This is a genomic window from Halomonas sp. HAL1 (assembly GCF_030544485.1).
Lineage (GTDB): Bacteria > Pseudomonadota > Gammaproteobacteria > Pseudomonadales > Halomonadaceae > Vreelandella > Vreelandella arctica.
In genome coordinates, this window is sequence record NZ_CP130610.1 from 3,778,254 (window position 1) to 3,835,924 (window position 57,671).

The window sequence follows — 57,671 nt, forward strand, 5'->3', positions numbered from 1 at the left end:
CCTAGTGACCGAGGGCAGCCAAGACAGCCTTCTCAGTGATCCTGTTATCTCCATGATTAGTGGTTTACCAACGGCTATTGTCGCCGACACCGTGTTTGATGAACGCGGTAATAGGGCGGGGTTGCTAGGCATGACGGTCTCCATGGCTGCCGTTTCTGACATTACTTCCGATATCAATGTTGGCGAAGGAAGCTATGGCTGGCTCATCGACAGCCAGGGGCAAGTCATTGCCCACCCGAATGAAGAGTATCGGATGTCACTCAATTACACCGATGCCGATCAGCAGGGCTACCAAGGCCTGGATGCATTGAGCCAACAAATACTCAATGGTACGGCCGGCTCAGGTGAAATTACTATGCCCAGCGGCGAACAGACAGTTCTCATGTGGAGCCCGGTGGAAGGCACCTCCTGGGTGGTGGGTGTCACCGTACCCATCACAGCCTTTACGACCGTTACCAACAGCCTGCTACAGTCGCTACTGCTGGCAGGCGGACTGCTACTGGTATTGCTATTGGTGGTGGTTGCCTATGCGGCACGTCGCTCTCTCGCTCCTATCAAGCATACAGCAGCTGCCATGGCAGACATCGCCCAAGGTAAAGGCGACCTAACGCGCAGATTAGAAGCCAAAACAAACGATGAAATTGGCGACCTCGCCCATGGCTTTAATGCGTTTGTGGAACGCATGCAATTAACGCTTCAGGAAGTACGCCAAAACGCGCGCACGGTATTATCAGATGCCAGCGATATGGCAGATGGTACTCAGGAACTTTCATCGCGTACCGAACAAGCGGCCGCCAACCTCCAGGAAACGTCCGCCTCAATGGAGCAAATCCACTCCACTGTAGCGCACACTTCCCAGGCTTCAGAACAAGCCAATAGCCTTGCGCTAGAGGCTGCCAATGCCTCCGAACGTGGTACAGAGTCCATGAACCAGATGGAAGCCAAGATGGCAGCCATCAGTGATTCGGCCAACAAGATCAGCGATATCATTGGCTTGATTGACTCGATTGCGTTCCAGACCAACATATTGGCACTCAACGCCTCGGTGGAAGCGGCCCGTGCTGGCGAACAGGGTCGCGGTTTTGCTGTGGTCGCCAGCGAAGTACGCACTCTCGCCAGTCGCTCGGCTTCTGCTGCTCACGATATTCGTGCGTTGATCGATATGTCCGTTAGCCACTCAAAAGAAGGCGGCGACATCGTCAAGGCAGCGGCTGAGCGCATGCAGGAGATTCGTCATAGCGTCACTCAGGTATCCGATGTGATTGCTGAAATTGCCGCAGGCGCACGAGAGCAGACGACCGGTATCCAGCAGGTCAACACCGCCGTGGCAGAGATGGATATGATGACCCAGCAGAATGCCGCCATGGTCAGCCAAAGCGCGAACCTTGCCGCTTCCATGCGCGACAACGCCCGCGGCCTTGATCGGTTGATGAGCGAGTTTGTGCTCCATGAAGGGGGCTCCCCCTCCGCGTTGCCCTATACCGCCACCCACAAAGAGCGAGCAGTAACCCGCTCTACCGGTACATCATCGGCACCGGCACGCAGCAATCAACCACCCGCCACCCAGCCAAGGCAGGAAGCGCCAGAGTGGGAAGAGTTCTAACCTCGCTCACCCGCAACGCAAAAGGCACCCGCTTGGGTGCCTTTTTTCTTAATGCTAGCCTGATAGCGTGCGCGCGTTACTCCATATGCAACAGCGTATAAAGCGCTTCGCTGGCGTGACGCTCATCGCGCTCGTCAATACTGCCCACCCCCATTTCACGATCATTGTCATACACCACAAAGACACGCTCATGATCCAGCACCGCCAGACCTTCTGCCTTGTGCTCAAATTCAAAAGGAGTGCCGTCCATCCCGAGTATCAAGGCAGGCGGCTCGCCAGTGGTAAGGTTATCCAGCTCCATCAGCCATAGGTAGCCGCCAATGCGTACGACGTTATCAACCTCCGTTTCAAAGCTGGTCATCAGATAAAGCTGATGGTGGTAAGGGTCATACTCAAGACTCGACAACCCGCACTCAATCGCTACTCCTTCATGCTCAGTCGGTTCAAAAGCGTAGAGTTCGCGCAACTCATCGATAAACTCGAGGTTGCCGGACGCATTCACAACATAGTGGGCGCCGACCACACGGCTCACATAGGCGAAGTCATCATGGCGCTGCCCCTGCTCGCGTACGCCGAAAAGCAGTAGCCCATCGCCTAGTTCGCCCGGTACTGCGGCAAGTCCTTCAATCTTGTAGTAAGGCAAACCAATCGCATTATTCAACTTGTTGCGTAACTCAAGCGAGCCTTCAACCCCGTCACGCGGGTCAGGGTCCACCGCCTGCACCTTTTCAGGCTCACCCAGCGGCCAAATCAATAAATGATTGTAGGCATTTAGATCATGGGTCACGTCATCAATGCGATCAAAACCCGTCGTGGCCAATACATGTTTACCATCAGCGGTCAGGGCGAAGTCTTCATACTTCACCGCCCGCTTGATCAGCGGCGTTGTAAAATACTCAAGCTGCGAATCATCCGGCCCGTCATCCGTCATGGGCAAGGCAAAGACCGCGGAACGATGCTCACCAGGAATCGGCTTATCGCTGGCCAGCAGTAACCGCTCACCGTCGTACATAACCGCCGAGACTTCTGCGTTGGCGAGTTTGCCCTGCTCATCGCGAAGGCCAACGGGGAAGCAGTGAATACTGCCCTGCTGCAAGATTCTGGCTTTCTGCATCGTTATGCTCCTTTGGGAAGTCTTTAACAGAGACAGTGCCTATGCTGAAAAACTCCATTATTCAAATAGTCACTGCTGTGAGACGGGTAGCGATCACCACGATATCACTCCAGCACTACTCAAAACGCTCATAAAAAAACCCGCATCCTGTGAACTGCACCCCAAAAGTTGGACACTCATCCAGCGATTGGGGTGTTTTTCATGGCGAAGTATAAGGAAGCGTTCAAGCTATTAGTCGTACAGCGCTACACAGAAGGACAAGAGGGTTATAGGAGGCTGGCCAAGCAGTACGGTCTTGACCATGCCACCGTCAGGCGTTGGGTGAAAAGCTATGAACAGCATGGCCTGAGCGGCCTGCAGAAGAAGTCCAGCCGCTACAGCGCTGAGTTCAAATTGTCGGTGTTGCAACGGATGAGACAAGAGGATCTCTCAGCCCGACAAGCGATTGCCCTGTTCGATATCCGAGGTGGAGTGGGGGTCGTACGGCGGTGGGAAAGTCAGTATCATGAAGGAGGCTTCCAGGCGCTGGAGCCTAAAGCCCGAGGTCGCCCGACGAAGATGCCCACAGCAGAGCCCCCAAGCCCCCACTTCCAGTGACTGAAAAGAGCTCGCTGGAGCAGCTGCTCCAAGAGAACGAATACTTGCGTGCTGAGGTGGCCTACCTAAAAAAATTGAGGGCCTTGCGTCAGTCCAAAGAGCAAGCCGCGCAGAAAAAGCGCGAGTAGTCCTTGAACTGAAGCAAGGCCACCCTTTGCCGGTGCTGCTAAAAGTCGCCGAACTGTCGCGTAGCACCTTCTATTATCAGGTAAGTGTTCAGCAGCTGGATGATCGGCATGCGGGTCTGAAGCGTCGAATTCATGCCCTCTACGAGCGTCACAAAGGGCGCTACGGCTATCGCCGCATCACAGCAGCGTTGCGCCAGGCGGGAGAGCAGGTCAACCACAAGACAGTCCAACGCCTCATGCAGCACCTTGGGCTGAAGTCGTTGGTACGCCTGAAGAAATACCGCTCCTATCGTGGCCAGCAGGCCAGTGTTCCCAACCTTCTTGCCCGTCAGTTTCAGGCTGAACGCCCCAACCAACGGTGGGTCACCGACGTCACGGAGTTCAATGTCCGAGGCGAGAAGCTGTACCTGTCGCCCGTGATGGACCTCTATAACGGGGAAATTGTGTCTTACACCATGCAGAAACGACCACAGTTCTCGCTGGTAGGGGAGATGCTGAACAAAGCCTTGGCCAAGCTGACCGACCAAGACGCGCCGCTGCTGCATTCCGACCAAGGTTGGCAATATCAGATGCCTGCCTACCGGCGCAAGCTCGCCGAGCATGGGGTGATCCAGAGCATGTCACGCAAGGGAAATTGCCTGGATAATGCCGCGATGGAGAGCTTCTTTGGAACGCTGAAGTCTGAATATTTCTACCTGAATCGGTTCGCCACTATTGAGCAGTTACAGGCGGGCATCCGACACTATATCCATTACTATAACCACGAGCGTATTAAGACCAAACTAAAAGGCCTGAGTCCGGTGCAGTACCGGAATCAGGCCTTGGCCGCTTAGTTGTTCACTGTCCAAGTTTATGGGGTCAGTTCACCTGGGATGCGGGTTATTTGCTAGCACTAACGTGTTTAGTGCTTACGCGACATCAAAGCGGTCCGCGTTCATCACTTTCGTCCAGGCGGCGACGAAGTCTTTAACAAACTTCTCGTCGTTATCGTCCTGGGCGTAGACTTCCGCGTAGGAACGCAGCAGCGAGTTAGAACCGAACACCAGGTCAACGCGAGAAGCGGTCCACTTAACGGCATCCGTTTGACGATCACGGATCTCGTAGGTGTTTTTACTCACCGGCTTCCAGGTGTTGCCCATATCGGTCAAGTTGACGAAGAAGTCGTTGGTCAACTGGCCTTCACGGTCAGTGAATACGCCATGCTTGGTGCCACCATAGTTGGTGCCCAGTACACGCATGCCGCCGAGTAACACGACCATTTCTGGACCAGTCAGCCCCATCAACTGCGCGCGATCCAGCAGCAGCTCTTCCGGCTTCACGACGTAGTCTTTCTTCTGCCAGTTACGGAAACCATCAGCCAGCGGCTCTAGCGGCTCAAAGGATTCGCCGTCGGTCATCTCGGCAGAAGCGTCGCCACGGCCCTTCAGGAAAGGTACGCGAACGTCATAGCCTGCGGCTTTAGCGGCTTTTTCGATCGCTACGCTGCCGGCCAGAACGATGACGTCGGCAAGGCTAGCGCCGGTGTCGGCAGAAATTTTCTCGTACACGGCTAAGACGCTGGCGAGACGCGCAGGCTCGTTGCCTTCCCAATCCTTCTGGGGCGCCAAGCGAATGCGTGCACCGTTGGCACCGCCGCGCATATCAGAGCCGCGGTAAGTGCGCGCGCTGTCCCACGCGGTGCTAACCATGTCGCTGATGCTCAGGCCGGCGTCGGCGATTTTCTGCTTAACCACTTCTTCGCTGTAGTCGGTGCTACCAGCAGGAATCGGATCTTGCCAGATCAAGTCTTCAGCGGGCACTTCCGGGCCGATATAGCGTGCTTTCGGGCCTAGGTCACGGTGGGTCAGCTTGAACCACGCCTTGGCGAAGGACTTCTTGAAGTACTCTGGATCCGCCATGAATTTTTCACAAATGGCGCGGTAGGTCGGATCCACCTTCATGGCCATATCCGCATCGGTCATGATCGGATTGTGGCGGATAGAGGGGTCGCTGGCGTCAACCGGCTTATCCTCTTCCTTAATGTCGATAGGCTCCCACTGGTGGGCACCGGCCGGGCTTTTGCGCAGTTCCCACTCGTGCCCAAACAATAGGTCGAAATAGCCCATGTCGAACTTGGTGGGGTGAGTGGTCCAGGCGCCTTCGATGCCAGATGTAACGGCATTGCTCGCCTTGCCACCCATGGTCGGATTGCCCCAGCCAAAGCCCTGGTTCTCGACATCAGAAGCTTCTGGCTCAGCCGCCAGCGCTGCCGCGTCGCCGTTACCGTGGCACTTACCCACTGTGTGACCACCGGCAGTCAGGGCCGCGGTCTCTTCGTCGTTCATTGCCATGCGGGCGAAGGTTTCGCGTATCTGCTGGCCGGTCTTCAGCGGGTCGGGGACACCGTTAACACCTTCAGGGTTAACGTAAATAAGCCCCATCTGAACCGCAGCAAGCGGGTTTTCCATAGTTTCAGGCTTTTCAACGTCGCCGTAACGCTCGTCGGAAGGCGCCAACCACTCTTTCTCATCGCCCCAGTAGATGTCTTTTTCGGGTTCCCAGATATCTTCGCGGCCGAACGAGAAACCGTAAGCAGGCAGACCCATGGATTCGTAGGCAACGGTTCCGGCCAGGATCATCAGATCGGCCCAGCTGATCTTGTTGCCGTACTTCTTCTTGATTGGCCACAGTAGACGACGCGCCTTATCAAGGCTGACGTTGTCCGGCCAGGAGTTGAGTGGTGCAAAACGCTGGCTACCGGTACCACCACCGCCACGACCGTCAGCAAGACGGTAGGTGCCAGCAGAGTGCCATGCCATGCGGATCATGAGACCGCCGTAGTGACCCCAGTCAGCTGGCCACCACGATTGGCTGTCAGTCATCAGCGCGTGGACGTCTTGCTTAAGCGCGTCAAAATCGAGCTTTCTGACCTCTTCCCGATAGTCAAAATCGGCATCCATCGGGTTTGATTTGCGGTCTTGCTGGTGCAAGATATCCAGGTTAATCCCTTCCGGCCACCAGTCTTTATTAGACGTGCCCGTGGAGGTATTACCACCATGCATTACAGGACATTTACCACTCATAGCTCTCTCCCTCTCACTTCATTTTGTCTTAGTTGCTTTTGTCTTGGTTACGTTTGAAATAATAGCTTCCAAGTCAACTGACAGTGAGCGTCCTTGCACTCATCTAATGGTCAACCAGTGTCTTGCCATAAAAGGACGCTTCACTTACCTGATACTGTTTTAAAGCAGATATGTGATAGGCACAATTTGCTTTTTGTGACCGCTCTAATAGTTTTTACCCATCACAGCTTAATTAACATCTTTAGCGGGCAAACTCCTCGGTATCGATATCCGCCTGCTGCGCTTCGCTGTAGCGAGCCCCTGCGACCTGGTCTGGCGTCATCATGGCATCCAACTGCTGCATTGTGGTGACATCAAGGCGCAGTGTTTCCGCGGCTAAATTTTCGCGCATGTGGCCAGGTGAGCGAGTTCCCGGAATGGGAATAATATCGTCGCCTTTGGCCTTCAGCCATGCCAGCGCCAGTTGCCCCGGCGTCACGCTGAAGGCCTGCGCCAGCGCCGCAAGGCGTTCAAATAATTTGATATTATGCGGGTAGTTGTCGGTGCTGAAACGCGGCATGTTACGGCGCATATCGCCCTCTTCAAGACGCGTTGGGTCTTGAATGGCGCCGGTTAAGAAGCCGCGTCCCAGAGGACTAAAAGCGACCATCGCCGCGCCCACCTCTCGGCATGCATCAATCAGGGCGATCTCAGGGTTGCGCGTCCACAGCGAGTATTCAGACTGTACGGCGGCGATAGGATATTCAGCTGCCGCACGGCGCAACGTTAGCGCAGAGATTTCCGACAACCCCACGCCTCCAATTTTGCCCTCTTCCATCAAGCGCCCCAGCGCGCCGACGCTCTCTTCAATGGGGACCTGGCGATCCAAGCGGTGCAGGTAGTAGAGATCCAAATGGTCGGTACGCAGGCGCGCAAGGCTTGCTTCGCACTGTTTGCGCAGCGTTTCCGGGCGGCCATCAATGACACGTTTGCCTGACTCAGGGTCCATCGCCATGCCGCATTTACTGGCCAGAAAGAGCTGGTGCCGCTTGCCCTCCAGGGCGCGCCCGACCACTTTCTCATTGGCCGTGGCGCCGTACAGGGTGGCGGTGTCAAAGTGGCGATAGCCCATATCAAAGGCCTCATCCAGCGCTCGTAAGGCCGCGCTTTCCGGCACAATGCTGCCGTAGCCGTGGGAGAGGTTCATACAGCCCAGGCCAATCGAAGGGGCATTAACAGCGTTAAGGCGTTGGAAAAAACTCGACATAGAAACTCCCGTCTTTCAAGAACCGTTTTATAACGTTTCACCGCCAAACTGCAACGCGGCTAAATGACGATAAAGCGGGCTGGTGGTAATTAATTCGTCATGGGTGCCCGCTGCGATCAGCTTTCCACCATCAAGCACTAGCAAACGGTCAGCAGCGATAACCGTCGCCAGCCGGTGGGCGATCACTATGCTGGTGCGCCCGACCATTAGTCTGTCCAGCGCCTGCTGCACCAACCGCTCGCTCTCCGCATCCAGCGCGCTGGTGGCTTCATCCAACAACAACACGGCAGGATTTTTAAGCAGCGCCCGAGCGATAGCGAGCCGCTGGCGCTGGCCGCCGGAGAGCTGCACCCCACCGGGGCCAAGCGGTGTATCGAAGCCTTGGGGGAGCGCGTCGATAAAGTCGAGGGCGCTGGCATCCTGGGCGGCGATACGCAGCCTTTCACTATTCGCTTCAGGATCGCCGTAGCGCAAATTGTCGGCCACCGAGCCACTAAACAGCACCGGCTCCTGGGCTACCAGCCCCATGGCACTGCGTAAAGCAGCAAGCTCTAAGGTGCGGATATCACTGCCATCAAGGCTGATACGCCCTTGGCTAGGGTCATAAAAGCGCAGCAACAACGCCAAGAGGGTGCTTTTACCTGCCCCCGAAGGCCCCACCACCGCTACCCGTTCTCCCGGCTTAATATGCAGATCAAACCCTTCCAGTGCTGGGGTTTCCCGGCCGGGGTAGGTGAAGCTGACGTTCTCTAGCACAATGTCACCCTGCGAAGGTACCGGTAGGTGATGGGGATTCGCGGGTGACTGGATAGCGGGCTGCGTATCGAGCAGCTCCAATAAACGCTCCGCTGCTCCCGCTGCGCGCTGCACATCACCCGCGACTTCAGCCAGCGTCGCAATAGCCCCCGCCGCCAACACGGCATAAAAAATAAACGCCGATAGCTCGCCCGCACTCATGGTGCCATCTAACACCGCCTGGCCACCCTGCCAGAGCATTAAGCCAACCGCAGTAAACACCACTAGCATGGCGATACCGGTCAACCAAGCGCGCTGCTGAGTACGCTCTACGGCGCTGCCGAACGCCTGCTCCACGCGCTGACCGTAGTGGGTTTTATCTGCTGCTTCATGGGTAAACGCCTGGAGGGTTCGAATACCACTCAGCGCCTCTTCGGCATAGCGGCCAAGTTCGGCCACGCGATCCTGGCTGGTGCGCGAAAGTCGCCGCACCCGCCGGCCGTACCAGACAATGGGCAGAAGAGTAGCGGGGATGCCAATCAGCACCATCGCCGAGAGCCACGGTTGGGTGATCAGCATTAGCACCACGGCGCCTACCAGCATGACCAGGTTACGCAGCGCCAGCGATACCGAGGAGCCAAACAGGCTCTGAAGCACGCTGGTATCTGCGGTTAATCGTGAAGCGATCTCTCCGGCGGCACGGCCGTCGCTTGCGCTCTCAAAAAAACTGGGCTCCAGGGTAAGTAAATGATCAAACACGCGCTGGCGTAAGTCCGCAGCCAAGCGCTCGCCAATCCAGGTCACTTGGTAGTAACGCAGCGCGGAGGCAAACGCCAGCACCGTTACTACCACCAGCATCAACACCAACGCTTGGGCTAATGCTTGCTCATCGGCGGCTAAAAATCCGCGGTCGATCACTAAACGCAACCCGTTACCCAGTAGCAGCACGCTGCCCGAAGCCAATAAAAGCGCCAGACCCGCCAAGGCCAAACGTAGTCGATAAGGACGTAGCAGCCCCAGCAAGCGCAACAGCACGCGGGGGTTAGGGCGTTGATTCATGGAAGTAAGTGCTCAACAAAGAGAGGCAGTACTCGACCATAGCAGGAGTGTCAGTGCCATGCACAGAATCAAAAAAGCCCGCGATCTCTCGCGGGCTCAGGACCGAATGGTTAGGTCTAATCAATCAACGGCAGCAGCGTATTCAAGCTGTCCCGGGCATCGCCGTAGAACATGCGCGTGTTCTCTTTGAAGAACAGCGGGTTCTCGATACCGGAGTAGCCAGTGCCCTGGCCGCGCTTGCTGACAAACACCTGCTTCGCCTCCCATACCTTCAATACCGGCATACCGGCGATGGGGCTATTGGGATCTTCTTCAGCCGCAGGGTTCACGATGTCGTTGGAGCCAATCACGATCACCACGTCGGTGGTGGCGAAATCGTCGTTGATTTCATCCATCTCCAACACGATGTCGTAAGGTACTTTGGCTTCCGCCAGCAGCACGTTCATGTGCCCTGGTAAGCGGCCCGCGACCGGGTGAATACCGAAGCGCACGGTCTTGCCCGCGGCACGAAGCTTGCGCACCAAATCGCTCACCGCCGTTTGCGCCTGGGCCACGGCCATACCGTAGCCCGGTACGATAATCACGCTGTCGGCATCGTTCAGGGCGCTCGCTACGCCCCCGGCGTCAATCGCCACCTGCTCGCCTTCGATCTCCGCCGCGGGCCCTTGGCTGCCACCAAAGCCGCCCAAAATGACGTTGACGAAGTTGCGGTTCATCGCCTTACACATGATGTAAGAGAGAATCGCACCCGATGAACCCACCAGCGCGCCGGTGACAATCAGCAGATCGTTGGAGAGCGTGAAGCCGATAGCGGCCGCCGCCCAGCCGGAGTAGCTGTTGAGCATGGAGACCACCACGGGCATATCGGCCCCGCCAATCCCCATGATCAGGTGGTAGCCGATAAAGAATGCCAGCGCCGCCAGCACAATCAGCGTCCAGAAACCTGCACCGTTCAGGTAGAGAATCGCCAGCAGCAGCGAGAGTACCGCCGCCCCGGCGTTAAGCATATGCCCGCCGGGCAACTGACGAGGCTTACCATCCACTTTACCCGCCAACTTACCAAAGGCGACCACCGAACCGGTGAAGGTGACGGCGCCAATAAAGATGCCTAGCACCACTTCAACCTGCAGGAACATCAGCTCGTCAGGGGCTTTGGTGGCGACCAGCGCGGCAAAGGCGGAGAACTGGTCCAACGACGCCTCGGCGGCACGCGCAGCCATTACCCTGCGGCGCTCTAGGTCTGCGCTCCAAGCCACCAATACCGCGGCCAAGCCCACAAAGCTATGCAGCGCTGCGACCAACTGGGGCATTTCGGTCATTTCGACCTTGCCCGCCACGTAGGCACCAATACCAGCGCCAATCAGCATCATCGGAATCAGCCACCAGTAACCGCCAATGCCTGGGCCGAGGGCAGTGAAGAACACCGCCACCGCCATGCCCACGATGCCGTACCACACGGCCCGCTTGGCTTTCTCCTGGTTACTCAAGCCGCCCAGCGACAGAATAAACAGTACGCTCGCCGCGATTGCCGCGGCAGATACGAATCCTTGCTCTAACATATCGTCTCTCCGCCGCTTAGGATTTTTGGAACATGGCCAGCATCCGGCGTGTCACCAGGAAGCCACCCACGATATTGATTGACGCGATCAGCACCGAGATCGCCGCCAGCACGCTCACCACTGCGCTGCCGGAGCCAATCTGCAGAATCGCCCCCAAAATAATGATGCCTGAAATCGCATTGGTTACCGCCATTAGCGGGGTATGCAGCGAGTGGCTCACTTTCCAAATCACCTGGAAACCGATAAAACAGGCCAGTACAAAGACAATGAAGTGCTGCATAAAGGACGCCGGCGCCACTTGGCCCAGCAGCAACATCAGTACGCCGCCAACCGCCAATAGGCTCACCTGACGCTTGGTTTGCGCTTTGAAGGCGGCCAGTTCAGTGGCCTTTTTCTCTTCCGGCGTAGGCTCTTTCTCTTTCTTCTTGGGTTTTGAGGCGCCAATCGCTTTCACTTTGGGCGGCGGCGGCGGGAAGGTGATTTCGCCCTGATGCGTCACCGTGGCACCACGGATGACGTCGTCGTCCATATTGTGATTGATCACACCCTCTTTCTCGGGTGTCAGGTCAGTCAACATATGGCGGATATTGGTGGCGTAGAGCAGCGATGACTGCGTTGCCATGCGGGAAGGGAAGTCGGTATAACCGATCACCACGACGCCGTTATCCGATACCACGCGCTCATCAGGCTTGGTCAGGTCGCAGTTACCGCCCTTCTCGGCGGCCAGATCAATAATCACCGAGCCCGGCTTCATGGCTGCGACCATATCTTCCAGCCACAGCTTGGGCGCCGGTTTGCCGGGAATCAGCGCGGTGGTAATCACGATATCCACGTCCGGCGCCTGCTCGCGGAAGCACTCAAGCTGCTTCTCGCGGAACTCCGGGCTTGAGGGCGAGGCGTAGCCACCGCTTTCGGAACCGTCCTGGCTATCCTCGAAATCGAGGAACAGGAATTCGGCGCCCATGGATTCAATCTGCTCAGAAACCTCGGGACGCACGTCAAAGGCGCGCACGACGGCGCCCAGGCTGGTAGCCGTACCGATCGCCGCCAAACCGGCCACACCGGCACCAATCACCAACACTTTGGCTGGAGGCACTTTACCCGCCGCGGTTACCTGTCCTGTGAAGAAGCGACCAAAGTTATTGCCCGCCTCGATCACCGCGCGGTAGCCGGCAATATTGGCCATGGAGGAGAGCGCATCCATTTTCTGCGCCCGTGAAATCCTCGGCACCATATCCATGGCAATCACGGTGGCGCCCTGGGCCTTGCACTTTTCCAGCAGCGCTTCGTTTTGCGCTGGCCAGAAGAAGGCAATCAGCGTTTGACCTTCACGCAGCCGCTCGGCCTCTTCATCAGAGGGCTCGCGGACTTTAATGACCACCTCAGCGTCGCGCCAGAGTGCATCGGCACCCTCCACCACGGTAACGCCAGCATCGCGATAAGTGTCGTCATTAAAGCCCGCGGCCAAGCCAGCGCCGGTTTCCACTAAGCACTCGTGGCCTAGCTTCTGAATCTGTTTGGCGCTCTCAGGGGTCAGCGCGACACGCGCTTCCCCCCGGGCACTCTCCTTCGGTGCACCTATTTTCACTCGCGTTCTCCTTTTATTTATCTTTCTACCCCGCCAAAACCAAACCATAGCGCGGCACTGCTAACGACGTCATAAATAACACCTATTAGCAGTCTAGGATCTTACGGCGTGCCTGCCAGATACTATTCAACCTTTGATTCAACTGGGTTGTATAACGACAACATAAGCGAGTTTGTGTAGTGCCATCACTCTGGAAGGCTCTTCTCTTTTTGATGGTTAAACCCCTTAGCAAACTCAGTCAGCACCTCGTAGAGCCACGCGTTGGCCGGTTCATTGGCATATAGTCCATGCTGAATCAGCGTCATTTTGAGTGCGGGCAACTCTTTCGGCGGCTCCACCAAGCGCACCGGCAGCATGGTCACAAAACGCTCCGCCATTTGGCGCGGCAGGGTCATGATCGCTCCCGTCAGCGCCACCACGCGGGCGGCGGCAATGTAGTTAAGGTTTTTAGAGATCACTCGCCGGGTTAAGCCGTGCTGCGCTAAACAACTATCAATATTACTGGGCAGCAGACCGCTGATATCCGCCAGTTCAACATGGGCTTCTTGGGCAAACTGCGCAATATCCAGCGCCTCGCCTACGCGCTCATTAAGGCTAGCGGCTAGGCAGACTAATTCCTCATCCATCCAAGGTGTCTGAATCACACCACTAGGTAGCGCACTCTGACTATCCAGCCCTACCACCATATCCACATGGCGCTGCTCTAGCCCTTCACTTAAAACGTCGGGAGTAATCAGCTCGATGGAAAAGCTAATGTCCGGTGCGTAGGCCAGCAGCTGGCTAAGAAAAGGCGGGTACATTACCTCTTCAAAATAATCGGTGGTGGCCAGCGTAAAGCGTCGAGTGCTATTGGCAGGTGAAAACATCGCAGGTGGCGCCAACCCCTTACGCAATAGTGCCAGCGCCTGCTGTACCACAGGTTGCAGCGCCTGGGCGCGGGGCGTTGGCTGCATGCCAGTTTCGGTACGAATGAACAGCGGGTCATCCAACGATTCACGCAAGCGCTTGAGCGCATGACTCAAGGCGGGTTGGCTTAAAAAGAGCCTTTCTGCCGCTCGGGTAACGTGACGTTCGCGCATAAGCGCCTCGAAAACCAATAGCAGATTTAGATCGAAATGGCGTAGCGAACGCATAAGTCACCATCATTCACAAAAAGAATGATTAAATTCTAAACATTCATTTAATTTATCACCAATTATTCCTTATCGTCTGCACCATTCGCATCAGACAGCGATTAACCAGCACGCAAGGAGACATACGACGGTGACCCACCCACTAACTCAGACCATGCCTAGCCTTTATGGCGATGTGATTTCTACCTTTATGGGTGTAGCAAAAGCAACGGATCCCAAGACGACCGATGCCGAGGTGGTAGTGAGTGGCGTGCCCTTTGACCTAGCGTGCTCTGGCCGTGCGGGCACCCGCATGGGGCCGAATGCGATTCGCCAAAGTACTGCTAACCTGATCTGGGAAGGCAAACGCTGGCCTTGGGACTTCGCCTTAGAAGAGTGCCTCAAGGTATGTGATGCAGGCAACGTCGATTACGCTTATGGCGAACCCGAAAGCCTGGTCGATAATCTGGAAACCCACGCCAACCGTTGGTTAAGTGCGGGTAAAAAGATGCTTACCCTGGGCGGCGACCATTACATCAGCTTGCCGCTGCTACGCGCCCACGCACGTCAACACGGCCCGCTGGCGTTGATCCATTTTGACGCCCATACCGACACCTACGAGCAGGGCACACGCTTTGACCACGGCACCATTTTTCACCACGCCCTGAAAGAGGGATTGGTCGTGCCAGAACACTCGCTGCAAATTGGTATTCGTACCAGCTATGACCGCCACAATCACCCTTATGAAGTGCTGGATGCGGACTGGGTCAACGACCACGGTGCAGCCGCGGTACTCGAGCGAATTCGCGCCAAAGTGGGTCATCATCCTGCTTACGTCAGCCTGGACATTGATGGCCTGGACCCCGCCTACGCCCCTGGCACAGGCACCCCGGTCTGTGGAGGCATGTCTACCGACCTGATGCTGAAAGTCATTCGCGGCATGGTGGGCATGGAGTTAGTTGGCATGGATGTAGTGGAAGTCAATCCTGCCTACGATCACGGCGACATTACGTCGCTCGCTGCTGCGACGTTAGGGCTTGAGTTTTTGTATACGCTGGGCGCATCTAAACGGGTTTAATAGTAGGGTAAGGTGAAATCACGCTAGTAAGAATAAAAGCAGGAGGCAGGAAGGTTTTAGCGTGGTTTCGCCTAGCAAGCAGTCAACCTCACTGAGATTCATCAGTATCTTGCGGCGTCATTAGTAGGCCCAATCGAATAGCTTCGTGGACTAAGCCAGCGGTATGTCTAACGCCTAGGCGGCGCATGATATCAGCGCGGTGGGTCTCGATAGTTTTAATGCTGACGTTGAGCTGATCTGCAATCGCTTTACTACGAAAACCGCTTGCCACTAGCGTTAGCACTTCGCGTTGACGTGTGGTTAAGGGGTTTTCGTGCATAGAGGCAGCACCCACTACAGAAGCGGCATCGACAAATTCTTCAGGTTCCAAGGCTGTGAACACAAAACGCTCACCCAACGCTGCTTTTTGAATGGCCATTTTTAAGTCATTCACATGCGCATTTTTGTGAAGAAATCCATAGACACCCTCTTCAAAAAGACGTCGAATAAAAGTATCACTAGAGTAGGTAGAAAGGACAATGACGCGTATATCTGGGCAGATATTTCTAAGCTGGCCTAGCGACTCCAGTCCCTTTGAAGAGATAACTGCTGCATCAATAAGCGCCACATCAATGGGATAGCGGGCAGCCTCTTTTATGAGTTGTTGCTCAGAACCCACCTCGGCAACCACCGTCATCTTGTCGAAGGTTTCGATAAGGGAACTGATCGCGGAGCGAACTAGCAGATGTTCATCGGCTAGTAATATCCGGGTGATATCTTCTGAACGTTTCATGAAAATATGGCATGGACCTTGAAAAGGTAAAACCTTACGTAAAACCCCTCGCTAGCGCGGGTTCAATCGCTATCAGTGGTGCTATCCGGTTTCCTTCTACGTCTAGCGGCCAAAAGCCAGAAAGAAACTAATCATAAAAACAGGTTGGCACCTGTTAGACCCCGCAAGGTAACGTACTGACTGCCAAATCAGTATAGGTAAAAACCCTGATCATTTTTCTTGTTGCAGGATGCCCAAGCGCAACGCTTCACTAATGATATCGTCAATTGAATAGCGCTCTTGAGCGGCACCAATATAAAAGCTGTCTCTATTTGGAAGCTCCTCCAAGACCAGCGCCTCAGACAACCGTTTGAGTATAGTAGGACATAAAAATATTTTATCTTTAACGGCAGCATGTAGCGCTATTTCAAGCTCACTGACGCCAGCCTCGCGTAACAGAAAACCATTAGCTCCAGCCTGCAGCGCTCTGTTCACTTCAGCGAAACTAGGGTTAACCGATAGAAAAACTACCCGCGTTATCACACTGCTTTCGCGCAATTGCTGAATTGCTTCAAACCCTGCTTGGCTAGGAAATTGTGCATCAATCAAGGCGACATCGGCCTGCGCTTGATGAGCCACTTCACACTGCTCATGAGGGCCAGCAATACTTGCGACCACCCTTATATCTTTGAAACGCTCAATGACTCGGCAAAGCCCTTCTCGAATGAAGCCGCTTTCGTTGACGACCACTACTCTGATGGATAAATCAGAATTGCTTTGTGGATTCATTCACGCACCTCCACCCATGCCTACCTGTGTCGTGGCGCGCCCTGCCAATTAGAACGTTCCCTGTGATTGCCAAATAATGACGATTAATACCGTTCTACGATGTGAATACTCACTACCGCCGTGTTGAGCTTTCACGCTCAATAGGTTTTTTCTGTATCTATTAGACTACACAAAAACCATGAGACAAGTTTGAAAAACACCAGTAGGAATGATTAAATCCAGTAATCATCTCATTCAAAGCAAGAGCGTGAACGCCATTGGCACATCACCTTCGTGCTCATTTTCTCATCAGGCACACTCCATGGATGACAATAATGTCCGCTTCACCTGTCTAAAAGACGAGGACGCTCGGCTGAAAGAGCTGCATTCGCTCGACATCCTGGACACCCTAAAAGAAGCGGATTTTGACCGTTATACACGTTTAGTATCGCAGGTCTTCAACGCCCCTATCACACTCATTTCACTAATCGATGAAAACCGTCAGTGGCTTAAATCTTCCGTAGGCATAGAGGTTCGTGAGATCTCACGCGAGCTCTCTTTTTGCACACATGCCTTAGAGTATGGCTACCTCGAAGTATCTGACACGCTTGCTAGCGATTTTTTTCATAATCACAAGGCAGTAACGTCATACCCCTATATTCGCTTCTACGCCGGTGTTGTGCTGCACGGTCCTGGTGGGCACGCCATTGGCACTTTATGTATTAGCGATACCCAACCGCGGGCGTTAAATGAAGTGGAACGCTCGTGGCTAGTCGCTTTTGGCAAAATCGTCGAAGAACAGATCCATCTTAAGTCACAACTTTTCAATGTTCGCCATCAGGCTAGTCGTATCAATCAGCGTGACGCCCGAACAGGTCTACCAGACGAAACGCTGTTTGGGGAAACTCTCGAAAACTTAACTCAACTTGTAAAAACAGAGTCGTATCACTTGGTTGTTCTGCACTTACGAATGAATAACCTCGATGAAATCAGCCGACTACATGGTCGCGAGAATCGCAACGCTATTCTGAAATGTCTCGCTGACCGTCTCACCGCGCCTGATATCGGTATCCTAGCAGTCGGCAATATGGATATTGATCGCTTCGGTGCCGTGGTTTCTATCTATTCGTTGCGCGAACTCTTCGGTGTGATTAAACCCATCATCAATAAGCTGAACGCTGCCATCGATCTGAACGGTCACACTATACGACCCAACATTGATGTCGGTATTAGCGTCTCCCCCGATGACGGCATTAGTCCAGACGATTTACTGGAAAGAGCGCGGGCAGCCCTTAAAGGGCCCAAGACCTACGAAAGCATCCATATTTTTACTCATCGCACCGAAGAGAGTGCTTTACGCCGCCATAAGATTGAGCAGCGACTAGAGTCGGCGCTGCTAGGCAGAAAGTTACAACAACACTATCAACCGCTGGTTCTTGCTGACGGCAGCGGAGTGGTGGGTTTTGAAGCATTAGCCCGCTGGCAGGATAAGACTCTAGGCACCGTTAGTCCTGGTGAATTTGTGCCCATAGCAGAGAAGAATGCCCGGCTATCTCGGCTACTTACTGACTGGTCATTAAGATGCTTGTGTGAAAAAGGCCTTCATTGGCCAATCAAATCCAGCGATCCACCGCTAAAATTGAGTATTAACATTCCTGCCAATCAGTTTTATCAAAGCAATTTTGTTGAGCATATTCTGCAAACACTTGAAGAACACAACGTAGCACCGCAGCGCCTGACACTAGAGCTTACAGAAGAGAGCCTGCTAACTGATATCGACAGCGCCGTTTTAACCATGCGCAAATTACGAGATTGCGGCATTTCCCTGGCTCTGGACGATTTTGGCACCGGCTATTCCTCCCTTAACTACCTTAAACGCCTCCCTGTAGACATACTTAAAATCGATAAAAGCTTTATTGATGACCTTCCTCGTGATGCAAAAGCAGTCAATCTTGTCAGCGGTATTATCCGCATTGCCCATGGTTTGGGCTTAGAAGTGGTTGCTGAGGGCGTCGAATACGAAGCACAACAAAAAATATTGCTGGAACTTGGTTGCGATGTGCTGCAGGGCTACTTGTTCAGCCGTCCAGTTGAAGCGGAATATGCATTGGCATTTCTAACTATGTGGCCTAAGGGCCCCCACACGGCAGCCACCTAAATGGCTTGGCACTCCATACTATTCCCAAACACCAGCTCACAAGCTTCACAGGTGTTTACAGCACCATTAACACAGGAAGAGTGGCAGGCGCACGCACGCACGCTGCAAAAATTGCACAAGGTAGGCCGTCTGGGCTATTGGCAGATGTCGCGAACTTCAGGAAACGTCTACTGGTCGGAAATGGTCTATGAGTTTTTTGGTGTCACTCCAGATGGCTTTGTGCCTAATCAAGACTCATTTATGACAATGGTTCACCCCCTAGATCAAGAAAAAGTAGCCAAATCGCGCCAAGACATGCTCGATATTGGTTTTACTGACATCAAATATCGAATTATCCAGCCAAACGGCTGCATTCGCTGGCTCCATGAAATTGCCGATAATACATCGCCCGATGATCCCAACATTCTCCTCAGTACCCTGCATGACATCACGGCACACAAAGCGTTAGAAGAAAAACTACGAAAGCAGGCGATTACCGATGATCTAACAGGCGTATTTAACAGACGCTACTTTATGAAGCGACTTCGCCAAGCCTTCTCTCACTTCCTGCGCAGTGAGCAAAATGCCGCCGTACTCCTCTTCGATGTCGATTACTTCAAAACAGTCAATGATACCTATGGCCATGCAATGGGGGATCAGGTGTTGCAACAGATCTGCCAACTGTTCAAAGAGCGATTTAGAGAAACAGATATTGTAGGCCGTTTGGGCGGCGAAGAGTTTGCCGTGCTGCTGTTTGAAGTTTCATCAGAAGATGCAGTGGCTATCGCTGAAAATATAAGAAAAACACTTGCAGATCAAAAATTTAAAACCGAATCTGGCAGCACCTTCCATATTTCCATCACCTGCGGCGTCTCCAGTTTTGCTGAGGATGACCCAACAGAAGACAGTATCCTCCACCGCACAGATAAATCCCTCTACTTAGGTAAGCATCACGGACGGGATCAGGTGGTTGGTGAAGGGGATAATTGAGGGTTACGCTAATTTCACAAACACAGCCACCACTGGTTCACCGAGCAAACCATCGTTATTATTATTAACTTAAACTAATTTAGCATGCTGGCGGGCAGTCGTGATCTATTCACATAGCGCGCGGTCAACGCGATAAACAGTGTGCGCAACTGTACAATCACTATATTCCGCAGAAGGCGCTGCACCAACGATTGCCGATGACAGCGATGAAAGAAGAGCAGACTAAACGTTCGTGTTATTTACTCAATAGGTAACTAATCACACAAATACCGACAACTAATGAGAAAAAGCTTAATGTCTATAAAAAAAGTGGCGATATTTGTTGATGTTCAAAATGTCTACTACACCTCACGCCAAGCCTACGGCAGGAACTTTGATTATAATAAATTTTGGGCACAAGCAACCGCCAATAGAGAAGTGGTGCAAGCTTTTTGCTACGCCATCGACAGAGGCGACCAAAAGCAAAGGGAATTTCAAATTATACTTAGAGCTATTGGTTTTAACGTAAAGTTGAAACCTTTTATTCAACGTTCAGATGGTTCTGCGAAAGGTGATTGGGATGTAGGCATTGCGCTTGATGCCATGGAGTACGCTGAGCAGGCGGACGTTATTGTGCTCGTGTCCGGTGATGGAGACTTTGATCTTTTAGTCAATAAAATACGCGTTAAGTACGGTAAAAAAGTTGAAGTGTATGGTGTTCCTCAGCTCACCGCAGCATCTTTAATTAATGAAGCCAATGAGTTTGTCGCAATAGATAAGTCGCTTTTGCTAGATTAACTAAACATTAATACCTAACAGCATACTCAATAATGACCTAGCTACTGCTATTTCATGCTGATGTTTCATCAGCATTCACTGATCTTACTTATGTGCGTTTGTAAAAATAATCAACTCCCAAGCAGAAGAAAAAGTTCTACAGTTATTCAACAATAACTCTACAGTTTAATTGCCATTTGTAACCATATCGACTAGGTTAGTTACAACGGGTGCGCTAATAACTTTTCTAATGCTGGCTGATTCAATCGCTCCTGAACACTTCTGACTGTGGCTCAGCTCACTTGGTGCGCTCCAATCTCAGCACAGTCAGTTTGGGTCAACCAGCAAGGAGGACATCGAATGTCGATTACATCAGAAAAGCAATTACCCGAAGCAGTAGCGTCTTGGCGTGATCCAGAAATGGACTCGGTCAAAGGCACCGAGACTCCCAAAGACCCCAATAAAGGCTATATCGCCTTACTTGGCTGGAGTATCAACGCGATCAAGGCTGCGCAGAAATTTGACCGTCGATATATCGTTGTTGCTCCTGAATGGGCTGCGGATTTCTGTACCGCGAACAACATCCCTTTTCTGCCGTGGGACTTTATCCGGCTAAACGACCGGTCCATGGAAATCGCCGAAAAGCTAAAAGAAGAAGGCGTCGATATCGCCATCCCGCTGTTTGAAGAAACCGTTGAATGGTCCGGTGCGATCAACTCGGTTCTACTCGACAGTCCTCGTATGTTCGGCCAGTCCATTCTGTTCCGTGACAAGGCGTTAATGAAGCGTCGTGCCCAGCTTGGCGGTATTCGCGTCGGTATTTTCGAAGAGGCGCATGAGAAAGAAGACATCGTTCGCTTCATGAAGCGCGTCAACCAAACGCTGCTTAAACTCGATGGCGACCCGGATGACCCGATTCACGTCAAGGCATTCGACAAAGCCGGTTGCCTCGGCCACCGAATGATTCGCAAGATCGAAGAGATCGACAACATTCCAGACGAAGAATATCCCCTGCTAATGGAAAGCCATTTGGATGGCTGGGAGTTCGCCGTTGAGGCCTGGATACACGATGGCAAAATCCAGTTCCTGAATATTTCAGAATACGTAACGTTGGGCTATTCGGTATTCGTACCCGCGACGGCGGAACTCGAGAGCTGGCGCACCGCGATCACTAAACAGATCGAACTGCTGATCAAAACGTTCGATATTCAGTTTGGCTTGATTCACCCCGAGTACTTCGTCACAGCTGATGGTGAGATGTACTTTGGCGAGGTTGCCTACCGCCCACCCGGCTTCAAAGCTTTCGAGCTGATTGAAAAAGCCTACGGGTTTAACGCCTATCAAGCATCGATGCTCGTGTTTGATCCGAAAAGCACAAAAGAGGAAGTGGCAGCGTTCTTCCCCCGTGAAGTGGTCGATGCGAAAGGCTACGCCGGCTGCTTCGGTGTGTACCCACGCCGCCGGGTGGTCAGCAAGCTGGAAATGCCCAAAGAAACGATTGAGCATCCCTATTTCGAGTCCCACGAACTGGTCGCGCCCGCAGAAGAAACCGTTCCTGACCGCTCAGCCTTCGGGACACACTGGGGCCTGCTCTTCTTCTTTGGAGACGACCCCATCAAAATGCGCGATCTATTGAAAGCGCAGGAAGATCTGGATTTCTACGTCTAAAAAGCTTCAAAACAACAGGTTTCATTATGGGCGCCCTATCTGCAATAGTTGCTGATAGGGTGCCCTTTTTTTACCCACGCTAGCTCTTTCAGCATTGAGGTTTGGTTCTCCCCTTGGCTAAGGCCGGTATACTCGCTTGATTTATTGATGAGAGATGCGATGCGCCCACGACTCCTGTTGTGCCTATTATTCCTGCTCCCCCTGGTACTGCTGACCGGCTGCGATGAAACGCCGACCGGGCGCTCCCAACTGACATTGGTACCAGAAAATTTAATGACACAGATGGGCGAGGATACCTTCGACCAACTACGCCGTGACCAGCCAGTGTCACGTGACGTAGCCGCTAACCGCCAGGTAGAGTGCGTAGCTCAGGAAATAATAGCCGCCACCGAGGCCCTCTATCCGACTGACGAGCTACCGGCGGCCTGGGAAGTTGTCGTCTTTGAAGATGATTCCCCCAACGCCTTCGCCCTACCTGGGGGGCGCATTGGCGTGCATACCGGCCTACTCCAAGTCGCCGAGACGCCTGACCAACTGGCGGCGGTGATCGGCCATGAAGTTGGTCATGTGCTGGCTGACCATGGCAATGAACGCCTTACTCAGCAGCTTGGCATTAAGGCCGGGATGCTAGTAGTAGGATTGTTAGGCGAGGGAGACATGGGACAGCAGCAGTTAATGCAGGCATTGGGCCTCGGCGCCCAGCTCGGCATCACCCTGCCGTTCAGCCGCGCCCACGAGGAAGAAGCCGACCTGATGGGGCTGGCGATCATGGCGCAAGCAGGGTTCAACCCACAAGAAAGCGTGGCACTGTGGCGCAACATGGCGGCGGCTGGTGGCGGTCAGCCTCCTGAATTTCTCTCTACGCATCCCGCCCATGAGTCGCGCATTACGGCATTACAACAAGCAATGGAAGAAGCCGTGGCAAGCTATCGCACGGTCGCCCCGGCTGATTGTTCTGGGTAGGTAATTATCAGGCAAATAGGTGATGTCTGCGATGTGAGTAAGGATTACTAGCTGCTCTACGCAGAACCGCTTGTGGTCAATAATAACCCCACGTCACTCTCTTGGTAATTTGGATTCGCCCTGCCTACTCTTTGTCAGTGAACTCTCTCATGAGCGGCATATTCAAGCCCATGCCTAGTCCGCCCACAATTGATCTCTTATGGTAGCCATTGATGAACCAGCCGTTGCAAAACCTCGAACAACTCCTTGACCGAGTGGGCGAGTTGACACGCCACAACGATCGCGTCTCAATCGAGATGGTTGTTGAATCGATTGGCAGCCGTTCTTTTGGGCCGCTGTTGATGCTGATTGGCATCACGTTATTCTCGCCGCTCAGTGGCGTACCTGGCATGTCGTTCTTCATGGCGTTGTTCGTGTTGCTGGTAGCCGTACAGATGCTGATCGGTCGGAAAAAATTTTGGTTGCCCCATTTCATTCTCGACCGCTCAGTTGAGCATAACAAACTGCAGAAAGCGCTCGACTGGCTCAACAAGCCAGCGCGGGGCATAGACCGCGTTCTTAAACCACGATTAACGTTCCTAGTACATAGAGGGGGCAGCTATGGCATTGCCGTGCTGTGTGTCATCGTCGGTCTGTGTATGCCGCTCATGGAACTGGTGCCCTTTTCTTCCTCGGCTGCCGGGCTGGCTTTGCTGGCGCTAGGGCTTTCACTGGTGGCCCACGACGGGTTACTCGCCCTATTGGCGTTTGTTATCTTCGGCGCCACGTTCACGCTTATCGCTGTCAACCTACTGTGATTGATCCCGACAGCAGCACTATGAGATAACGCGACACAAGAGGCTCCTTAATGACGCATTAGCTGGGGGCTTGACCGTCGTCCTGTGGCTGCGATTGGCTACCCTCGCGGAGGCGCTCGATGGAGGCGTTTCCCTGCTTCGCCAAGGTCGCCAGGCGGTCGATTTGCTCATCCAGCCGCGGTAAGGCCTCCTGCCGATAGCTTGAGAGATCATCGATCGCGCCCATTACCTCGCTGAAAGCTTCCTCAAGCACTTGCATATCAAGCATCGCGGAGGAGGCGCGCTTTTGTATATCTACCCCTTGCTGACGCAGTGCCTTGGCGGTCCCGCCAATCATCTGCGACGTGGTAGTGTTAAGGGCTTCGATGCGGTCCAGCACCAGGCGTTGGTTAGCCATCGCCATGGCAACGGTCACCGCCACGGTAAGGGCTGAAACAGTGACGTTAATGGCCCTGTCTACACCGCGCATCAATTCCCGGTTATTGCGGATGATGACCTCTAGCGCCAGCACGCCCTGCTGACTCACCGCCAGTTGCTGTTGGAGATCGACAATACGCTGGCGCAGGGGAAAGAGCAGTTCCTCCTCAAGGAAGTGACGCCGCGGATCATCGGCATCGCGAGCGGCAATCTCGTCCTGCAGGCGGCTATCAATCAAACGGCCCAGCGCAATTTGCCGGTTCAGCTCAACAAGGATTTTATTTAAAGCCTGTTGGTCATCGCTCAGGGTAACGTTGTCACGATGTAGCATATCGCGACCGCCTTTCAACTCATCAATAATCGCGTCTAGCGCCTGCTGAGCATTTTCGAACTTCTGAAAGTAGCGCTGCAGGCGGCTGTCGACGCCGGGAATGAGCGCCATAACACGATCCAGCGCGCTCGGCGCTAGACGATGGCGAGCGGGATCAAGGCCCTCCATGCGCCCGCGAAGATCAACCAGCGCCTTGGCTACCGGCCCTCCTTCATCGCCCTGATGGGCTAACTGACGAAGCGGTGTTTGCAACATGGCACTACGATGCGCGGCCTGCTGCTGCAACTCAAGCCCCATCTCGTCTACGGCCCGGCGCTGGCGAGCGATGGATTCCTCGTCATTCTCGGCGAGGATATCTTCGACAAAGCGGCCGGCCATCGCCTCAAGCTCAGGGTCGATGGCACGCTCATTGGGGTCGACCGATTCTTCCTGGTTAGCCCCCAGCTGACTGGCAATCTCGTCCACCGGCGGCAGGGAGAGGCGACGTTTGTCATCGGGTTGCTGAGCCATAAACATCTCCTGAGCTATTGAAAGAAGCCGTTGTGAAAACCGCAGGGCACCATTGGCACTGAACCATTAACACAGAACCATTAACACAGAACCATTAACACAGAACTTTCGGCACAGCAGCATCGTCCGCTGGATTAATCTTTACGCGTATAACGATCCGCGCCTTCGACGAAGCGGAGTAAATCCTCCAGTGCCTTCTCGGTGGTAACCGACGCCTGTGGGCGCGCTGTCTCGATACGCGCCATGGAAACAGCGGTGTCGTCGAGCACGGTCAGGGCCGATTCGATACGGGCAGAAAGCTTATTCAACCGGTGCTCAGTTTCCACCAGCAGATCCAGGCGCCGCACCAGGGCAGCGCGCTCCTCCTCGCCCAACTGTTTGCCCTCTTGGGTCAGGCGACTACGCACGTAATTACCGTCTACGCTAACCACCCCTCGCGCCTGGGACGCCATAGATGTCAGCGTATCCACCGCGCCGAGACAAACCTGCGTGACCAAGCCACGCGAGCGCTCGAAAGCCAACTCGCCTGTGTGGAATCGGCCGCTCAGCACGTCCATCACATGCCGATAGCGGCTATAGAGGCGATCCGCCTGAATGGCGAGATCGGGGCGATGCACGTCGAGCAGGCTCTGCTTGGCCCGGCACATGGCGAGTACAAGCTCATCGGCCCCCTCTGGCGGCCGACCAGGGTCGAGTACTGACACGCCAGCCTCATAGGCCTTGCGCTCCTCTTGGGCACGGCGCTTACGTACCGCGGCCACTCGTTGAGCTTCCTGGCGGCGCTCGCGGCGTCGGGCCAGCCAGCCGCGCAGTGTTCGCTCGACTGGCAGCGCCACAGGAATAGAGACAATACCCGCCAGCCAGCCAGCCAAAAAGGCTGGGGCTGAAACCGCCCCATAGAGAGGTCAGCCACATCAGCATGCTGATAAAAGGAACCAGCAAACAATAGCGGAAGATGACCTGCAGACGGCTGGGAGCCAGCACCGGAAGCGCCAGACCAGGGTTGAAAAGGCCGACCAATAGCCAGGGCAGGCAGGTCATAAACAGGCCATAGGAAAATCCCTGCAGGAATCCCAACATTGATACGGCTATCCTTCATTCATGAAACGCAAACACCAAGTGTAGAGTAACTGAGATGGCCCGCTCAGCACCAGTTGGGCACACGCTAGTGACTTTTTGAAGCCGGACGATATCACTTCCCTTGAGTGCTTTGATCAGCGCGGATGAAGCATGCTGCCAAACACCTTCTATACCGAACAGCAGCCTATGGAGAGGAGAAGAGGTACTCTACTTCGCCCAGCTTGGCGTAATCGACCGACAACTCCTACGTTGTTTTAAGGACGGTTGTAAAACCGGTTATAAAAACTGGCTGTAAAGACTCAGGGAGACGTAACGATGGATGCACTTGCGCGAAAGCTGGGCCTCAAGACGGATCCCACTATTTTTTTCACATCGGCTGGGATCATGATTCTTTTCCTTGTGGCGCTGTTGATTGCGCCAGGCCCTATAGGGGAAGCCTTCGGCGCGGGGCGGCAATGGATCGTTACTAACCTTGGCTGGTTTTTTATTTTTGGGGTCACAAGCTGGGTGGCGTTTCTACTGTGGGTGGCAATAAGCCGTTTCGGGGCAATACGCTTAGGTGGCAATGATGCGAAACCGGCCTATACCAACGCCTCCTGGTTCGCCATGCTGTTCGCTGGCGGTATCGGCACGGTGCTGATGTTCTGGGGCGTGGCCGAGCCGATATCCCACTTCGCAACGCCGCCACGGCCGGGTGTCGAGCCCTTCTCGGTGGCCGCCGCCGACGATGCCATGAGCTTTTCGATCTACCACTTGGGCCTGCATACCTGGGCCATTTTCGCCATGCCGGGGCTGGCGTTCGCGTACTTTATCTACCGTTACAACCTGCCGATGCGTTTCAGCTCGGTCTTCTTTCCACTGTTGGGCGAACGTATTCACGGCCCCATCGGCAAAACCCTGGATATCTTTGCCGTGCTCGGCACGTTGTTTGGCGTGGCGGTGTCTGTCGGCCTGGGCACCCAGCAGATTAATGCGGGGCTAACGGAACTGTTTGGTGTTCCAGACGCGGTGCTGCCCAAGGTGGTGATCATCGCCGTCCTGACCACCGTTGCCGTAGGGTCGATCATCGCGGGGTTGGATTCAGGGGTGAAGCGGCTCTCTAATATCAATATCGGGATGGCCGTTGGCCTGTTGCTGTTTGTGCTGTTTACCGGCTCAACCGTTTTCCTGTTACGTGCCGTTGTCGAAACCTTTGGCCTCTATATAACGAATCTACTGCCCATGGCGTTTTGGAATGACACGCTGGCACGCTACTCCAGCGAAGGCGGCGCCTGGGGATGGCAAGGCAGTTGGACGGTGTTCTACTGGGCCTGGACCGTCACTTGGTCGCCTTTCATCGGCATATTCGTAGCGCGGATTTCCCGCGGTCGGACTATCCGCGAGTTCGTGCTCGGCGTGCTGTTCGCCCCTTCCATCTTTACGCTGATCTGGTTTGCGATCTTCGGCTGGTCGGCAATGGAGATAGACGGAATTGGCCCCGAGGCCCGGGCAGCCCTGGGTGATCAAGCCGGTACTTTATCCGCCGCCGTGGCCGAAAGCATCCCGCTCGCCATGTTCGCGTTTTTCGATAACTTCCCCGCCGCAACCTTGATTCAGGGCTTGGCGGTGGTGATCGTCACCATCTTCTTCGCCACTTCATCAGACTCCGCCTCCCTGGTCGTCGATATGCTGTGTACCGGCAGCGCAGACCCAGGACCCTGGCATCAGCGGGTTTTCTGGGGTGTCTCCGAAGGCATGCTGGCCGCCATGCTCATCGTGCTGGCAGGCGATGCCGGGCTGACCGCATTGCAGGAGGTGATCACCGTTGTCGGCCTGCCGATGTTTATTCTGGTGTTTATCATGATGTTCGCCCTGTACCGCGGCCTTTCCCATGAGGATCTGAGCGAAATTAAGGTAGGCACCCCGCCCAAGCAGGAAGAGCTAAAGCCGGAGGATTAGGTGGTATAAATTAGAGGGGCTGTGAGCCTAGCCTTCGATGCTGCCGTACCGCATGGGCCGGAGCAACGGCTAGAAGCACCCGTCAAACTGCTCTCGAGAATTCTTTTAATTCTTTACGACAATGAAGGTTAAGTCGCTTTGCTCGGATATACAGATTCGGATGAATGTGTCAAAATAAATAAACGGTTTTATTGACAGGCGTGACTATACTGTGATTTGAGACTGGAGAAATGTCCTATTGCGGCCACTGTGAGGCATGCGGCTAATCCCCAGCCACATTGTCTTCCTCACTATCCCGTTCGGCGGTGCCTTCTGCGCACCGCCGAGCCCACTTAACGGTGCTCGTCATGAGCCAGCTTACGTCAACCGCAATCAAGGAGTTCAAGGCCGGTTTCGCAGGAGGTGTTCTTCTTCCTGACAACCCCCAATACGACGAAGTGCGCCAGATATGGAACGCCATGATTGATCGCAGGCCTTCCATGGTAGCTCGCTGCACGTCACCTGCCGATGTCGTTCACGCCCTGAACTTCGTACGCCAGCACAACGTGCCTTTCTCCCTTCGTGGTGGTGGGCACAACATTGCTGGCAATGCGGTCTGCGATGAGGGCGTAATGATCGACCTCTCACCGATGAAGAAAGTAGACATTGATCAACAACATCATCAAGGCCATGTTGAGCCTGGATGTACCCTCGCTGAATTCGACACTGCTGCCCAAGCATACGGGCTCGCCACACCGCTGGGCATCAACTCCACCACCGGGGTTGCCGGCCTGACCCTGGGGGGCGGCTTCGGTTGGCTCAGCCGAAAATACGGCCTGACCGTCGACAACCTACTCGGCGTGGACGTTGTCACGGCAGATGGCCAACAGCTGCACGCCAGCGAATCGGAAAATGCCGACCTTTTCTGGGGGCTGCGTGGCGGAGGCGGGAACTTTGGTATCGTGACCCGCTTCACGTTTCAGCTACATCCCGTAGGCCCGAACGTGCTGTGCGGTCTTATCGTTTTTCCCTTCGAACAGGCAAAATCGGTCATCACCCAGTTCGCCCGCTTTACCGAAACCATGCCCGACGAACTCAACGTGTGGATGGTCACTCGCAAGGCACCTCCCTTGCCCTTCCTGCCTGAGGAAGTTCACGGCAAAGAGATCGTGGCATTCGCCCTGTGCTACGCAGGCGACCCCGCTGAAGGCGAGAAACTTATCGAGCCGCTGAGAGGATTCGGCACCGCCTACGGCGAGCATATCGGTGTGCAACCTTACACAGACTGGCAGCAGGCCTTCGACCCGCTGTTGACGCCAGGCGCCCGGAACTATTGGAAATCCCATAACTTCTTGACGCTTGATGAAGGGGTGATCGATACCATCATCGACTATGCCAGCGCACTACCCTCTTCGCAGTGCGAGATATTCATCGCCACGCTAGGTGGGCAGGCGAGCCGCGTAGACCCGCAAGCAATGGCCTATTCGAGCCGTGATGCCAATTATGTATTGAACGTGCATACGCGCTGGGAAACAGCGGAGGATGATGCTCGTTGCATTACCTGGGCGCGGGACTTCTTTGCTCGCTCACAGCCCTTTGCCAGTAGCGGCGCCTACGTCAACTTCCTGACTGGGGACGAGACCAATCGCATTGCCTTCGCCTATGGCGCAAGCTATGAGCGACTGGTGGCAATTAAGAAGCAGTACGACCCGGAAAACCTCTTCCGTATCAACCAGAACATCAGTCCCGCCTGAGCGCTGCTTCCCGAACAAGGCCCTGAGCGGGATCTAACGACCCGCTCTGAGGAACACCGCCATGCTCACCACGATTGCCGTCATTCAAAAACCGCCGGTGCTGCTCCAACGAGACACGACTATAGAGCAGATGGTCGAATCGGCCGACTCTGCATCCAAGGGCGGCGTGGCCAAACCCGCTCGATCGTTGGCGATTGCCTAGGCTTTTGGCTTTAGGTTCTTGAGAAAACCTTTGTGTCAGCTAGGCTCCACGGCACCTTTAAAAGTATTTATGGATCTGTTCAAAATCACCCAGGAAGTGCCATTGGACATTTATCAAACTGAAGTCCTCACTTGATTATTGAGACCGCCATTTTCCAAGAAAGCAATATTGACAACATTAACTTATATTCATAAAACAACACTCATTAGTTTTAATGCTTCGCTTAATACATTACGGCCACTTATAAGTTTTTACATTTTTAAAACTCAAATATTATTTTATTAAATTCAACACTCCTAGCTTTCTACATAGTAATTTGATTAAAAAGCACCATAAATCGTTTAATAACCGTTTAACGGCTATTGAGAAATTAGCGCTTAAAACCGGCCATTACTAAACTTTAGTCTTATTTTTATATAATTTTCTCATATACAGAACACGCATAGGCTATGCACAGAAGAGTGCTGCCAGTTAAATATTCCAACGCTCTGGCCAGCCAATACTCTTTTGAAAAACGATGATGATATGCCCCTATGCCCTACGTTCACGATACGTTGACACGACTTAATAAAAGCAGCCCTGCACAGTCAGAATTTTATCAAGCCACCGAAGAAGTGCTCGAATGCCTACGCCCGCTAATCGAGCAGAGTGATTATTACCACCAACACAGCATTATTGAGCGGATAGTCGAGCCCGAACGGCAAATTATGTTCCGCATAAGCTGGGTAGATGATGCCGGCAGCGTACGGGTCAACAAAGGCTATCGCGTACAGTTCAACTCTGCCCTTGGCCCTTACAAGGGTGGCTTACGCTTCCACCCCAGTGTTACCTCAGGCACCATAAAATTTCTCGGCTTTGAGCAAATCTTCAAAAATGCGTTAACCGGTTTGCCAATCGGCGGTGGGAAAGGCGGCTCCGATTTTGACCCAAAAGGAAAATCAGATAACGAGATTATGCGCTTTTGTCAGGCATTTATGAGCGAGCTCTACCGTCATATTGGCCCTCACTGCGATGTACCTGCAGGCGATATCGGCGTCGGTACCCGTGAAATTGGCTACCTCTTTGGTCAGTACAAGCGGCTCACCGGCCACTATGAAGGCGTGCTAACAGGAAAAGGGCTTAACTGGGGAGGCTCGCTGGGCCGTAAAGAGGCCACTGGCTACGGGGCGGTGTACTTTGCGCAAAACATGCTGGCTGCCCGTGGAGATGAGCTTCGTGGCAAAACATGCCTCGTTTCCGGCGCGGGCAATGTAGCGATTTATACCATTGAGAAACTGTACGAGCTGGGCGCTAAACCGATCACCTGCAGCGATTCACGTGGCACTATCCACGATAAAAACGGCATTGATTTAGGCTTACTCAAACGGCTCAAAGAAGTGCAGCGCACCTCTTTAGAAGACTACCTGCATGAGTACCCTGACGCGCACTACATTTCTGTACGTGACTATCCCCTAGATGGGCATTCCGTATGGCATATTCAAGCCGATGCAGCCTTCCCTTGTGCGACACAAAATGAGCTGACCGCAAGTGATGCGGAAACCCTGCTCGCTAATGGCATCACGTGTATTAGTGAAGGGGCCAACATGCCCTCTACCAAAGAGGCCGTCGACCTGTTTCTAAACGCTAAAATCGCCTATGGGCCTGGCAAAGCCGCCAATGCAGGCGGCGTCGCTACCAGCCAGTTAGAGATGGCGCAAAACAGCAGCATGGAGCAGTGGTCCCTGGAGAAAGTTGACCAGAAATTAAAACAGATTATGACCAATATCCACCGTCAGTGCGCTGACACAGCCGACGAATTTGGTGATAAAACCAACTTGGTACTAGGCGCCAATATTGCAGGCTTCAGAAAGGTGGCTGATGCCATGATTGAACAAGGTGTCACCTGATCGTCTTTATTTTATAAATCGCTTATACTGTAAAAAGTATGCAGTCCTTCCTTTATTGGGGAAGGGCTGTTTTTTATTGGTTTAAACTTATTGCTTTAAGGAGAGTCATCATGGGACCACGCCCTGCTATTATTATTAATCGTCTTGATGCCGAACGCCTCCAGCGCTTGATCGACAATGCATCCGATAAAGATATGGCCGTAGCTCAGCTACTTGAGGAAGAGTTATCACGAGGTGAGGTCTGCGACCCCGAAGATATACCGGATGACGTGGTCAGCATGAATAGTCAGGTTCGCTTCACCGACCTCACTCGTGGGCTTAAGATGATTCGAACCCTGGTTTACCCGCACTCCCTGGAAAGCGTAGCGGACGGCATTTCGGTGATGGCGCCCATTGGCGCGGCTTTGATCGGCCTCAAGGTGGGCGACATCATCGAATGGCCATTACCCAACAATACCGAAACACGGCTGCGTATCGATGCCATTTATTGGCAGCCCGAACGCGAAAAGCAGTTCCACCGATAAGCCGCGCTAGAGAGTCCGCTAGTATCGGATAGAGAGAACTTCGCGGTGTTAGTGAAAAACTTATAAAGTATGGAAAATTGAAATTGATGGCATCACTAATGCGTGATGCCAATGGGTTATAGAAAAAAGTGCGTTTACTTGAACAAAAAAATATTAATAAAAATTAAACAAGCATAGTGAATCGTTGATTAACGGTCATCAACCATTATCTGTTCAGCACCAAGGCCGTGTTGTCCGGCACGCTATCTGCGTGATAACTCGCTACACTTTGTCACACGGCCCTCAACGCAATGATTAGGCTTTATAGGTTGCTTTTGTACCGGACACAATAGGTTCGCCATCTTCGTCCAGCAATTGGTGGTCATAGGCGGCCTGAAGGCCGGTATCCTCCACCGGTAGGGGCTGCAGCTCTTCCTCCTCGGCCCAGTAGTCAATGTGGCCTGGATAGAGTGGCGATAAAAATGCCACCAGGATGCCGACCACGGCGAAGATCGCAAAGGCGTCCGCATAGCCCAATCCATCGACCAGCACACCGACCATCGGAGAACCCACTGCCTGCCCAAGCGCACAGGCCATAAAGGGCAGCACCGGCCCCATCGACAGTCGCCCTGGTAGTAACCGGATGCCTGTCATCAAGTACAGTCCCGTTAAGCTCATGTAGGCAAGCCCGAAAACCATCGCGGAAAACATCGCCAGCGCTAGCTGGCTTGGGCTAGCGGCCAGTAACACCAGGCTTGAAGAGAGCATCATCAACATCAATGCCTGGGTGATGGGTGGGTTATTGCGGTCGGCGAGATCACTCACTACGGCACCACCGAGCCCGGCGATGCCGACCGCAAACCATAGCCAGCCAGTGTGGCCAGGGGGCAGCGCGCCAAGGGTAACCACCAGGTCAGGCGCGAAAAGCCAGTAAGGAGAAGAAACAAACCCCATGGCGAAGGCGAACAACGAGAGCCGGGTGAGTCGCGACCACTGCAACCGGGTGATGGGCGGTGGCGGTGCTGCGTTGGCTGGCGTTACTCTTGATACCGACGGGATAAAGTACCATGCCGCCACCACTCCCATGCCGGTCAGAACAGCAAAGAGCGTATAGGTCAGGCGCCATGCATCAGAGAGGAACACGACCGTCGGTACCGCCACGATAATCCCGACGCTGGTACCTGCGTTCATGATCGAACTGACTCGCCCGTGCATCGTCCGGCTCACCAGTGCCTGCATAGCAGCGGTCAGCGCTGGCATCATCAAACCGGTGCAGATCCCGCAGATAAATACCCCCACCCCGAGCGTGAGTGCGCCTGGCGCCTGACTGATCAGCCCCAGGCCAGCAACCCCGAAACCACCCGAGAGCACTGCCAGGTTACGCGCACCGAGACGATGCGCGGCAAGCGGCGCGACCAACGTAGCGAGCACGAAACTGATAAATGGCAGCGCCCCGATGACCCCGATAAGGTAGGGCGTGAGCGCCAGCTCGGCGCTAATGGAAGGTACAAATAGACCAAATGCAAAACGCGCCAGCCCGTAACTAATGGCGACCAGCGCAGCACCGAAGATGGCAAACCCCATGTTTGACAAGGTTTTCATACTGATACCTCCACGGCCGCGCGCTGGATAAATAAAAGTCCGACTAGCTCATTGTCATAGCAACCGCCGTGATGAGCAATGCAGATGGGCGGTCATTTACTGAAGTCGTTTTTCGAGATAATGGCTATCGCCCCCCTTCATCATTGTTCTATAGTCGAGGGACGCTAACCGGATTACCCCAGCCTATGGCCGTTGACCTGCAAGCTCTCTGCCCCAAACTGATTCACCTGATGCTGGACACTGTCTTCGTGGTGGATAAGGACAACCAGATCATCTTTGTGAGTGATGCCTGTGAGTCGTTGCTCGGATACCTTCCGCACGAGTTGATCGGCACTCTGATCACCCACTACATGCACCCAGACGATTTAGCGGCCACACGGGACTCCATTGTGCGAGTGATGGACGGAAAGCCCCACGTCGATTTCCGCAACCGCTATATCCGTAAAGATGGCGCTATCGTCCACATCCTGTGGTCTGCCCGCTGGTACGAGGATGAGGGCGTGCGAGTTGGTGTCGCGCGAAACGTCACGGCCCTTATGCAGGCCGAAGAGGGGTTACGATACCTCGCCCATCATGATTCCCTGACCAAACTAACCAACCGAGCGCTCTTCTATGACCGCCTTGCCTTGGGCCTGAGTACGGCCCACCGCTACCAGAGCAACCTGGCGCTGCTGTTCCTGGATCTTAATGACTTCAAAGGCATCAATGACGTTTATGGACATGCGGTGGGTGACCGTGTGCTCTGCACAGTCGCCAGACGGTTGGAAGGCTGTGTGCGCGAGACGGATACCGTGGCCCGTATGGGCGGTGATGAGTTCACGGTGTTGTTAACGGACATCAAGTCGGCGCACGCTGTCACAGAAAAGGTGGAGCAGATCCTCACCGTTATGAAGGCAGGATTTGAACCTGCGACCCTCGGCTTCGGAGGCTAATTCCAAACCTTACCGATGTTCTATCCTTCCAAAACAACCTATCGATAATTATCACTTTAAACCAATAAAAACAGCAGCTTATATAAAAACAGAGCACTAATACCACATACCGTTTTATCCCGAATAACATCGACCACTACCCTTCGCCACCATCAAAGATGCCACAGAGCGTGATTTTAAAGTGTCCGGTTTTTGGACGTTTTTGACCTTTGGCGGCTGTGCCTTAACTGTCTCTTAAACACACCATGATGATCACCTCGGAAAAAGGGCCTCCTCTCCCCCGCCTGTCAGTATAATGAACCGACACAATGCCCGAACGGGTTGCACTGCGTATTCCGCCCTATCGTGACCGCCCATTCCGTTTGAACGTGACCGTCTGTTCTGGATGATGGTGACCGCGCATTCCGTTTTATCGTGACCGATTTTGGGTAGTTTTCCGGAATCGCTGGTCACGTTGCCGGAATCATCGGTCACGCTCCCCCGGAATCACATCCAACGCGCTGGAATTCTTCAATTTTATGCGGCATACCCTTCTTTTCATCACGAGGAAGTGCGGATGCCGACTGCGAGGATTTGCATGCGACAGATCATCGAGGTCTTGCGCCTCAAGTACGAAGTAGGCCTGAGTCACGACCGCATTGCCCGCGCCTGCGGTCTCTCCAAAGGTGTGCTCGGCAAGTACGTCAGCCAGGCCCAGGCGAAGGGCATCACTTGGCCGTTGCCCGAGGATGCTGATGAGGCCTGGCTGGAAGTACGGCTGTTCCCCGTCAAGGCATCGCCCTCACGCTTTGCTGAGCCGGATTACTTCCAGGTTCATCAGGAACTCAAGACCAAGGGCGTTACCCTGCAACTGCTCTGGGCCGAGCACACGGAACGCCACGGCGACAAGGCCTACCGCTACAGCCAGTTCTGCCATCATTACCGGCTCTGGCGAGGTTGGCAACGGCGCAGCATGCGCCAGGTTCACCGGGCCGGTGAGAAGGTCTTTATCGATTACTGCGGACCGACCGTCCCGGTGGTGGATCCGAGCACCGGAGAGATGCGTCAGGCCCAGGTCTTTGTCGCCGTGCTTGGCGCTTCCAGTTATACCTTTGCCGAGGCCACCCGGAGCCAGCGCCTGCCGGACTGGATCGCCTCCCACCAACGGATGCTGACGTTCTTCGGCGGGGTCCCCGCCTTATTAGTGCCCAACAACCTCAAGGCAGCGGTCACCAAGGCGGACCGATACACCCCGACGATCAACGAGACCTACGCTGACCTGGCTGCTCACTATCAGACAGCAGTGCTGCCTGCACGCCCTTACAAGCCCAAGGACAAGGCAAAAGCCGAAGCCGCCGTGCTGTTGGTCGAGCGCTGGATCCTGGCCCGGTTACGGCACCAGACGTTCTTCTCCCTGGCTGAGCTGAACGCCGCCATCGCCGCGTTATTGCCAGCGCTGAACCAGCGCCCGTTCCAAGGGCGCACGGAGAGTCGCCAAAGCCTGTTCGATGCCCTTGACCGACCGGCGCTACGCCCCCTACCCGCCACGCCCTACACCTACGCCGAGTGGCGTAAGGCACGCCCGGGCATCGACTACCATATCGAGATCGAGAAGCGGCTATACAGCGTGCCCCACGCCCTGGTGGGGGTGAAGCTGGACGTTCGGGTGACCGACACGTCCGTGGAGGTGATGCACAAGGGACAGCGAGTGGCGCTACATCCCCGTCATGGTAAGGGCCGCTTCGTCACCCTGACGGAGCACATGCCCAAATCGCACCAGGCCCATCAGAACTGGTCACCGGGACGGTTCCTGAACTGGGCCAATGACATCGGCCCCTGCACGCTGGGCGTGGTGCAGAAGCAGCTCAAGGATCGGCCTCATCCGGAACATGGTTACCGCGCCTGCCTGGGCCTTCTGAACCTTAGTCGGCGCTACAGTCGTGATCGCCTTGAGCAGGCCAGTGCCCGAGCGCTGGCCATCCACTCCGCCAGTTACCAGAGCATCACCTCGATCCTGAAGCAGGGGCTGGATCAGTTACCGCTGCCGGTGGCCGAGGAGCCACCGGAACTGACCGAGCTGCCGGTTCACACCAACGTTCGCGGCCCCCACTATTACCACTGATCCCGGAGAAACGTATGCTGACGTACAATACCCTCGATACCTTACGCCACCTCAAGCTGACGGGCATGGGCGATGCCCTGGAACAACAACGTGCTCAACCGGAAACGCATGACCTGGCGTTCGAGGAACGCCTGGCCCTGTTAGTGGATCGGGAGGTGCTGCACCGGGAAAACCGGCGGCTGGACCGGCTGCTCAAGGCCGCCCGCCTGCGCGTGCCGGCGTGCATCGAAGACATCGATTACCGCCATCCCCGGGGACTGGAACGCTCGCGTATGGCGGGCCTGGCGAGCAGCGACTGGATCCGCCAGTCCCTGAACCTGTGCATCACCGGGCCTACCGGTTGCGGCAAGACCTGGCTGGCCTGTGCCCTGGGCAATCAGGCCTGCCGGCAAGGCCTCTCGGTGCGCTACCTGCGAGTGCCGCGCCTGTTCGAGCAGGTGCGCATCGCCCACGGTGATGGTAGCTACGGTCGGCTGATGAACCAGTTGCTGAAGACCAACCTGCTGAGCCTGGATGACTGGGGCATGCAGAAGATCACGGCGCAGCAGCGGCAGGACCTGATGGAAGTGATCGAAGACCGACACGGGCGGGGCTCCACCCTCATCGCCAGCCAGTTACCCACGGAGCACTGGCATGACTACATCGGCTCCGCCACGCTGGCAGACGCCATCATGGATCGGCTCCTGCACGGCGCTCACCGACTCAATCTGAAAGGGGAATCACTGAGAAAAACCAACGCACAAAAAACGGAATCGGTTGACCCATCGTGACCGCTCAGCGTACAAAACTCTCTCCAGCGTGAAGGCCGTGTGCAAATCGGTCACGATCACCGGAATGACCGGTCACGTTCGCCGGAATACGCATGCACATTAGAAGACAGCGTGTCATCTACTTATCGCCGTAAACTTTCCACTGAAATGCAAACATTCTGACGTTTGCGAAAACGACGATTACTACGTTGATAAGACGCCCTTATTGAGCGCCTAGCCAATCAGAACAAGTACTATATTCTTCCCGGCCCAGGCGTTTTGGCAAGAGCCTACTACTGGTTCCCTTGCGCTGCCTATTGAAGGTAAAAAAGCCTTGTTTGAAAGTTTGTATATTCAAGATAAATGGGATTGGGGGACTACCTATCCAGTGGTTCGCTTGAGCTTTGGCAGTGGCGTTGTGCAAAGCCGCGCTGAGCTAGATGTGCACATCCGTGAGCAGCTGCGCACTGCACGGGGGCGCTTAGGCCGGTCTGTTGACCACAAGACCGATATTGCCGGTGAGTTTTAGACGCTGCTTCGTCAAGCGCACTCCAAAGCCAACCAGCGGGGGGCCTGACCGACAATTACGACAAGCTAATTTTGGATAATTTGCTCAACCTAGAGCTTGCCCAATAACTCCGAGAGGGATGGAAGAACTTATACAGCGTGTTCAAAGACGCTGACTCGCATCTTCAATTCGTCCTGCTCACTGTTATTTCCAATTTTAGTAAGGTCAGTTTATTTTCGGGATGAAACAATCTGAACGACATCACACTGGACGCGCCCTTTTCCGTTATTTGTGGCTATGCCGATACCATGTTTGCACCGGAGCTACTTGGATTGAACTGCGAAGTCACTCGCCCTGGTACAGAGACTACCGTTGGGGCGACCAGGAGGTAGCTGCTGTTAATACCTCGTTTGATGTACTGCTGTTACAGAAGTGCACATTCAGTCCTTACTGGTTCGAGTCTGCCATGCCAACATTTCTGGTGTACTTGCTTAAAGCGCGTGGCGTGTTTACGCTCAATTTGAGTCAACTTTAAACGGAAGCGGAGTTGCTGGGACGCTTTGATGTCGACCATATCGCCACGGAAGCGCTGCTTTTACCAAACAGGGTATCTCACGGTGCGTGCAGTAGAAGTACCAATGACAGGCTACTGGCTTTATACATTCGGCTACCTCAGTCACGAAGTTGAAACCGGCCTCAACTATGCCCTTTCGCGCTAGGCGTGCACGAGTATTCTAGAGAGCGATTGACGTTGCTCCGCATCCTGCAGCAGCATGATATTATTGCTCTGGAAATGCATCTCATAGCGCTCAACGCCAGCGTGTTCTACAGCCACTTCGCTGCATTGGGGTGAACGTTACAGTAGAAGACGAAGGTAGATATTAGCGTCGATTTTCACGACCATATCTGTCTATTTAAGTTCAAGGTGGTAGAACAGCTACCAAAAGGTAAAGCGCTTAAGCAGATTAAAAACAAAGGCTATGCTGATAGGCACCGCGCCTCTGTAAAACCCATCTATTCGATTGATGTAGAGTTTCAATCGTTGAGCGCAGCTTGTGGCCTTGGATATAGAAGAAATTGGGTAGCCGTTCAGCGCTAAGGAATCCTGCGCGATCTAATGAAAAAGTTCTATTCATCTTCTCGGTTATAAATGAGGGAATTACCTTAGCGGCGCCCGAAACGATTGACGACCTCTGGTCTATGGATTTTATGCATGACCAACTTAGTGATGGTCGTCGCAACCGCCTGCTGAGCGAGTTATCCAGACGCTAGACCAGATCATGGAATGGCGTGATAAGCCATACTCTGTTCGCTGTGATAACGGGCCAGAGTATATCAGCGATAATCTAACAAAATGGGCGGAAAGTCGGAGTATTCAGCTAATTTTTATCCAGCTGGGAAAGCCTCAGCAGAATGCTTATATAGAACGGTGCGTTACAACCTGTTTAGCCCAATATCTGTTCAAAAGTATTAAAGAAGCTCAAGGTTACTCCACTAATCGGCTCTGGCTCTCCAATAACGAGCGCCCTCATATGGGGCTTAGCCTGGATTTCTCACAGGGATAAAAGAAAGCGGCTGAAAGTGTTAACGTTTCAGGGCCTTACACCAAAAACCAACACCAACAGCCGCTTCCAAAATGGTACCTGAAAAAGTGACCTTCTCGCCACTCTCACGCCGGCAAATTGAAGCCGATTTTTCCGGCGGTCACCTCACCTCCGATGCCGGACTGCTCCTGCTACGGGAAGTCGATAAACAACATCGTCTGACGCACCGCTTGGCTTCAGTGATTCATGATCCACGGGCACCGGAACAGGTTCGTCACAAGCTCGACACCCTGGTTCGTCAGCGGGTGTTCGGTGTCACCGCGGGCTACGAAGATTTCAACGACCATGAAGCTCTGCGCTATGACCAGCTGCTCCAGACAGCGCTAGGTGAAGATAATGCTCTGGCAGGCAAGTCTACGCTGTGCCGGATAGAGCAGAACGCCGATCGACAAGCGATGGTGAAGGCCCATGAGTTGCTGTGGCACCACTTCATTGAACAGCATGACGCCCCCCCGAAGGAGATTGTGCTGGACTTTGATGGCACCGATATCCCTGTGCACGGTGAGCAACCCGGGAAGTTCTTTAACCGCTATTACGATCACCACTGCTACTTCCCACTGTATGTCTTCTGTGGCCGCCATCTGCTAGTGAGCTATTTGCGCACCAGTGACCACAGCGACAGCCATCACAGCTGGGCCATCCTGGCGTTACTGGTGCGCTTTATCCGCCAGTACTGGCCCGATACACGCATCGTGTTACGGGGGGATAGCCACTTTTGTCGCTCCCAGATGCTGAACTGGTGTGATCGGCATCATATCGACTACATCGTGGGCATCGGCAAGAACAGTCGGCTGCTCAAGGAGGTGGACGTCCCCATGATGCTGGTGCGCAAGACCCAGTGGGAGATGGGAGGTAAAGTGGCAAGACGTTCCGCTTCCAATATCAAGCACACTCCTGGAAGTATCCGCGCTGGGTGGTGGCCCGTCTGGAAGAAGGTGAACTGGGCTCTAATCCCCGGTTTATCATTAGTTCCCGTTATGACGACGGCTTCAAGCTCTACTAAGAGCAGTACTGCGCTCGGGGCGACATGGAGAACCGGATTAAGGATCAACAACTGAGCCTGTTTGCTGATCGTACCTCCGGCACGCACTGGTGGGCCAATCAGTGGCGGCTGATCTTGTCGGGCTTTGCCTATACGCTGTTCGAACGTTTACGAGCACACCTGAAAAAGACCCCCTTCGCGCGCATGAGCCCAAGCAACCTACGGCTAAAGCTCATCAAGGTGGGCGCGGTCATCATCCGCAACACGCGCCGAATCCGGGTGTTGATGAGTGACAGCTACCCCTATAAAACGGAACTATCCGATCTCATCAGACGGTTGGTGCCGAACTGAATGCGCGGGCGCCCCCGGCCCGACGCAATGGGGGAAAGGGGGAGGTGTGTTTGAACGAAGGAAAGAGGCTAAAAATTAAACCTTACCAATAGGCTTGTAGTGGTATGACGGCCTGGAGGTGGTACTGGCTGAGGTGCTATGAGAAATCCGGGTTAGAGGGATTACTCCTCAACATAAACTGGCCGCGGTGGCCTGGAGCCTACTTTTGAACCCCTATAAAATGGAGGGATTACCCGGTAACGCTGGTAAAAAATGTCAAAGATTGGCACCGTAATTTGGGGCATAGCGGCCTCCAATCAAATGCCTTAGCTATAGCGAGCTCTTCTTTATGGCTCAACTCCGAACAAATCTCGACTTGAGATTGCCGTGTAAGGCAGCACCAGAGGCGCCGCTTTACACTAATTGAGCTATAATTCGCGGGCTAATGAAAAAAGTGCATTACCACATAAGCTCCTCCATAGCCATTTATCATTTCTATCTTCTGCCGGGTAAAGCGAAGCTTTCAAGGTACTCAAGGAGTAGTGGCTTGTTTAGATTGACTTTTAACACCATCTCTCATTGTGATATCTCCGATGAGGCCAATAATCAGCCACATGCACTTACTGACTCCGTTATTCTATCGATGGAAAGTGAGTTTAAGGCTAAAAACATCCATACCCGGCCAAACTCCAGACCTGCTGAGATGACTCCATGAATGTCTCGCCACGGGTCATCCTCCTGCTTGCCCTGGCCGGCTTCGCCAGCATGGCCTCAATGCGGGTCACCGACGCTATGCTGCCGGCGCTCTCCACCTCTTTCGATCGGCCAGTGGCCGACGTGGCTCAGAACATCACCGTCTTCGCCATCGCCTACGGCCTGATGCAACTGATCTACGGACCGCTGGGCGATCGCCACGGTGCGCTACGTGTCATCGGACTGGCGAGCTTGGCCTGCGCGCTGGGCACCCTGGGGGCGGCGTTCGCCGAGTCGCTGTCGTCCCTCTTGCTTTTCAGAGTGTTCGGCGGCGCTACCGCTGCGGCCATCATTCCGCTCTCCATGGCCTGGGTGGGCGACAATGTGCCCTACAAGACACGCCAGGTTACTCTGGTGCACATGCTTTCAGGCACGGTACTGGGGCTAACTTGCGGCCAACTGGCTGGGGGTATCTTAGCTGACACCCTTGGCTGGCAGTCGGCCTTCTTACTGCTTACAGGCCTGTTCCTGGTGTCCGGCTCCTTGCTGCTCGCCGCCCTGCACCGTTGGCCGGAATTGGCAGTGCGCAGCAAAGGGGAGCACATAGCCTTTCCGGTACGGCTCGCCAGCATTCTGAGGATCGCCAGAGCCCGCGACATCCTTGTGCTAGTCTTTCTCGAGGGAATCGCCACCTTCGGAGCGCTAGCCTTCACCGCCAGCCACCTCCATACTCGCCTCGGCACATCACTGACCCTAGCCGGGATAACGATCGCCCTTTTTGGAATCGGCGGTCTATGCTTCGCAGCCTTGGCCCGTCGGATAGTCGCCCTTCTGGGCGAGGCAGGCCTGGCCACTGCTGGGGGGGGGCTGATGGGTCTGGGTTTCATCGGCCTAGCCCTAGCCCCACTGACAGGGCTGGCCATGGCTGCAGCCTTCTGCGCCGGTCTGGGCTTTTATATGATGCATAGCACTTTGCAGACCAACGCCACTCAAATGGCGCCGGCTGCCCGTGGTACTGCCATGGCAGTGTTCGCCGGCTGCCTATTCCTTGGCCAGTCAGTGGGAGTCGGGCTCGGCGGGTTGTTGCTACCCATTGCTGGCAGCGCGGGAGTGCTGGTTATTGCTGGTGTGTGGCTTGCCGCTTTGGGTCTGTTATTTGGCCATCGGCTGCGTCAATGGCGCCATGCTGAGCACGAGTCCTCCACGATACCATCGGTGTAACAGTATCACGGAACCGCCGCCACAAAAGATGCATTCAAACCCAAGTCGGGGCAGCTGGAGACACTTCTACGAACTTGCTCTGGGCATGCATGATCTCAGCAACCCATGCGGGTAATACCGTTGACACGACACTCCTGATCATAATCGACATAGCCATCGGCTTGCAGGATGCCCCTGAAGTCGCCGAGCAGAGACACGAGCACACCGTCACTGCCTAGTGGGTCAAATGCAAAGAGTACGGACGGTTGTTTGAGCTGACCATCTTAGGTGGCCCACTTTTATTTATCTATTCATCCGATTGCGGCGTATTGATGTAAGTACCTGAAGCCAAGTTTCATCGGCCTGAAGATTATCGCTGCAGTTCTGCACTTCCCGTATTAAAGTGGTCAAGGATTTGAGCAAGTTGTCCAGGCGGATGATTCAATTTTCCATCTAGGTGCGGCTCCTCGTGTGAATCAAATGCCTGACCATCCCTACTTGTCGATACAGCAGTAATCCGTCAGCATATTTGGAAGTGATGAGGTAGGTAGTAGCGATGTGGACATGGTTCATTTGTCTAACCAGAGAACCCAACGGGACATGGGACTACCATGCCTCCTTCGGCTTGTTCAAACTTCGTTTTTTCCTGATATCATTCAGGGTCTTTAAGCTGTGCAGGGATAAAGCAGCCATACTCTTTTGGCGCCAACAGGTAAATTGGTGATAGGTCAGTGACTGCTATTGGCAAAAGACCATGCTGGCTAGGCCTGACGCCTGTCACTCAGTGATTTAGTGCTACTAAGTGCTACTAGTAGGTTTTAGGTTATTGCTGGGTCATGGCAGCTCCCTCACATTGATAATGATGGTGCCATTGTGAAAAGATCCGAACAGTAGCGATAGTGTCTATCTAAGGGGGGTTACGATACAAACACCGACCACAAGTAACCTGATACTGTATTTGTGGCCGGTTAGGTGCGATGACACTCAGTTAAATAACTGTCGATGCCAGAGGTGTTACAGGCGCTGGTGAGATACTAAATACAGTTTTCAACGATGATATCGACCAGTAGTTTAGCAAAACCCATGGCCCCGATGAGTATCCTGTCATAGAGCATCCACTACGGGCAGAGTCATTTTTCGTTTTACCGCCTCTCGCCCCCACCTTATTAAGCGCTTGTAAATAAATGGGCTTTTCTATTTCAGCATTGCATGAGGGATCCACATCGCGATCTGCGGGTACATCGCCACAAGGATCAAAACGAAGATCTGGATTGCCACGAAAGGAATGATACCTTTGTAGATTTCTGAAAGCCTCACCTCAGGCGGGGCTACTGCCTTCAGGTAAAATAGTGACGGCCCCATCGGTGGTGTCATGAAAGAGGTTTGCAGATTGATGGCCAGCATGATGGCGAACCAGTACGCCAGATCGGCCCGCGCAATATGATCTCCGAAATCCAGGCTTAGGATAATAGGCGCGAACACAGGCAGGACGATCAGCGTGATCTCGATCCAGTCAAAGAAGAACCCGAGAATGAAGACCAGAGCCAATACCATAATCAACAAATGCCAAGGGGTCAGATCCATTGCGGTCACGACATCAGTTATCAAGTGCTCTCCACCCAGAAGTCGGAATGTCAAGGCGAAGGCCGTTGCTGCAATAATGATCATGAAGATCATACCCGTCGTCAGCGAAGCTGCCCGGGTTGCATGAAGAGTCGTGGACCACCAGCCACGATTCTCAGCGGCAAAGCGTGCAAGCGGACCTCCACGCACTTCGTTGGCCGTCGCCCCCTCAATTGCAAATCGTGTGTAGCTGAGCAACGTATAAATACCTGGTCGCACCAGGAATGCCAAAGCAAGCGAACCGGCGGCGCCAATCCCTGCGGATTCCGTTGGTGTGGCCCAACCAAACACGATCGAGCCCAGCACCAAGAAGATCAGGAGAAACGCCGGCACAAGCCCCACAAGTAAAGTAATTATCAGCTGCGCCCAGTTAGTACTCCCAGCCCGTTCCTTTATTGGAGGCGCCGCGCTCGGTGACAGAAAGCTGACCACAAGGATATAAATCAGGTAAAGCACGCCCAGCAGAAGGCCTGGCCCGAAAGCCGCCATGAACATGGTGCCGACAGAACGCGAAAGCAAGTCCGCGATGATGACCAACATGATCGAAGGTGGAATCAGGATACCCAGTGTACCCGAGGCAGCAATGGTTCCGGTCGCCAGACGGATCGAATATTTTTTTTCCAGCATCACCGGTAACGCCAGCAGAGTCAGCATCACGACAGAGGCACCGACTATCCCGGTGGCTGCTGCGAGGATGATACCCAGCAGCGTCACTGAGAGTGCCAATCCACCTGGCACCTGTTGGAGCGCACGGTTTAGGCTGTTCAGCATATCTTTGGCAACACCGGTCTTTTCAAGCACCAGCCCCATAAAGACAAACAGCGGTATCGTCGTCAGCGTCAGGTTCTCAGCTGCCCCGGTCCACATACGCTGCGTGATGGTGTAAAGCTGGATGGGAACCAACTCTCCCACAGCAATGCCGATAAGACCGAAGGCAATACCAACGCCTCCCAGCACGAAGGCTACCGGAAAGCCGCTAAAAAGTAGTACAGCCATCGTGCCGAACATGAAGATCGGCAGATATTCCACGAATATACTCACATCTGCTCCCTTTCCTTGGCATCAAGATCGGCTATTTTTGGACTACTCATAGCCACGATCGCGCGTAGAGCACGACTAATGCCGGCCAACGCCAGCAGATAAATACCCAGGGGTAGCATCGATTTGATCGCCCAGCGATAGGGCAGACCATCGATGGATTGGGAAACTTCATTACGAACGAAAGATGTGTAAGCGAAATTTGTGGCATAGTAACCGGTCACTGCGCAGAACGGCAGTAGCAATAACAAGATGCCCAGCAGTTCAACTAAAGCACGGCGCTTAGGGCTGAAGGTCCCCGATACAAGGTCGATCCGCACATGCTGATCGTAGATATAGGTCGCCCCTAGGAAGCACATGATAAGGATAGTATGAAGATGCCATTCGGCTTCCTGCAACTGAGTTGACCCCATCTGAAACAAACGCCGCGTGACGACGTCGAAGACCACCACCACAATCAGCCCCAGCAGCGCAAAGGACGCGGTCTTGCCTAGACTAATCAGCAGTGCGTCTATCCCGTTGCTTATCTTAAGCATGGTTTTCATGTCTTTCCCCTCTCTAACAGGCATTCCATTCTGCCGATCTCTTGCGCAGAGTCGGTGATGGCTGCACCAGCTGAGGTCGTGCCCCGACCAGCGGACAGGGCGCGACCTTCTCGATGGGCCCTACACAGGGCCCTCATCGTCAAGACAGCCTCTGTTTCCGAAACGAATGGTTACTCGGAGGAAGATGGCTTGAGATAGCCGAGCTCCTGCCATGGAGCGTATTGCTCTCGGAAATTTTTATACGACTCCATCACACGTGCGAAATTCTCGTTTTTCGCACTTTCCTCTTCAGCTACCTCATCCCAAGCAGTTGCGAGTGCCTCCAGTATTTCGTCTGACCAGACCTTAATCTCGACGTTTTCTTCCTCAGCCAAAGCCTGCACAGCAGGAGGCTGAGCCGCAGCCCCCTGGGCTAAGGTGCGCATTGTAGCCTCACCGCAAGTGGTCTCGATTGCTAGCTGCTGCTGCTCACTCAACTCTTTCCAGGTGTCTAAGTTAATGATAAGCGTGTCAATTGCTACTTGCTGATGCCAACCAGGGAAGTAGACGTAGTCAACTACCTGGTCAAGACCAGCACTGACGTCGATTGAGGGGTTCGAGTATTCCCCACCATCGATGATGCCTCTTTCCAGAGCGGCATAGACTTCGGATCCCGGCACCAGTTGAATCGACGCGCCAAGCTTGGCCAGCACCCTTCCACCGAGACCGAAATACCGGAGTTTGACGCCGGAGAGATCTTCAGGTGTATTGAATTCCCGCGTAGTCCAAGCGGCAGTTTCTGGCGCGGTTAGCGTACAGACGAACCCCTTCAAATTTAAACCCTTAAGGAGCTCATCATGCAGTTCCTGCCCCCCCCCCTCACGCATCCAAGCCATGTACTCAGTCACATCTGGTCCGAAGGGCACGGCAGTGAAGAGATTCAGCGCTGGTTCGAGTCCCGCTCCATAACCAGGAGTACCGAAGGCCATGTCGACAGCCCCCTGTGATACCGCATCAAAATAATCCGTGGCAGGAACCAAGGCTCCGGGTTCGAAGACATCAACTTCGAGCGTACCGCCGGTCAGCTTCTCGACTCGCTCGGCTATCCAGGGGGATATTTCGCCGATGACGGGGGTCTGGGTGGGGAAAGACGCGTGCATCCTCAACGTCCGCGAGTCCTGGGCCTGTACCGCACCGGCGGCTAGCATGGTGAAGATCGAACCTGCCACATACAGGGCATTTTTAGCAGTCTTGTTTTTATTTCTCATGTTCAAAATACTCTTGTTCATCTTTTTGTTCTCCAAGAAAAGTCGCCTCGGCAATATGTCCCTTCGCTGGACTATAGGCTTCTAGGCGACCAGTGAGCGGCTCCAAAAACGTTTTTTTCCTCCTTTCCTATTGGTCAGCATATAAACTTATGCTTGACGAATTTCCATAAACACACGGTTCTACATCCACAGCAAAATTCAATTTCTTAATTCAGACGCCAGCTACAGGCCAAACGACGTTTTCGATCAGCCGATGTCTCGCCCTGTACTCTGGGCGAGACCAACGATTCAATTACAATCACTCCTGATTCGCACCGGCTATATGTCGTGCTGCGATATATCCGAAAGTGATCGCCGGACCTAGAGTGATCCCCCCACCGGGGTAGTTGCCCCCCATAATCGAAGCGGCATCGTTACCTACTGCATAAAGGCCGGTGATGACCTTGCCGTACTCGTCCAACACCCGCGCATTCGCGTCAGCACGCAACCCATCAAACGTCCCCAAGTCGCCTATAACCAACTTAACTGCGTAAAAAGGTCCTTTCTTGAGTGGGGCAACACAAGGGTTTGGCTTGTGCTCTGGATCACCCAGCGAACGGTTATAAGCTGTGCTACCCTTGTGAAACTCGGGGTCATTGCCATCCTTCGCGTGGTGGTTGAACTCAGCCACTGTCTTTTCCAACTGGTCCGGATCTGCTCCGATTTGCTCGGCTAGATCGTGCAGCGTCTTGCCGCGTATCAGATAGCCATTCTTGAGATGCGACTTGTAGGGCATGGGTGCTGGCTTGGCGAAACCAATACCGTATTTTCTGAAGGTGCGATGATCGGCGATAAAGAAGGCGCAGACTTCCGACTGTTCTTCGGTGCAACGCGTGTACATCGCCTGACAGAAGTCGTGATACGAGTTCGCCTCGTTCACGAAGCGATGCCCCGAACGCGTAACTGCAATAATGCCGGGTTTTGACCTGTCCACGAAGTGTGGGAAGGTTCCTTGCGTGCCATCCGACCATACAGGCCGTGATATCGGCACCCAGGCGGCCGCATTTGGCAGGTCCTCCTGAACCGTCGCACCTACTCCCTCGGCCAGACGTAGACCGTCTCCAGTATTTCCCGGCGGCGCGGGCGAAGCATGTTCGTGGCCGCTCGCCGCATGGGGGAAAAGTTTCTTACGACGTTCGGGATCCTGCGGGAAACCACCTGCCGCCATAACGACCCCCTTGGACGCATTCACCTGAACCATGCCTGTCGACGTATCAACCAGGGCGCCTGTCACCCGTCCGTTTTCGTCTCGGATCAGTTTACGCACATGGGAGCGTGTCCAGATCGGCACATCTTTGTCGAAACAGGACTTTACCAGCCGCGCGACCAGCGAGTTGCCGTTCATGAGGCGCATTGCTCGGCCATGGAAAACCTTGTCACGCAGGAACTTCGCGAAGAGCCCGCAGACAAAAAGTGCCGAAACTGGAGACCGCGTGACATTGAAGAAGTGCAGCAGCTCCTTGCCGGATCCAATCATCATGCCCAGCACTGTGATTTCAGCTAGTGGTGGACGTAAACGCTTAATCTCGTCACCAAGCTCACGTCCGTCGAAGGGTCTAGCGACAATAGAGCGACCACCGGGCATCCCTCCTGGAGCATCGGGATGATAGTCCGCAAAGGTCGGCCCTAGATCGAACTGTAATGTGGTGTTCTTTTCGAAAAATTCCACGGACTTGGGGCCGTTCTCCAGAAAAGCATCCACGCGAGCTGCGTCAAAGAACTCGCCCGTCTCGTGCTTCAAGTAGGTCTTTGCCTTTTCGGTGTTGTCCTCGACCCCGGCGCGTTTGCCAGGAGCATTTCCTGGAATCCACATCCAGCCACCCGAACGCGCCGTGGTACCACCAAAGACCGGTTCTTTCTCTACCACGAGAACCTTCTGATGGTGATGTGCCGCAACGACGGCCGTTGACAAACCTCCTGCCCCCGAGCCTACAACCAGCACATCACAGTTATATTCTTTCATCTCATCCATCCTTCTGTCCGGCTCCGGCCCGAACCCGAGCCGAAAAAATCCGTTACCGGAGAGAGGCTAGGGACGATCATAGGAGCGCCAGCAAGTCTTTAAGAAACCAACAACACGAGGCTTCCTCCTCTCTCCTTCCTTCACCCATCCACATGCGCGAATTGGGCTACCAGATCGTCCCAGGGACGTACGAATACTCTATCTAGCTCGCACCCGGCGGCAATCTTCGATTGCACAAAATTTACTCTTAGCGAATTGATTCGTCAATGGGGAATAACATAGACCAAGGGAGGGGGTGGTGGCTCAGAGCAAAGAAACAGACGTGGTAAGTACTTCAGCCCTTAACTAAAAGCTTGCCATGTCAGAAAAGCCGGGAGCCCTTTCAAGACATTTCCACGAGAAAGGCGAGCTTTTGGCTTCCCTAATATTGGTCCGAGCTCAGGCCAGATGCCCATACCGCTATGCTGAGTTTTACCATAAATACCGCCACGTTTTCGGGCAGGAAGTAGTCGTCACCCATATTCTGTAAGCTGGGCTATAGGAAGCCGGCGTACCATCAAAATTAACGAACCCAGACTTATAAAGAGGCAAGCAGATATAAAAAGCTAGTCTGGGCGCGTTTTAATGCGACGCTGTTCACGTCGTCAGTCAACAATGTGAACTAAGCAGTTTTGATAACGGCCAGCCAAAGTCTTCCCAGATCGAAATTACCCTTGCCCACGACGCGGCCACCGAAACTCATTAGTAGCTGTACACGGCAGAGCGAGAGTATAATTCTTGGTCATAACGAATGGATCAAAACGAGAATAGCAACATATCGGCGTCGGGCAGCGCTGTCTTCAATCAACAAGCGCCCACGCAGGAAATAGCATGGTTACAGATCAGCATCCGTCATGTGTATTAATGAAAAATTCTGTTTCTGATGACTTGCACATACGAGAGAATCAGGCGAACTAAATTGTAGGAGATGTACATGGCAAAAGACGATCACGCCGCACGGGGTATAAAGTCGATCGCGGTTGGAGGTCGGCTGCTGCAAGCGCTCATAGATTCATCAAAACCCCTGACCCTACGGGAAATTGCCGCCAGAGCCGAAATCACCCCAGCGCAGGCCCACGCTTATCTGGTCAGTCTTAAACGTGTCAGTATGGTTGTTCAACAGTTCGAGTCAGGCCCCTACCTGTTGGGGCCAATGGCGCTTCAAGTAGGGCTCAGTAGACTTAGGAGCCTAGCTGTTTTCCGTCGTGCCAGCACGCTGCTCAAAGAGCTCTCGAACAGCCTGAACGTCATGTCCGTGCTCTCGGTATGGGGAGCCAAAGGGCCGACTGCCGTAATGGTCGTGCAAGCCCGAGATAAACGCAGTGACCTGAACATCCGTATGGGCACACAATTTTCGGTGCTGAACTCTGCCACTGGCCGAGTGTTTGCCGCCTTTGAGAACCCTCTGCAGGTGAAAATGCAGTTGAAACTGGAGCTGGAGCGTAATCCACCCCCAAATTATCAGACGGAAGTTCAGAGCATGGAAAAATACTGGGAACAAATCGAAAGCATCCGAGAACAGGGCTTCAGTACGATCCAAGGTTTAAGGGTGCCTGGAATCGATGCAGTGTCGGTACCTATCTTCGACGAGCACAAAGAATTCACTGGCGCGGTGACCTGCGTGGGTCACACCGATACTCTGGACATTGAACCCGCCGGCGAGAGCATCCCCGCTATCCTAGCTGGTGTGCGCTATATGCACTTAGCGACAGCGCAGCCTGTTAAACATTCGACCTAGACTTCTCCTTTGAAATAGCGAAGCAATCTCATGTCCAGTAAGTCACAGAACTCTGAGGGACGAGGCGTCCAATCCATCGAGATCGGCACCCAGTTATTGGAAGCGCTCGTCACCTGCGGCGAGCCAATGATGCTGAAGGAGTTAGCCGCCGTAGCTGGCATAGCACCTGCTCAGGCCCACCCATACCTAGTCAGCTTCCGAAACCTCGGCATGGTGGAACAGAACGGTCCTGCTGGGCGCTACCAGCTGGGGCCCTTTGCATTGGATCTAGCGATCACACGGATGCGGACGGTCGATCCAATGCAGTTGGCTGAGCAAGCAGTGGCTGAACTTTCACTGGAAACCGGCCTGACGGTGCTCCTATCAGTTTGGGGAGCCTTCGGCCCGACTGTTGTGGTCGTGCACGAAGGCGAGGATCAGATTCACATGAACACAAAGGTCGGGACAGTTTACTCGGTCACCGGTACAGCGACTGGCCGAATTTTTGCGGCCTACCTTCCTCCAAATCTGATTAACCCATCCATGCGCTCCAACCTGCCGAAATCTTTTCTCGAACGATGCGTGGGCACCCCGCAGCCTTATGACGAGACAGATATCGCCATGATACGAAAGACTGGCATTTCTTCGGTTCCAAACCCGCCAGTACGTGGTATCAACGCCATCGCCTCGCCGATCTTCGATCATCTCGGACAGATACTCGCCGTAGTTACACTAGTGGGCGATGCCCGCATTCTCGTAAAAGCACCTACATCAGCTTTTGCCCGCAAACTAGTCGAAGCGACACGCCGATTGTCATCAGAGCTCGGCTATTGGGACGAAGAGAAACCCCAGTGATTATTATTTTATTGTGAACTAATTATCTATCGTATAATCTTTGAACATGAATGACTGATGGATTGCCATGTTTGAGGAGAAATATAATATGAAATTGAAAGATAGACTGGCCGTCGTGACGGGAGCCGGGCAGGGTGTTGGCGCCTGCATCGCAAGAGGACTTGCCGATGAGGGCGCGCGGGTTATCTTGGCCGATATCCAATTGGAGAACGCTGTAAAAATTGCTGAAGAGATTCGCAACTCCGGAGGTGAAGCATGGGCCTATGCACTTGATGTCACCGATGCCGAAGCCTGTACCGCGCTGGCAGAAACAGTCAAACAGCACGGGGACGTATCGTTACTGATTAACAATGCAGGTGTCTGCCCACGCAATACGATCGACAGCCCCGATGTCCGTGAAACATGGGCGCTCGGCATGAGCGTCAATCTCGATGGCACACTCAACATGATCCTTCCCTTCGTCCCCGTGCTGCGGAAGACCAAGGGCGTAATCATTAATATGGCCTCTATTGCCTCATTTGTTTCGACCGCCACGTCGATCTCCTATTCGACTTCGAAATCGGCAGTGAAGATGCTAACCCAGAACCTCGCTGCTGAACTTGGCAAGGACGGGGTACGCGTTAATGCAGTAGCCCCAGGCACACTGGTCACTCCGATGACCGAAGCCACCCGCAACAATGACGAGCGTCGGGAGCGGTTTCTGTCGCGAATCCCAATGGGCAGATTCGGCGACCCGAAGGAAATCATCGGTCCAATCATCTTTCTTGCATCTGACATGTCAACTTACGTAACCGGTGCGACCATCGTAGTGGATGGTGGCTATCTGACCACCTGAATTGAGAAGAAGGGGGAATTTCTTCCCCCGCCTTTACACCACCGTACGCACCGTTCGGTATACGGCAATTCTTAAAGAAAGTGTAAGCCATCTAATCGGATGGAGTACCGAGATCAGCCCTTGCCGTTGAACCACTTTCGCGGCAGAAACTAATTCATGTGCGATGCCCAGCCTTCTACCAGCAGCCTCGACCATTCCATGCCGATTACCAGACATGATATGCACCAGTCCTAGCACTAGATGCTTCCGACAACGCGTCTTTCGCTTCCACTGGTGCAAAATCAAGGCGCGCAATCGACTATTTCTCCACTGATCCAACGTTTCAAGCGGACGCTTCACATCAACTCAATCGAAGTAGTTAGTCTAGCCCCGATGGATCGGCGTCAGCTTTTCGAAGATGCGCCAAATGTGGCGCCAGTAGGCAGGCCATACAGGAATAGTCCGGCCTTCAGGTAGCGGAGTAGGATCAGATACAGCACTCGTTTGTCGCTAACGCGCGTGCTACCCGTGCCATTAGCAGGTCGAGGTCGAACAACCACCGGTGGTCCTCGTCGACGCCTTCATGGCCGAGATAGTTTGCATGATCAAAGATCGGCATCGTTATCTATGACGGCACTTGCTGGATCAGCTGGTCGGTGATCGTGGGGATACCGAGCTGTCGCGTCCTGCCTTTAGGCTTGCGGATCGTAACGGATGGGGCTGGGGGATATCCTTCGGCCAGTAGCCGCTTACGCAGCCTTGTACGATGCTGCTTAGATGATCAAATGATGCATCGTCATGCCCTCAACACTCGATGCCCTTTGTGAGCGGTAAGCTCGGCTCGCTGCATGCTGTCTGGGCAGAAGCCCCTTTCCATGACGATCGCGGCTGATTCCACTTTCGTCCCGATAGCGATGCAGGAGTCGTCTAGAAGCTCACCCTCTGAGGTGCGGGTTCCGTCACTAACCCTCAGGGGAAGTGGCGGCAGTAGCGCCATAGTCTGTCTTCATGATCGATCCTTAAGACGTTATCGCCTACTCGCGGTTCTTCATGTTCGGCCACCATTGTTGCCACGGAGATCTAGCACTGACTATGGCCTCGGCTAACTTCTGCCGACCCATCCCATCGCTGGTAGCATCGTGGCAGGCCACCAGACAGCCTTTCAGGGTAAGATGCGCGGCCTTCCCGCTTACGCCTGACAGATTTACGGCGTGGCATTCCGTGCAAGTACCGGGATTTGATAATTGTGGCCATCTCACCCCGCCATCACGCCTCGTGACTGCTTCCTTTTCGTCAGGCCAGCGTTTGCCTTATGACTCAGTCAGATACACTTTCGCGAGGGAGACCCTTGCCGGTGGCTAGCACTACACCTTGCAGTGTGCACAGGGAATCTGCCCCCAAATCACCCTGAAGCACCACCCTCAGGAACAACATAAGTCAAGGTGCTACGCGCTTTGTCTGATGATCGAGTAGGAAGGGGAGTCACCTCCCCCGTCCTCTCACACCACCGTACGCACGGTTCCGTATACGGCGGTTCATGAAGAACGTTTAAGCCCTCTTACCGTCTCCAATACCGAGATCAGACCCTGATCGTAAAACCACTTTCTCGGCAGGGCTTGGTTCATGTGCGATGCCCCGGCGTTCCACCAGGGGCCTCGCCCATTACCCGCCGATTTCCAAGCGCAGGGCGCGTCCAGACCCAGTCCTCGAAGGTTCCGGTGCCGAGTCTGAGGGCGTTTCCATTGCCGCCAGAGCAGGCCGCGTAAGCGCCGTCGTATCCATTGATCCAGCGCTTCCAGTGGGCGCTTCACATCAACGAGGTCAAAGTAGTTGGCCCAGCCTCGCAGGATGGGCTTTAACTCTTTGATCACTTGCTGGAGGTGACGCCCCCTACCACGCTTCAGTATCTCACGGACACGCTGCATCATACGCTTCAGGCTGGTCTTGGCTAGCGTCAGTTTCGACTGCTTGTGCCGAGTAAGACTGTAGCCTAGATAGTCGCGTTTCCATGGCCGATCCACCGCACTTTTCCGGCGATTGACCGTCAGCCGGAGTGAGCTCTCGAGATACTCACTCAAGCTTTCCATGACACGTTCGCCTGCCCGCCGACTTTTGATATACACCTGCACATCATCGGCGTAGCGGCAGAAGCGGTGGCCTCGGTGTTCCAACTCCTTGTCCATGTCGTCCAGCAGGATGTTCGCCAGCAGCGGGCTGAGTGGCCCGCCTTGGGGCGTCCCCTGCCTTCTCGGCGTGGGGAGACCCTGCTGGAACATGCCCGCCTCCAGGTAACGACGGATCAGACGCAGCACGCGCTTGTCGTCAACGCGCCGCGCGACCCGGGCCATCAGCAGGTCGTGATTCACTCGGTCGAAGAAGGCTTCCAGGTCAAGGTCGACCACCCAACGGTGGCCAGCGGTAACGTGAGCCTTCATGGCCGAGACGGCCTGCTTGGCACTCCGCCTGGGGCGGTAGCCGTAACTTGACTCAGAGAAGAGCGGGTCGAAGATCGGCATGAGCACCTGGGACAGCGCTTGCTGGATCAGCCGGTCAGTGACTGTGGGAATGCCGAGTTGCCGTACGCCGCCTTTAGGCTTGGGGATCGTGGCCGCTCGGATTGGGCTGGGGTGATACTCATCGGCCAGCAGCCGCTCACGCAGCGTTGGCCAGTACTGCTTTAGGTGGTCGGCTAACTGATGTACCGTCATGCCTTCGACACCTGGTGCCCCTTTGTTGGCCACCACCTTACGGTAAGCTCGCTCCATGTTCTCCGGGTCAACGACCCGCTCCATGAGCGAGGTTGGCTCCGCTTTCGTCCACGATAGCGACGCCGGGATCGTCTCGACGCTCACCGGCCGGGACGCGGGGTACTGCCCTTGCCCCTCTGGGTGAGTGACGGTATTAGCGTCGGTTTCTGTCTTCATGATCGAGCATCGAGACGTTATCGCCTACTCGCGGTTCTTCATGTTCGGCCCTTGGTGCCGTGGTGAACCGGCACTTACTATGGCCTCTGCTGACGTCTGGTGATCCATCCCGTCGCCTCTTGACGCCGGTAGCACAGTGGCAGACCACCAGACCTCCCAGGGTAAGACGCGCGACCTTCCCGCTTATGCCTGTCGGATCTACGTCATGGCGTTCCGTGCAAGTACCGGGCTTTGATGATGATGGCCATCTCACCCCGCCATGCCGCCTCGTATCCGCTTCCTGTTCAGCTAGGCGCCCCCGTCGAGCCAGCGTTTTGCCTTAGGCTTCCTTCAGATTCCACCTCGCGGGAGACACCCTTGCCGTTGGCTAGCACTTCCCCTTGCCGGGCGTGCAGGGGACTTCCACCCCCAAGTCATCCTGCGGCACCACCCACAGGAATAGCGCCCGTCAAGGCGCTGCGCGCCATGCCTGGCGCACCACCAAAAGAGCCCGGAGCATTCCCCGAGCTTTCTGATTTGCCGCGACGCACACTTAGACAATTTTTCGTGTTTCGACGAAATAGGGAGTGATCGTGTCGAGGAAGACTTTGGCGTGCTCCTGCGTCTTGGCCACAATGTCGCTAGCATAGAGCTCAGCCGCCTCTTCCTTATTGCGAAACCAGAACTCAACAATTCCGTCCACCGGCACCTCATTATAAGTAGCATTTTCAGTGCGCGAGCCTTGGTGACGATCGACTACTAGGTTCTGGCGATAGCCCAACACCTTCGGCCATTGACGAACAAAATTTGCATGATTTACCAACCATTCATGGCGGAACTCTTCGGGGCTAATGCCCGGCAAGCGCCTGAGCAGAGTCATACGCTTAACAAACGAGCCCTCTCCCAGGTTCACGGGCACAACCTCGTGCTTCTCGCAGGCAACGAGGCTGACACTGTCGAGGAATTCGATCTCATCAACTAGCGCGGGCGCGAAGGTATCGCCGTTGACGGCTTCCAGCATCGCCTCCATGTCGTCGAAATGAAGCTCTGAAAAGCCATCCAGGTCCCAATAATCACCGCGTGAATGAGTGATACCGAACTGCTCCTTGTCAACTACCGCATGCTGCCAATAGCCTCTTAGCCCTGGAAAACGTGCAGCCATGAGGCCATGCACCAGATGCCAGTGTTCGTTAAACGCCTCGGTTGATAAACCTTTGCGTTTTGTCAACAACCCAAATCGCGTGATCATTGACTTCTCCTTCTCATTATCATTGTTATTACTCGGATTCGCTCAGACGACTCAGCACCTTATGCCTCCGGTCAAGCCACTCACGGTGCTGCAACGGCCAAGAGCTGAAGTCTTCGGGCCCACTCAATACGCGCGTCGCTTCGGCGGGCCAGTAGGGCGTGCGCAACAACTCGCGGCCGAGCGCAACCAGATCCGCCTTGCCGCTGGCCACGATCTCATTGGCCTGCTCGGGAGTCAGAATGATGCCAACGGCCTGCGTCATAATTCCTGCTCGGCGGCGTACCTCTTCAGCGAAGGGCACCTGGAAGCCAATGCCGCGCGGCACGTTGCTACGCCGCGTCTCTTCCGTCAGCCCTCCCGAAGAACAATCAATCACGTCAACACCGACCGCCTTCAAGGCAAGAGCCAGAGCCACGGTATCCTCCATCCCCCAACTACCTTCCGCCCCATCTAGACAGGACAGGCGGGCAAACAAAGGTTTGTCGTCGGGCCATACTTCGCGCACTGCTTGTGCCGTCTCGACGGCAAAACGCATCCGGTTTTCCAGCGACCCACCGTATGTGTCGGTTCTCTGGTTCGAGAGAGGTGACAGAAAACTGGCCAGCAAGTAACCATGACCGAAATGCA

General features: G+C 54.3%; 42 protein-coding genes and 4 pseudogenes (2 of these 46 cut by a window edge). 25 read left to right on the plus strand and 21 right to left on the minus strand.

All coding sequences use genetic code 11. The annotated features are described in order from the left end of the window. Window positions 1–1,603: the 3' portion of a methyl-accepting chemotaxis protein gene (locus Q3Y66_RS17605; protein WP_008958179.1), read on the plus strand. Its footprint begins 395 nt before the window's first position; only the last 1,603 of its 1,998 coding nucleotides appear in the window; the start codon falls outside the window, past its left edge; the stop codon is at window positions 1,601–1,603. Window positions 1,604–1,679: 76 nt separating this feature from the next. Here Q3Y66_RS17605 and Q3Y66_RS17610 read toward each other — a convergent pair whose 3' ends face one another. After that, window positions 1,680–2,717, minus strand: coding sequence for a hypothetical protein (locus Q3Y66_RS17610; protein ID WP_008958180.1), 1,038 nt, complete (start codon window positions 2,715–2,717; stop codon window positions 1,680–1,682). 201 nt (window positions 2,718–2,918) lie between these two features. Here Q3Y66_RS17610 and Q3Y66_RS17615 point away from each other — a divergent pair. Further along, window positions 2,919–4,275 (plus strand): annotated as a pseudogene (locus Q3Y66_RS17615) (IS3 family transposase). 75 nt (window positions 4,276–4,350) lie between these two features. Here the strand turns inward: Q3Y66_RS17615 and katG are convergent. From katG to Q3Y66_RS17645, 6 genes are all read right to left on the minus strand, one after another. Beyond that, window positions 4,351–6,504: a catalase/peroxidase HPI gene (gene katG / locus Q3Y66_RS17620; RefSeq protein WP_008956106.1), complete on the minus strand. Its 2,154-nt coding sequence runs from the start codon at window positions 6,502–6,504 to the stop codon at window positions 4,351–4,353. 241 nt (window positions 6,505–6,745) lie between these two features. Continuing rightward, window positions 6,746–7,750, minus strand: a complete 1,005-nt coding sequence (locus Q3Y66_RS17625) for an aldo/keto reductase (RefSeq protein ID WP_008956105.1) — start codon at window positions 7,748–7,750, stop codon at window positions 6,746–6,748. A gap of 27 nt (window positions 7,751–7,777) precedes the next feature. Continuing rightward, window positions 7,778–9,544, minus strand: coding sequence for an ABC transporter transmembrane domain-containing protein (locus Q3Y66_RS17630; RefSeq protein WP_008956104.1), 1,767 nt, complete (start codon window positions 9,542–9,544; stop codon window positions 7,778–7,780). A 116-nt stretch (window positions 9,545–9,660) separates the two neighbouring features. Next, entirely contained in the window at window positions 9,661–11,103 is a 1,443-nt protein-coding gene (locus Q3Y66_RS17635) for an NAD(P)(+) transhydrogenase (Re/Si-specific) subunit beta (protein WP_008956103.1), read from the minus strand. A 16-nt stretch (window positions 11,104–11,119) separates the two neighbouring features. After that, window positions 11,120–12,691 carry a Re/Si-specific NAD(P)(+) transhydrogenase subunit alpha gene (locus tag Q3Y66_RS17640; RefSeq protein WP_008956102.1) on the minus strand — a complete coding sequence of 524 codons (1,572 nt, stop codon included), beginning with the start codon at window positions 12,689–12,691 and terminating at the stop codon, window positions 11,120–11,122. A gap of 185 nt (window positions 12,692–12,876) precedes the next feature. After that, entirely contained in the window at window positions 12,877–13,824 is a 948-nt protein-coding gene (locus Q3Y66_RS17645; RefSeq protein WP_008956101.1) for a LysR family transcriptional regulator, read from the minus strand. Between the two features lie 154 nt (window positions 13,825–13,978). On the opposite strand from Q3Y66_RS17645, the gene speB reads away from it, so the two are divergent. Continuing rightward, window positions 13,979–14,881: an agmatinase gene (speB, locus tag Q3Y66_RS17650; RefSeq protein WP_050805272.1), complete on the plus strand. Its 903-nt coding sequence runs from the start codon at window positions 13,979–13,981 to the stop codon at window positions 14,879–14,881. An 88-nt stretch (window positions 14,882–14,969) separates the two neighbouring features. On the opposite strand, the gene Q3Y66_RS17655 is transcribed toward speB, so the two are convergent. Together Q3Y66_RS17655 and Q3Y66_RS17660 are read right to left on the minus strand one after the other, a co-directional pair. After that, entirely contained in the window at window positions 14,970–15,653 is a 684-nt protein-coding gene (locus Q3Y66_RS17655; protein WP_008956099.1) for a response regulator transcription factor, read from the minus strand. 210 nt (window positions 15,654–15,863) lie between these two features. Continuing rightward, window positions 15,864–16,421, minus strand: coding sequence for a response regulator transcription factor (locus Q3Y66_RS17660; protein ID WP_008956098.1), 558 nt, complete (start codon window positions 16,419–16,421; stop codon window positions 15,864–15,866). A 301-nt stretch (window positions 16,422–16,722) separates the two neighbouring features. Between Q3Y66_RS17660 and Q3Y66_RS17665 the strand changes: the two genes are divergently transcribed. From Q3Y66_RS17665 to Q3Y66_RS17695, 6 genes are all read left to right on the plus strand, one after another. Further along, window positions 16,723–18,558 (plus strand): bifunctional diguanylate cyclase/phosphodiesterase, encoded by a 1,836-nt coding sequence (locus Q3Y66_RS17665; RefSeq protein WP_008956097.1) that lies wholly within the window; start codon window positions 16,723–16,725, stop codon window positions 18,556–18,558. Then, the gene (locus tag Q3Y66_RS17670; RefSeq protein ID WP_008956096.1) at window positions 18,559–19,527 is read left to right on the plus strand and encodes a sensor domain-containing diguanylate cyclase; all 969 of its coding nucleotides are present in this window, start codon (window positions 18,559–18,561) and stop codon (window positions 19,525–19,527) included. It abuts the gene before it with no gap. A 300-nt stretch (window positions 19,528–19,827) separates the two neighbouring features. Next, complete coding sequence (locus Q3Y66_RS17680; protein ID WP_035586045.1) at window positions 19,828–20,304, plus strand: NYN domain-containing protein; 477 nt, start codon at window positions 19,828–19,830, stop codon at window positions 20,302–20,304. 399 nt (window positions 20,305–20,703) lie between these two features. After that, window positions 20,704–21,951: an acetyl-CoA carboxylase biotin carboxylase subunit family protein gene (locus Q3Y66_RS17685; protein WP_368411728.1), complete on the plus strand. Its 1,248-nt coding sequence runs from the start codon at window positions 20,704–20,706 to the stop codon at window positions 21,949–21,951. Between the two features lie 159 nt (window positions 21,952–22,110). Beyond that, entirely contained in the window at window positions 22,111–22,914 is an 804-nt protein-coding gene (locus tag Q3Y66_RS17690) for a M48 family metallopeptidase (protein WP_008956093.1), read from the plus strand. Window positions 22,915–23,126: 212 nt separating this feature from the next. Then, on the plus strand, window positions 23,127–23,711 hold the full coding sequence (locus Q3Y66_RS17695) for an exopolysaccharide biosynthesis protein (protein WP_008956092.1): 585 nt from the start codon (window positions 23,127–23,129) through the stop codon (window positions 23,709–23,711). 58 nt (window positions 23,712–23,769) lie between these two features. Here Q3Y66_RS17695 and Q3Y66_RS17700 read toward each other — a convergent pair whose 3' ends face one another. The 3 genes from Q3Y66_RS17700 to Q3Y66_RS17710 form a co-directional block, all read right to left on the minus strand. After that, entirely contained in the window at window positions 23,770–24,969 is a 1,200-nt protein-coding gene (locus Q3Y66_RS17700) for a toxic anion resistance protein (protein WP_008956091.1), read from the minus strand. Window positions 24,970–25,103: 134 nt separating this feature from the next. Next, the gene (locus Q3Y66_RS17705; RefSeq protein ID WP_238528418.1) at window positions 25,104–25,730 is read right to left on the minus strand and encodes a hypothetical protein; all 627 of its coding nucleotides are present in this window, start codon (window positions 25,728–25,730) and stop codon (window positions 25,104–25,106) included. Then, window positions 25,714–26,049, minus strand: a complete 336-nt coding sequence (locus Q3Y66_RS17710; RefSeq protein WP_238528416.1) for a hypothetical protein — start codon at window positions 26,047–26,049, stop codon at window positions 25,714–25,716. The genes Q3Y66_RS17705 and Q3Y66_RS17710 overlap by 17 nt, the downstream gene beginning before the upstream one ends. A 315-nt stretch (window positions 26,050–26,364) precedes the next feature. On the opposite strand from Q3Y66_RS17710, the gene Q3Y66_RS17715 reads away from it, so the two are divergent. The 5 genes from Q3Y66_RS17715 (at window position 26,365) to rnk (ending at window position 32,332) form a co-directional block, all read left to right on the plus strand. After that, complete coding sequence (locus Q3Y66_RS17715) at window positions 26,365–27,987, plus strand: BCCT family transporter (protein WP_008956090.1); 1,623 nt, start codon at window positions 26,365–26,367, stop codon at window positions 27,985–27,987. Between the two features lie 347 nt (window positions 27,988–28,334). Then, window positions 28,335–29,720 carry an FAD-binding oxidoreductase gene (locus Q3Y66_RS17720; protein WP_008956089.1) on the plus strand — a complete coding sequence of 462 codons (1,386 nt, stop codon included), beginning with the start codon at window positions 28,335–28,337 and terminating at the stop codon, window positions 29,718–29,720. Between the two features lie 61 nt (window positions 29,721–29,781). Beyond that, window positions 29,782–29,922, plus strand: a complete 141-nt coding sequence (locus tag Q3Y66_RS17725) for a hypothetical protein (RefSeq protein WP_008956088.1) — start codon at window positions 29,782–29,784, stop codon at window positions 29,920–29,922. 533 nt (window positions 29,923–30,455) lie between these two features. Next, window positions 30,456–31,808 (plus strand): NADP-specific glutamate dehydrogenase, encoded by a 1,353-nt coding sequence (gene gdhA / locus Q3Y66_RS17730; RefSeq protein WP_008956087.1) that lies wholly within the window; start codon window positions 30,456–30,458, stop codon window positions 31,806–31,808. Between the two features lie 110 nt (window positions 31,809–31,918). Continuing rightward, window positions 31,919–32,332: a nucleoside diphosphate kinase regulator gene (gene rnk / locus Q3Y66_RS17735; protein ID WP_008956086.1), complete on the plus strand. Its 414-nt coding sequence runs from the start codon at window positions 31,919–31,921 to the stop codon at window positions 32,330–32,332. A gap of 294 nt (window positions 32,333–32,626) precedes the next feature. Here rnk and Q3Y66_RS17740 read toward each other — a convergent pair whose 3' ends face one another. Then, a complete protein-coding gene (locus Q3Y66_RS17740) occupies window positions 32,627–33,913 on the minus strand; it encodes an MFS transporter (RefSeq protein ID WP_008956085.1) in 1,287 nt (428 codons plus the stop codon). 71 nt (window positions 33,914–33,984) lie between these two features. Between Q3Y66_RS17740 and Q3Y66_RS17745 the strand changes: the two genes are divergently transcribed. The 8 genes and pseudogenes from Q3Y66_RS17745 to Q3Y66_RS17780 all read left to right on the plus strand — a co-directional run bounded on the left by Q3Y66_RS17745 (window position 33,985) and on the right by Q3Y66_RS17780 (window position 43,033). Next, window positions 33,985–34,845 (plus strand): diguanylate cyclase, encoded by an 861-nt coding sequence (locus tag Q3Y66_RS17745; protein ID WP_238528414.1) that lies wholly within the window; start codon window positions 33,985–33,987, stop codon window positions 34,843–34,845. A gap of 556 nt (window positions 34,846–35,401) precedes the next feature. Then, window positions 35,402–36,946 carry an IS21 family transposase gene (istA, locus tag Q3Y66_RS17750; RefSeq protein WP_193365438.1) on the plus strand — a complete coding sequence of 515 codons (1,545 nt, stop codon included), beginning with the start codon at window positions 35,402–35,404 and terminating at the stop codon, window positions 36,944–36,946. Window positions 36,947–36,960: 14 nt separating this feature from the next. Then, window positions 36,961–37,716, plus strand: coding sequence for an IS21-like element helper ATPase IstB (gene istB, locus Q3Y66_RS17755; protein ID WP_008956082.1), 756 nt, complete (start codon window positions 36,961–36,963; stop codon window positions 37,714–37,716). Between the two features lie 313 nt (window positions 37,717–38,029). After that, entirely contained in the window at window positions 38,030–38,224 is a 195-nt protein-coding gene (locus Q3Y66_RS17760; RefSeq protein WP_008956081.1) for a hypothetical protein, read from the plus strand. 137 nt (window positions 38,225–38,361) lie between these two features. Continuing rightward, complete coding sequence (locus Q3Y66_RS17765; protein WP_274377684.1) at window positions 38,362–38,448, plus strand: hypothetical protein; 87 nt, start codon at window positions 38,362–38,364, stop codon at window positions 38,446–38,448. A 919-nt stretch (window positions 38,449–39,367) separates the two neighbouring features. Next, a pseudogene (locus Q3Y66_RS17770) lies at window positions 39,368–39,768 on the plus strand (integrase core domain-containing protein); the annotation flags it as partial. Window positions 39,769–39,839: 71 nt separating this feature from the next. Then, window positions 39,840–41,140, plus strand: a pseudogene (locus Q3Y66_RS17775) (IS1380 family transposase). 690 nt (window positions 41,141–41,830) lie between these two features. Next, window positions 41,831–43,033: an MFS transporter gene (locus Q3Y66_RS17780; RefSeq protein ID WP_008956079.1), complete on the plus strand. Its 1,203-nt coding sequence runs from the start codon at window positions 41,831–41,833 to the stop codon at window positions 43,031–43,033. 95 nt (window positions 43,034–43,128) lie between these two features. Here Q3Y66_RS17780 and Q3Y66_RS20995 read toward each other — a convergent pair. The 5 genes and pseudogenes from Q3Y66_RS20995 to Q3Y66_RS17800 form a co-directional block, all read right to left on the minus strand. Beyond that, window positions 43,129–43,272 (minus strand): annotated as a pseudogene (locus Q3Y66_RS20995) (hypothetical protein); the annotation flags it as partial. A 934-nt stretch (window positions 43,273–44,206) separates the two neighbouring features. After that, window positions 44,207–45,676, minus strand: a complete 1,470-nt coding sequence (locus Q3Y66_RS17785; RefSeq protein WP_008956077.1) for a TRAP transporter large permease subunit — start codon at window positions 45,674–45,676, stop codon at window positions 44,207–44,209. Further along, the gene (locus Q3Y66_RS17790) at window positions 45,673–46,218 is read right to left on the minus strand and encodes a TRAP transporter small permease subunit (RefSeq protein WP_008956076.1); all 546 of its coding nucleotides are present in this window, start codon (window positions 46,216–46,218) and stop codon (window positions 45,673–45,675) included. The genes Q3Y66_RS17785 and Q3Y66_RS17790 overlap by 4 nt, the downstream gene beginning before the upstream one ends. Before the next feature lie 170 nt (window positions 46,219–46,388). Further along, complete coding sequence (locus Q3Y66_RS17795) at window positions 46,389–47,486, minus strand: TRAP transporter substrate-binding protein (protein ID WP_008956075.1); 1,098 nt, start codon at window positions 47,484–47,486, stop codon at window positions 46,389–46,391. A gap of 277 nt (window positions 47,487–47,763) precedes the next feature. Next, a complete protein-coding gene (locus Q3Y66_RS17800) occupies window positions 47,764–49,467 on the minus strand; it encodes an FAD-dependent oxidoreductase (RefSeq protein WP_008956074.1) in 1,704 nt (567 codons plus the stop codon). A gap of 973 nt (window positions 49,468–50,440) precedes the next feature. On the opposite strand from Q3Y66_RS17800, the gene Q3Y66_RS17805 reads away from it, so the two are divergent. From Q3Y66_RS17805 to Q3Y66_RS17815, 3 genes are all read left to right on the plus strand, one after another. After that, a complete protein-coding gene (locus Q3Y66_RS17805; RefSeq protein WP_008956073.1) occupies window positions 50,441–51,244 on the plus strand; it encodes an IclR family transcriptional regulator in 804 nt (267 codons plus the stop codon). A 30-nt stretch (window positions 51,245–51,274) separates the two neighbouring features. Continuing rightward, window positions 51,275–52,078, plus strand: coding sequence for an IclR family transcriptional regulator (locus Q3Y66_RS17810; protein ID WP_008956072.1), 804 nt, complete (start codon window positions 51,275–51,277; stop codon window positions 52,076–52,078). A gap of 88 nt (window positions 52,079–52,166) precedes the next feature. Beyond that, complete coding sequence (locus Q3Y66_RS17815) at window positions 52,167–52,913, plus strand: SDR family NAD(P)-dependent oxidoreductase (protein WP_008956071.1); 747 nt, start codon at window positions 52,167–52,169, stop codon at window positions 52,911–52,913. 1,514 nt (window positions 52,914–54,427) lie between these two features. Here the strand turns inward: Q3Y66_RS17815 and ltrA are convergent. From ltrA to Q3Y66_RS17830, 3 genes are all read right to left on the minus strand, one after another. Next, entirely contained in the window at window positions 54,428–55,816 is a 1,389-nt protein-coding gene (gene ltrA, locus Q3Y66_RS17820) for a group II intron reverse transcriptase/maturase (RefSeq protein WP_008956069.1), read from the minus strand. 532 nt (window positions 55,817–56,348) lie between these two features. After that, window positions 56,349–57,044 carry an EthD family reductase gene (locus tag Q3Y66_RS17825; protein ID WP_008956068.1) on the minus strand — a complete coding sequence of 232 codons (696 nt, stop codon included), beginning with the start codon at window positions 57,042–57,044 and terminating at the stop codon, window positions 56,349–56,351. A gap of 28 nt (window positions 57,045–57,072) precedes the next feature. Then, window positions 57,073–57,671, minus strand: partial view of an NADH:flavin oxidoreductase/NADH oxidase gene (locus Q3Y66_RS17830; RefSeq protein WP_083832166.1) — the 3' portion only. 577 nt of this gene lie beyond the right edge of the window; only the last 599 of its 1,176 coding nucleotides appear in the window; its start codon lies beyond the right edge, outside the window; the stop codon is at window positions 57,073–57,075.

Bases quoted from the DNA above. Each gene is read 5' to 3' on its own strand.
- Q3Y66_RS17610 (WP_008958180.1), bottom strand. From the start codon at position 2,717: ATGCAGAAAGCCAGAATCTTGCAGCAGGGCAGTATTCACTGCTTCCCC.
- katG (WP_008956106.1), bottom strand. From the start codon at position 6,504: ATGAGTGGTAAATGTCCTGTAATGCATGGTGGTAATACCTCCACGGGC.
- Q3Y66_RS17625 (WP_008956105.1), bottom strand. From the start codon at position 7,750: ATGTCGAGTTTTTTCCAACGCCTTAACGCTGTTAATGCCCCTTCGATT.
- Q3Y66_RS17630 (WP_008956104.1), bottom strand. From the start codon at position 9,544: ATGAATCAACGCCCTAACCCCCGCGTGCTGTTGCGCTTGCTGGGGCTG.
- Q3Y66_RS17635 (WP_008956103.1), bottom strand. From the start codon at position 11,103: ATGTTAGAGCAAGGATTCGTATCTGCCGCGGCAATCGCGGCGAGCGTA.
- Q3Y66_RS17645 (WP_008956101.1), bottom strand. From the start codon at position 13,824: ATGCGTTCGCTACGCCATTTCGATCTAAATCTGCTATTGGTTTTCGAG.
- speB (WP_050805272.1), top strand. From the start codon at position 13,979: ATGCCTAGCCTTTATGGCGATGTGATTTCTACCTTTATGGGTGTAGCA.
- Q3Y66_RS17655 (WP_008956099.1), bottom strand. From the start codon at position 15,653: ATGAAACGTTCAGAAGATATCACCCGGATATTACTAGCCGATGAACAT.
- Q3Y66_RS17660 (WP_008956098.1), bottom strand. From the start codon at position 16,421: ATGAATCCACAAAGCAATTCTGATTTATCCATCAGAGTAGTGGTCGTC.
- Q3Y66_RS17665 (WP_008956097.1), top strand. From the start codon at position 16,723: ATGGATGACAATAATGTCCGCTTCACCTGTCTAAAAGACGAGGACGCT.
- Q3Y66_RS17670 (WP_008956096.1), top strand. From the start codon at position 18,559: ATGGCTTGGCACTCCATACTATTCCCAAACACCAGCTCACAAGCTTCA.
- Q3Y66_RS17685 (WP_368411728.1), top strand. From the start codon at position 20,704: ATGGACTCGGTCAAAGGCACCGAGACTCCCAAAGACCCCAATAAAGGC.
- Q3Y66_RS17690 (WP_008956093.1), top strand. From the start codon at position 22,111: ATGCGCCCACGACTCCTGTTGTGCCTATTATTCCTGCTCCCCCTGGTA.
- Q3Y66_RS17695 (WP_008956092.1), top strand. From the start codon at position 23,127: ATGAACCAGCCGTTGCAAAACCTCGAACAACTCCTTGACCGAGTGGGC.
- Q3Y66_RS17700 (WP_008956091.1), bottom strand. From the start codon at position 24,969: ATGGCTCAGCAACCCGATGACAAACGTCGCCTCTCCCTGCCGCCGGTG.
- Q3Y66_RS17710 (WP_238528416.1), bottom strand. From the start codon at position 26,049: ATGTTGGGATTCCTGCAGGGATTTTCCTATGGCCTGTTTATGACCTGC.
- Q3Y66_RS17715 (WP_008956090.1), top strand. From the start codon at position 26,365: ATGGATGCACTTGCGCGAAAGCTGGGCCTCAAGACGGATCCCACTATT.
- Q3Y66_RS17720 (WP_008956089.1), top strand. From the start codon at position 28,335: ATGAGCCAGCTTACGTCAACCGCAATCAAGGAGTTCAAGGCCGGTTTC.
- Q3Y66_RS17725 (WP_008956088.1), top strand. From the start codon at position 29,782: ATGCTCACCACGATTGCCGTCATTCAAAAACCGCCGGTGCTGCTCCAA.
- gdhA (WP_008956087.1), top strand. From the start codon at position 30,456: ATGCCCTACGTTCACGATACGTTGACACGACTTAATAAAAGCAGCCCT.
- rnk (WP_008956086.1), top strand. From the start codon at position 31,919: ATGGGACCACGCCCTGCTATTATTATTAATCGTCTTGATGCCGAACGC.
- Q3Y66_RS17740 (WP_008956085.1), bottom strand. From the start codon at position 33,913: ATGAAAACCTTGTCAAACATGGGGTTTGCCATCTTCGGTGCTGCGCTG.
- Q3Y66_RS17745 (WP_238528414.1), top strand. From the start codon at position 33,985: ATGAGCAATGCAGATGGGCGGTCATTTACTGAAGTCGTTTTTCGAGAT.
- istA (WP_193365438.1), top strand. From the start codon at position 35,402: ATGCCGACTGCGAGGATTTGCATGCGACAGATCATCGAGGTCTTGCGC.
- istB (WP_008956082.1), top strand. From the start codon at position 36,961: ATGCTGACGTACAATACCCTCGATACCTTACGCCACCTCAAGCTGACG.
- Q3Y66_RS17780 (WP_008956079.1), top strand. From the start codon at position 41,831: ATGAATGTCTCGCCACGGGTCATCCTCCTGCTTGCCCTGGCCGGCTTC.
- Q3Y66_RS17790 (WP_008956076.1), bottom strand. From the start codon at position 46,218: ATGAAAACCATGCTTAAGATAAGCAACGGGATAGACGCACTGCTGATT.
- Q3Y66_RS17795 (WP_008956075.1), bottom strand. From the start codon at position 47,486: ATGAACAAGAGTATTTTGAACATGAGAAATAAAAACAAGACTGCTAAA.
- Q3Y66_RS17800 (WP_008956074.1), bottom strand. From the start codon at position 49,467: ATGAAAGAATATAACTGTGATGTGCTGGTTGTAGGCTCGGGGGCAGGA.
- Q3Y66_RS17805 (WP_008956073.1), top strand. From the start codon at position 50,441: ATGGCAAAAGACGATCACGCCGCACGGGGTATAAAGTCGATCGCGGTT.
- Q3Y66_RS17810 (WP_008956072.1), top strand. From the start codon at position 51,275: ATGTCCAGTAAGTCACAGAACTCTGAGGGACGAGGCGTCCAATCCATC.
- Q3Y66_RS17815 (WP_008956071.1), top strand. From the start codon at position 52,167: ATGAAATTGAAAGATAGACTGGCCGTCGTGACGGGAGCCGGGCAGGGT.
- ltrA (WP_008956069.1), bottom strand. From the start codon at position 55,816: ATGAAGACAGAAACCGACGCTAATACCGTCACTCACCCAGAGGGGCAA.
- Q3Y66_RS17825 (WP_008956068.1), bottom strand. From the start codon at position 57,044: ATGATCACGCGATTTGGGTTGTTGACAAAACGCAAAGGTTTATCAACC.